The following is a 55,845-nucleotide window of genomic DNA, read 5'->3' as shown; positions in this document are numbered from 1 at the left end:
GGGCGGGCACCACTTGCCGTGCGAGGCGAGCGTCGCCGCGACATTCGACAGTTCCAGGGGATTGATCCAGGTGGGCCCGAGGGTGAACGAACCCAGGTTCTGATCCTTCTGGAAGTCGGCCATGCTGCGGTCGTCGAATCCCGACGTGCCGGGCTGGGCGTACGAGCGCAGACCCAGCCGCACCGCCATGTCGACGGTGGGGGCGACGCCGGTCGCCTGGATGAGCTTGACGAACGCGGTGTTGGGCGACTGTGCCAGCGCGTCCGTCACCGACAGCGCCGCCGGGTATTTGCCCGCGTTCTCGACGCAGTACGTGGACGCGGGGCAGCCGCGCGCGCCACCGCTACCCATGCCCCGGGCCTCGAACCGCCCGGGCACGTCCAGGATGGCGTTCGTGCCGAGGCCCTTCTCCATGGCCGCGGCCGTCGTGAAGATCTTGAAGATCGACCCGGCGCCGTGACCGGCCAGTGAGTACGGCTGCGCCTGCACGGTCTCGTTGGCGTTCGCATCGAGGCCGTACGTGCGGCTACTTCCCATCGAGAGGATCCGGTGCGAATCCTGGCCGGGCTGGACCACGTTCATGACGTTCGCGATGCCGTCGAGTCCCGGGCTGGCGTTCGCGCTGAGCGCCGCCTTGGTCGACGCCTGGACCGCGGGGTCGAGCGTGGTCTTGATCAGGTAGCCGCCCTTGTCGATCTGCTCGCGGCTGATGCCGGCATTGGCCAGGTACTGCAGGGCGTAGTCGCAAAAGAAGCCGCGGTCGCCGGCGGCGATGCACCCGCGGGGCAGCCGGTTGGGCTCGGGCAGCACGCCGAGGGGCGTCTCCTTGAGCTGCCGGAGCTCGGCGGCGCGCTCGGGGATATTCGAGATCATCGTGTCGAGAACCACGTTGCGTCGTTCGAGGACGCCCTCGGGGTTCGTGTACGGGTTCAGCGCCGAACTCGACTGCACCATGCCGGCGAGCATCGCGGACTGCTGCGTGTTCAGTTCGGACGCGTCGATGCCGAAGTAGGTCTGTGCGGCGTCCTGGATGCCGAACGAGGCGTTGCCGAACGGCACCAGGTTGAGGTAACGGGTGAGGATCTCGTCCTTGGTGAGTTCCTTGTCGAGCGTCAGCGCCATCCGGATCTCGCGGATCTTGCGGGCGGGCGTCGTCTCGATCGCCGCACGGCGTTCGGCGTCGGTCTTGGCTACGACGAGCAGCTGGTAGTTCTTCACATACTGCTGGTCGAGGGTGGACGCGCCCTGCTGCACCTCTCCGCTCGTGGTGTTGGTCAGGAAGGCGCGCATCGTGCCCTGCCAGTCGACGCCCTTGTGCTCCGGGAACCGGCGGTCCTCGACGGAAACGATGGCGAGCTTCATCTCGTTGGAGATCTTGTCGCTGGGCACTTCGAAGCGCCGCTGGTCGTACAGCCACGCGATGGGATTGCCCGCCGAGTCGACCATCGTCGAGACCGCGGGAACCGTTCCTTCGACCAGTTCGGCGGAGACGTTGTCGACGGTGTCAGCCGCCCTGTTGGAGGCGTAACCGAACCCGCCGGCGAGAGGAAACATCACGCCGGCGAGGAGCACTCCTGCCAAGGCGGAGGATCCTGCGAGCTTCCCCACTGTTTTTGCAATCGACACGATCTACAGACTACGTGGGGTCTGAGGGTGCGCTGGTTGGGCGCGGAATTCGGCCAGGAAAAAGCCCTGAGCACGGGGTATGGACGGGCGTACCAAAAAAGCGTGTTCTTCGTCTTGCGCGTTGCGGTTTCTTTACCTAAATTGTTGGAACAGTGTGATGGAGATAACACCCCATCGCTTATGTGGTGCAGCCTCGGCGTGCTACGTGCTGAGTTGCGCAGACTCGAAGAGGGGAAACGAATGCACATGACCACCCCAACCAGCCGTCTGGACGTCGAGCAAGCAGAAGCGCGAATCGCCTGGGTCACCCAGGCCCGTTGCCGGGAAGTCGATCCCGATCAACTCTTTGTACGCGGCGCAGCACAGCGCAAGGCCGCAACCATTTGCCGGCATTGCCCGGTATTGATGCAGTGCGGAGCCGATGCTCTCGACAATCGTGTCGAGTTCGGCGTGTGGGGTGGCATGACGGAACGTCAGCGCCGGGCGTTGCTCAAGCAGCACCCCGAGGTGGAATCATGGTCCGATTTCTTCGAAGCTCAGCGGCAGCACCAGTCCGCTGTCTGACGTTCGGGATCTGATTCTCAGGACAGTTAAGCCACAGGCGGTGACCGGTTCTCCGGCAGCGAGCTGATCAGCTCGTGCGGGTGAGCTGGTCACCTACCGCTCTCAAGGCCTCGAGGTCCGACACCTCGAACGGCAGTGAGGGCACGCCGACGATCGGCACCCGAGGGTGGGCGGCCGTGAACCGGGTCAGCAGTTGGACCTCACGCTTGGCGATCACCGCCCGATGGGCGTGGATCCGCAGCACAGCAGCGGTGAGGGGGTCTTGGTCCCCGAGTTGGTCGGCGGCAGTGACCGCATGATCGGCCGACAGGGAACTGAGAGTGGGGTGCGTCCGATTCAGGACGAGGCCCGCGAGCGGCATTTCGTCGCCCGCGAGCCGGTCGACGAAGAACGCCGCCTCCCGCAGTGCATCCGGCTCCGCTGCCGCGATCACCAGAAATTTGGTGCCCGGCTGCCGGAGCAATTCGTAGGTGCGCGTTGCCCTTTCCCGGAAACCGCCGAACATCGAGTCCAGTGACTGCACGAAACTCGAGGCGTCCGACAGCATCTGACTACCCACGATGGTGGAGACGCCGCGCAGCGCGAGGCCCATCGCACCGGTGACGAGCCGGGTGAGACCGCGACCCGGCGCGGTGAGCAACCGGATCATGCGACCGTCGAGGAATGCGCCCAGACGCTGGGGTGCGTCGAGGAAGTCCAGGGCGTTGCGGGACGGCGGGGTGTCGACGATCACAAGGTCCCATTTGTCGCTGGAGGCGAGTTGCCCCAGCTTCTCCATCGCCATGTACTCCTGCGTTCCCGAAAACGAGGTGGCGACGGTCTGATAGAAGGGGTTCGCGAGAATCTGCTCGGCCTTCTCCGGTGTGGAGTGCTCGATGACCATCTCGTCGAACGTGCGACGCATGTTGAGCATCATGGCGTGCAGTTCGCCCGTCGCTTCCGGTCCGAGCTGCACGGGTTGCGGCGAGTTGTCGAGTTCCGCGACGCCGAGGGCCTGAGCGAGCCGGCGCGCCGGGTCGATGGTCAGCACGACCACCTTCCGCCCCTGCTCCGCCGCGCGCAGTGCCAGCGATGCGGCCGTGGTGGTCTTGCCGACGCCACCGGCGCCGCAGCACACGACGATCCGCGTGGCCTTGTTCTCCAGAATCCCCGCGACATCGAGAGCGGAGGCGGTGCGGCGACGCTCGTGTTCAGTTGTCTGGGTCATCGGACACCCTGTTCCGTCAGATATTCGGCGAGTTCGTACAGCCCGCCCAGGTCGACACCGTCGGCGAGGGACGGCAGATGCAGTCGCGCCCCGTCCACTTCGCTGAGCGCTCCGGCGCTCTCCTCCTGCGCCTCGAGGACGGACGCGTGCTCGATCGTCTCGGTGAGCAACCCGGCGAAATCCTCGTCGTCGAGGGTGATCCCGCTCTTCTTCAGCCCGGCCCGAATGGCCTCGGCGTCGATGCGACCCTTCGCGGCGTCGGCCAGCGTCTCGGCGGGCAGGAACTGCGGGCTGGTGCGGTTGACGACGATGGTGCCCAGTCGCAGATCGGCGCGGGCCAGTTCCTCTGCGGCGTCGGTGGTCTCCTGCACCGGAAGCGCCTCGAGCAGCGTCACGAGGTGGACGACGGTCTCGTCGGAATGCAGCAGGCGCACCACGCCCTCGCTCTGCGAGCGCACCGGCCCGCCCTTCGCGAGGTCAGCCATCGCCTTCGTCACGTCGAGGAAGTTGCCGATCCGCCCGGTCGGCGGGGCGTCGACGACGACGGCGTCGTACGCCCGCTTGCCGGACTTGTCGGTGCGCACCACACATTCCTTGATCTTGCCGGTCAGCAGCACGTCCCGAAGCCCCGGTGCGATGGTGGTGGCGAACTCGATCGCGCCGAACTTGCGCATCGCGCGGCCCGCGAACCCGAGGTTGTAGAACATCTCGAGGTATTCGAGGAATGCGGTCTCGATGTCGATGGCCAGGGCCATGACCTCCCCGCCACCCTCGGCCGCCGCGACTTTCGTCTCCTTCGGCGGCAGCGGGGGCACGTCGAAGAGCTGGGCGATCCCCTGCCGGCCCTCGACTTCCACCAGCAGCACGCGACGCCCACCCTCCGCCAGCGCGAGAGCCAACGCGGCGGCCACCGTGGACTTTCCGGTGCCGCCCTTTCCGGAGACGAAGTGCAGCCGGGCCTGCGCGGCCTTCTCGGGCCACGTCGGGGTGAGCTGGTCTGAGGATGCAACCACGGGGTCGAGCCTATAAGTCTGGGAGCCGGGATGTGCGGGGGATAGGCTCACCGGCATGAGTGAATTGACTTCCTGGGAGTACGCCACCGTTCCGCTGCTCACACATGCGACCAAGCAGATCCTCGACCAGTGGGGCACCGACGGCTGGGAACTGGTGACGGTTCTGCCCGGGCCCACCGGTGAGCAGCACGTCGCGTACCTGAAGCGCCCGAAGGGCTGACGGCCGTGGCAGAGACACAGAACTGGTCCGCCCGCCTCGCCGAGCTCGGCATCACGCTGCCGTCCGTCGTTCCGCCGGTGGCCGCCTACGTGCCCGCCGTGCGCACCGGCAACTACGTCTACACGTCGGGGCAGCTGCCGATCGTCGAGGGCAAGCTGACGATCGCAGGCAAGCTCGGCGCCGGCGTGTCGGACGAAGACGCCAAGGCCGCGGCCCGGGCCTGCGCACTCAACGCGCTGGCGGCGGTCGACGCGCTCGTCGGCATCGACTCGGTGGTGCGGATCGTGAAGGTCGTCGGATTCGTCGCGTCCGCCGAGGGATTCACCGGTCAGCCCGGCGTTGTGAACGGCGCTTCCGAATTCCTCGGCGAGGTGTTCGGCGACGCCGGGGCCCACGCGCGTTCGGCTGTCGGCGTCGCGGAATTGCCGCTCGGCGCCCCCGTCGAGGTGGAGCTGATCGCCGAAGTGCGGCCGGAGTCGTAGCGCCATGACGCTTGCCCATCCGGCCTACGCCCAGGTGCGGGAGGTCACCCCGATCGTCTCGGTGATGCTCGAGAACAATCCCGGCATGATGACGCTCGACGGAACCAACACGTGGATTCTGCGTGCGCCGGGCCGGGACGAGTGTGTGGTGGTCGATCCGGGTGACGCCGACGAGGAGCATCTCGCCCGCGTCGCGGCACTCGGACCGGTCGCACTGACGCTGATCACCCACCGTCATTTCGACCACACCGGGGGGGTGCAGCGGTTCTTCGAACTCACCGGCGCGCCCGTGCGGTCGGTGGACCCCGAATTTCTCCGCGGCGGCGGCGAAACCCTCGTGGACGGCGAGACCATCGACGTCGCGGGGCTCACCCTCACGGTGATCGCCACGCCCGGGCACACGAAGGATTCGGTGTCCTTCACCGTGGAAGGTGAGGGCACCGTCCTCACCGGCGACACGATCCTCGGCCGCGGCACCACGGTGCTCGACGACACGGACGGCGATCTCGGCGACTACCTGTCGTCGCTGCGCCGCCTACTGGACCTCGGAACCGGACACCGGGTGATGCCCGGCCACGGACCCGAACTACCCGACCTGAACGTCGTCGCGCAGCAGTACCTCGATCATCGCGAGGAGCGACTCGAACAGGTGCGGGCCGCGCTCGGCGCGCTCGGCGGCGCACCCACCGTCCGCGACGTGGTCGAGCACGTCTACTCGGACGTCGACCCGAAGCTGTGGCCGGTGGCGGAGAAGTCCGTCAACGTGCAGCTCGCCTACCTGCGCAGCCTCGACTAGCCACTGAAACGACTTCGGCCACCCCCTCGGTGTGAGGGGGTGGCCGAAGTCGTAGGTGCGGGGACTACCGCGCGCGACGCGCCAGGCGCTCGGAGTCGGAGATCAGCACGCTCTTGCCTTCGAGGCGCAGCCATCCGCGGTGCGCGAAGTCGGCGAGCGCTTTGTTGACGGTCTCACGGGAAGCGCCGACGAGCTGGGCGATCTCTTCCTGCGTGAGGTCGTGGGTAACGCGCAGCGAACCCGCCTCCTGGGTGCCGAACCGCTGCGCGAGCTGCAGCAGCGCCTTGGCGACACGACCGGGGACATCCGTGAAGATGAGGTCGGCCAGGTTGTTGTTGGTACGACGCAGACGGCGCGCGAGCACCCGCAGGAGCTGTTCGGCGATCTCGGGCCGGTGGTCGATCCACGCCTTGAGTGCTTCGCGGTCCATGCTGACCGCGCGGACCTCGGTGACCGTCGTGGCGGTGGACGTACGCGGGCCCGGGTCGAAGATGGACAGCTCACCGAACATGTCGGACGGGCCCATGATCGTCAGCAGGTTCTCACGGCCGTCCGGCGAGCGGCGGCCGATCTTCACCTTGCCGGAAACGATGATGTACAGGCGGTCACCGGGCTCACCTTCGTTGAAGATGACATGTCCGCGGGGGAAGTCGACAGGCTGCAGCTGCTTGGTCAGCGCCGCTACCGCTGAGGGCTCGACTCCTTGGAAGATGCCGGCTCTTGCCAGGACGTCGTCCACGTGCGCTCCTTGGGAATATTGTTCGTCTGTATGCATATTGTGCGCGATTTGCTGCATGTCGACGATGCCCCGGTGATCCGCGGCGTGTCGCTGTGCAACAGGTACGGCTCTGAAGTCTACGTTGAGACGGCTCGGTCTGAGTGACCGATACCACGGAAGTCGTAAAAGTTAACCGGGGGATGCGTCCTGCGGTGTGCTGATTCGGGGGCTTCCCAGCGCTCAGCTGGCGCGCCGCGAGCCCACTTCGGTGACGGCGGCGTCGTCGGATTCGAAGCCCGACCGACCCTTGCGACGTCGATGGAAGCGTGCCAATGCGTGGGGGAAACCTTCGTGGGCCAGGGTGGCCACTTCGTCGTGACTTGCCTGGTCGAGGAACTCTTCCACCTCTTGCTGACGAACGGTGAGCCGGCGGAGTCTGAACTCCACCCGCTCCATTGCCAGCGCGAACAGCATCAGCAGCACTGGGAAGAGGACCACAGCGAGACCTTGCATACCGGGAAGTAAACACTGCAAATGTCTCAGAAGCGACACAGCGGCGATTCGGATCGGTCGGGTATCCGTAGAGTTGATCCCGTGCATGCGACCCCCAGCGACGGCTCCGAAGTGCGTGGACGCACCCGTTCGCGGGCCGCGAAGCAGGACGAAACCCGGCTCGGACTCGTCCGGCGCGCCCGGAGAATGAACCGGCGGCTCGCCGAGGCCTTCCCGCACGTCTACTGCGAGCTCGACTTCACCACCCCACTCGACCTCGCGGTCGCGACCATCCTCTCGGCGCAGTGCACCGACGTGCGGGTGAACATGGTGACGCCGGCGCTGTTCGCCCGCTATCCCGACGCCAAGGCGTACGCGGAGGCCGAACGCACCGAACTCGAGGAGTACATCCGGTCCACCGGTTTCTATCGCAACAAGACGAACTCGCTGATCGGGCTCGGGCAGGCTCTGCTCGAACGCTTCGACGGCGAGGTCCCCGGCAACCTGAAGGACCTCGTGACGCTGCCCGGGATCGGCCGGAAGACCGCCAACGTGATCCTCGGCAATGCGTTCGATGTGCCGGGGATCACCGTCGACACCCACTTCGGGAGGCTCGTCCGACGCTGGAAGTGGACCGAGGAGGAAGACCCGGTCAAGGTCGAGCACGCGATCGGCGCGCTGATCGAGCGCAAGGAGTGGACGCTGCTCTCGCACCGGGTGATTTTTCACGGCAGGCGCGTCTGCCACGCCCGCAAGCCCGCCTGCGGGGTGTGTGTGCTCGCGAAGGACTGTCCGTCGTACGGGCTCGGCCCGATCGACCCCGACGTCGCCGCCGAACTGGTTCGTGGACCGGAGACGGAGCATCTGCTGCGTCTGGCCGGCAGGTGAGGGTAGATACGAGTGTCTAGCGCAGCGCGGTGGAGTCTGGCCGCCCTCGTCGTCGTGGTGGCTCTCGTCGTCGCGATCTGGCCGCGGGGTGACGACGCGGAGGCGCCGTCGTACCAGGATCGGTTCGGTTCGGGTGGTCGTACCCCGACCGCGGTGAGCGCCGATCCCGACGCGCTCGCGGCACTGAGGACACAGGCGGGCCTGGCATCGTGCCCCGCCTCGACGGCCACGTCCGAGCCTTCGCCGGGTTCGGTCCTGTCCGGCATCACGCTGGAATGCGTGGGCGACGGCAGCCAGGTGGATCTGGCTGCCGCGCTCGGTGGCAGACCGGCGCTGCTGAACCTGTGGGCCTACTGGTGCGGCCCCTGCGCCGAGGAGCTGCCCTTTATGCAGCAGTTTTCGGATCGTGCGGGTGACGCGGTTACCGTGCTTACGGTGCACACCGATCCCAACGAGTCCAGCGCGCTGTCCCGGCTCGTCGACTACTCCGTCACGCTTCCCGGTGTGCAGGACGGCGACGGGCGTGTCCGTGTCGCGGTCGGAGCCCCGCCTGTCCTGCCCGTGTCGGTGCTGATCCGGCCCGACGGCACGGTGGCGAAGGTTCTGCCGCAGCCGTTCCGCAGCGTCGACGAGATCGCGGACGCCGTCGAACAGAACTTGGGGGTGGCGGCATGACGAACTCCGTGGACGGCGTCGCCGTTCCGCCCTGGCTCCGCCGGGTCGTGCACCGGACCCCGGCCGACCCGCACAGGATCAACCCCGTCCTCGATCGGCGCGCACCCCGCGGCGCGACCACCCGTGAGGCGGCGGTGCTCGTGTTGTTCGGCGGTCCCGTCGAGGCGGACCCGCTGATGTCGGGAGGCCTGCCTGCCGACGCCGACGTCCTGCTCACCCAGCGTGCGTCCACGATGCGTCAGCACAGTGGCCAGGTGGCCTTCCCCGGGGGCGCCAGCGATCCCGGCGACGAGGGACCCATCGCCACCGCGCTGCGGGAGGCGCAGGAGGAGACGGGGCTCGACCCGTCGGGTGTCCGCCCGCTCGCCGTGCTCGAGGAGATCTTCATCCCCCCGTCCGGTTTCGACGTCACTCCCGTCCTCGCGTACTGGGAGAAGCCCAGCGAGGTCGGCGTGGTCGATCCCGCGGAGGCCGAACGTGTCGCCCGCGTACCCGTGCACACCCTGATCGATCCGCGGAACCGGTTCCAGGTGCGTCACCCGGCCGGATACCAGGGGCCCGCGTTCGCCGTCGACGGCATGCTCGTGTGGGGTTTCACGGCCGGCATCCTGGCCGCCCTGTTCGCGGTCTCCGGCTGGGAACAGGAGTGGGACCGCCACGACATCCGCGACCTCGACACCGTCCTCGCCGAACTCGACAACGACCTGGACGACGACCATCTGACCCACGGTCACGGCCGGCCGGCGGCCGAGCGATGACGGGCTCGCACTGGATCGACCTGGCGATCGTGCTGATCGCCTTCGTCGCCGCGACGTCCGGCTGGCGGCAGGGCGCGGTGGCGTCGGTGCTCGCCTTCATCGGGGTGGTGCTCGGTGCGGTGGCGGGCATCCTGATCGCCCCGCACGTTCTGGTGCACGTGGACGAGGGCCGCGGTCGCGTGCTGGTCGGTATCGCCCTCATCGTGGTGCTGGTGATCGTCGGCGAAGTCGCGGGCATGGTCCTCGGCCGGGCCGCGCGAGGAAGCATGCACAGTCCGGTCGCGCGGTCCGTCGACAGCGTGATCGGCGCCTGCGTGCAAGCTGTCGCGGTGTTCGTCGCGGCGTGGCTGCTGGCGATCCCGCTCACGTCCTCGTCCCAGCCCCAGCTGGCGGCGGCGGTGCGCGGGTCGACCGTCCTCGAAACTGTCGACAACATCGCGCCCGCCTGGATGCGGCAACTGCCCACCGAGTTCACCGCCCTGCTCGACACGTCCGGGCTTCCCGACGTCATCGGGCCGTTCGGACGCACCCCCATCACGACCGTCGACCCGCCGGACGCCAGCGTCCTGGAGAGCCCGGTCGCGTCCTCGCTGCAATCGAGCGTGCTGCGGATCCGGGGTGTGGCCCCGAGTTGCCAGCGGGCGCTCGAGGGATCCGGATTCGTCGTGGCCCCCGACCGGGTGATGACCAACGCCCACGTGGTCGCGGGGACGGCGGGCATCGTCGTCGACACCGCGAACGGGCCGATGGACGCCGAGGTCGTGCTGTTCGACCCGTCCGCCGACGTCGCGGTGCTCGAGGTGCCGGGACTGGACGCCCCTGTACTCCACTTCGCGCCCGAGCCTGCCCAGACCGGCGACAACGCCCTGGTTCTCGGCTACCCGGGCGGCGGGCCGTACACGGCCAGCGCCGCGCGGATCCGCGAGATCCTGGACCTCAGTGGGCCCGACATCTACCGGGCGGGAACCGTCCAGCGTGAGGTGTACACGGTCCGCGGTTCCATTCGGCAGGGCAACTCGGGCGGACCGCTCGTCGACAGCGACGGCCGGGTGCTCGGGGTGGTGTTCGGCGCCGCCGTCGACAACAGCGACACCGGTTTCGTGCTCACCGCCGCCGAGGTGTCGCGCCTGCTGCAGGCGGCGTCCGGGGCGTCCGCCGCCGTTGACACCGGGGCGTGCATCCTCTGACCGTCGGTCAGACCGTGCGGGGTGCGACGAGGTCCAGCAGAGCCGCGTTGACGCGTTCCGGGGCCTCCCAGTGCGCGTAGTGACCGACACCGGTGACCGTGTGCATCTGCTGGGTGGGCGCGAAGCGGTGACTGCGGCGCACGGTGTCCGCGAGCACGTACGGGTCGAGGTCGCCGTGGAGGTGCAGGACCGGGATCCGCAGCGTCTGATCCATCGACGCCATGAACCGGCTGCCGTCCGGGCGGAACTGGCTGCGGAACGCCCACCGCTGGTACTCCAGGGTGCAGTGCGCGGTCCCGGGAATCTGAATCGCCGAGCGCATCCGTGACATCACGACGTCGAACTCCGGATTCTCCGTCCAGGTGGGGCCGGAGCGTTCGCGGATCAACCGTTCGACTTCCGACCCGTTGTCGCGGGTGAGGCGACGTTCGGGACGCCACGGCACCTGGCAGGACACGAACGAGGGCAGCAGGGCCTTGCGCTGGTAGCGGTCGTGGAGGACGGCCTGCTTGAGCGCGAGGGGATGCGGCGAGCTGACCAGTGCGATCGACCGGACGAGGCGAGCGTGCAGGACGGCCGTCGCCCAGCAGACGAGGCCACCGTCGGCGTGCCCGACGAGGGTGGCCTCGCCGTAGCCCATGGCCCGGATGAGGCCGGCGATATCGCCGGCCAGCGTCCACCCGTCGTAGCCGCGCGGCGGTTTGTCGGAATCGCCGTAGCCGCGGAGGTCGACGGCGACGGCCCGGTACCCCTCCGCGGACAGCGCGGTCAGCTGATGGCGCCACGACCACCAGAAGTCCGCGAACCCGTGCAGCAAGACGACGAGCGGCGCATCCGGTGCGGACGCGCCGACCTCGACGGTGTGGAAGCGGATTCCGTTGGCATGGATGTCGCGATGAATCCAGGGGCCGTCGAAACGGACGGTAGACGGATCGGGTGGTGCCACAGGAGCGAGTTACCGCGCGTGACGTCCGCTGGATGATGCGAGATGGGCTTCCGCATCCGAGTACGACGTCGGGAGCACCGACCTGGCCTGCTTCAGGGAGTCGATGGTCTTCTCGGGTGCGCGGAGTTTGCGTACCCGCAGATAACCGAGCAGGGCGAGGACCGCCGTCACCACGACCATGATCAGGAAGACGATCAGGAACGCCAGCCAGCGGGCGATCCACACGTCGAGGAGTTCGGCGAGGAAGAAGAAGAAGAAAAACGAGCTGAACAGCAGCACGGTGAACGCGAGGATGAAGAACAGGCTGCCCTGCAGACCCTTCTTGACCTCACCGGTGACCTCGGCCTTGGCGAGCTCGACCTCGGCGCGAAACAGGGTGGACACCTGCGCGGTCGCATGCTTGACCAGCGTGCCGAGGCTCGCCTCGCCGGGTGTCTGAGCGTCCACGTCCGTGAGCGGGATCGACGACACCGTGTTCGGCACCCCGTCTCCCGTGTATCGCGGGCTGTCTCCCTTGCCGTGAGTGATGCTCACTTGTCGACCCCTCCAGGTAGCTCTTGCACTTCCGAGTCATCCTTCCGGGCCGCATGGGCCCGACCGCGTCGCCACAGTAACGCTGATCCGATCAGCGACGCTGTCAACGATGTCACGAGCACCGCGACCTTAGCTATTTCGGCCTCGCTGCCGTCACCGATTCCCGCAAGCGCGAGATCCGCTACGAGAAGGCTAACGGTGAACCCGATCGCACCGAGCACTGAGAGGGCAAACATGTCCCGGAACCCCAGTGCTCGCGGCTTCTTCGCGATACCCAGGCGGATCGCGAGCCAGGAGATGCCGAAGATGCCGACGGTCTTGCCGACGAGGAGCCCCGCGATCACGGACTGCGAGATGGGGTTGGTGAACAGCTGCCCGAAGAGCTCGCTGCTCAGGGCCACCCCGGACGCGAACAGGGCGAAGATCGGGACGCAGACGCCTGCCGACAGCGGCTGGATGCGGTGCTCGAGGCGGGAGCCCGGGGATTCGCGCTCGCCGGGGTCGCGCCGGACCCGGGTGAGGAGGCCGAGCGCGACGCCGGCGAGTGTGGCGTGGATTCCGGCGTCGTGCATGCAGTACCAGGTGAGCAGCGCGAGTGGAACGTAGAGCAGGGGGGTCGTGATGCGCCGGTGCTGGGCGAACGCGTAGACGGCCAGGCACACAGCGGCGCCCAGCAGCCACAGCAGGGCGATGGAGCTGGTGAACAGGACCGCGATGAGCACGATCGCGAGAAGGTCGTCGACGACGGCCAGGCTGAGCAGGAACACTCGGGCGCTCGCCGGGATGCGAGACCCGGTCAGCGCCAGCACACCCAGTGCGAACGCGATGTCGGTGGCGACCGGGATGGCCCAGCCCCGGTCCATGCCGGGAGTGCCGGCGCCGATCGTCGCGGCGATGATCGCGGGCACCACCACGCCGCCGCAGGCCGCGATGATCGGGAGCAGGGCGCGTTTGCGGTCGGCGAGTTCGCCCACCACCAGTTCCCGCTTCAGTTCGAGGCCGGCGACGAAGAAGAAGACCGCCAGCAGCCCGTCCTGCGCCCACGTCCCGACCGTCAGGTTCAGGTGGAGCGCCTGCGGGCCGATCGGCCAGTCGCGCAGTGCGAAGTACGAATCCGAGACGGGGGAGTTCGCCCACACGAGGGCGATCGCCGCGGCGACGAGCAGGATCGAACCGCCGACCGTCTCGGTGCGGAGGTAGCGGGAGAGTTCGGAGCGGAGAGGCTGGGTCACCGGGGTCGCTCGCTTTCGATGTGGTCCGGGTACGGCAAATGCTCTGCCGACCAGACTTCCCGGCGCACCGAGATGAGCTTATCCAATTTGCCAAGCGAAAGACACGAGGTGTTCAATTCCTAAGGAATGGACTGTCGTCCCAATAGTTGAAATAGCATCGTGCAGGAGTAAGTCGAGTGAGCAGTGCCGTCGATACGTCGAAGCCCGAACCGGACGGCGGGGCCACCGTCGCCGGCGTACCCAGAAGCCGGATCGTCGTCGCGAGCATGGTGGGAACATCCATCGAGTTCTACGATTTCTACATCTATGCCACCGCGGCCGTGTCGGTGTTCCCACACCTGTTCTTCCCCAAGGGAAACGGCACCACCGCCCTGCTGGCGTCCCTGGCCACGTTCGGTCTCGCCTTCGTCGCCCGGCCGCTCGGCTCGATCCTGTTCGGCCACTTCGGCGACCGCATCGGACGCAAGACGACGCTCGTCGGCTCACTCCTCACCATGGGTATCGCCACGTTCGTGATCGGCCTGCTGCCGACGTACCACCAGATCGGCCTCGTCGCGCCCGCGCTGCTGGCGTTGATGCGCTTCTGCCAGGGTCTGGGACTGGGCGGTGAGTGGAGTGGCGCGGCGTTGCTCGCGACCGAGACCGCGCAGAAGGGCAAGCGGGCCTGGGCGGCCATGTGGCCGCAGCTCGGCGCACCCATCGGGTTCTTCCTCGCCAACGGTCTGTTCCTGATCATCACGCTGTTCCTGGACCACGACAACAGCACCCCCGACCTGGACGGCGCGTTCCTCACCTGGGGCTGGCGTATCCCGTTCCTGCTCAGCGCGATCATGGTGATGATCGGTCTGTACGTGCGGCTGAAGCTCGAGGAGACCCCCGTATTCGCCCGCGCCGTCGCGCGGGGCGAGAAGGTGAAGACCCCGCTGGCCGAGGTGTTCAAGACCAGCTGGCGTCAGCTGATCATCGGCACGTTCGTCATGCTCGCCACCTACACGCTCTTCTACATCATGACCACCTGGGTGCTCAGCTACGGCACAGGCAAGACCCCCGCCCAGGGCGGCACCGGAGCCGGCTTCCACTACACCGACTTCCTCGTCCTCCAGCTGATCGCGGTCCTGTTCTTCGCGGCCGCAGTCCCCGTGTCGGGGTGGCTGGCCGACCGCTACGGGCGCCGCATCACGCTGCTCACGATCACCGGGTTGATCATGGTGTTCGGGCTCACGTTCGGTGTGATGCTGAACCAGGAAGGCATGGGCAATGCCCGCATGCTCGTATTCCTGGCCATCGGAATGTTGTTGATGGGCATGACCTTCGGGCCGATGAGCGCCGTTCTGCCCGAGCTGTTCCCGACCAACGTGCGCTACACGGGTTCGGGGATCGCCTACAACACCGCCAGCATCCTCGGTGCCGCCGTCGCGCCGTTCATCGCCACCTGGCTCGCCACGTCGCACGGCGTCGGCTGGGTGGGCATCTACCTGCTGATCGCCGCCGCGCTCACGTTCGTCGCGCTGCTCGTCATGCGCGAGACGCGCGACCAGTCGCTCGACGACGTAGGGGCGTAGCCCCCGTGCGCCTTTCTGGTTGTTCCAACTACCAGAAAGGCGCACGGGCGGAGCCTATAGTTCTTGCATGGCGAAAGCCGTGCTGCTGTCCAGGACGGCCCGGATCCGGCTGCCGAAGCAGGATCTGTGGTCGTTCCTCGCCGATACCGATCGGCTCAACCGCAATATCGATCTGTCACCGGTGCACTTCGCTCCGATGCTGGACCGTCGGCGCAAGGGACACTATTCGGCGGAGACACGTTCGTACGGGCGGCGGGTGCGCTACGAGGAGTTCCCGTTCGAGTGGATCGAGGGCCGTTTTTACCACGTCCTCCGGCGGTTCTCCCGCGGTCCGCTCGCGGAGGTCTCGACGGGTGTCCGGCTCCACCCGGCCGCCGACGAGACCGAAGTCGAGGTGTTCGCCCGGATCGTCCCGCGGACCTGGTTCGGCGCGATTGCGGCGCGAACCCTACTGGCGCGCACGGGTATACGGAAGACGGTGGCGCTCGCGCGCGCGTTAGAACTCCACATCCGCGATCCGCAGACGCATGCCGTGCCCGCCCTGCCGCCGCCGGAGAAACTCGACGCCGGCCGGTTGGAACTCCGCACGGCACAGCTGACTCGATCGCACGATGCCCCGAACCTGATCGGGCGCTTGGAATCCCACCTGCGGACCGCGTCCGACCTGGAGGTGACGGGCATGCGACCGTTCGAGCTGGCGGACCGCTGGGGTGCCGATCGGATGCAGCTGCTCTACGTCTTCCTCCACGCCGCGGACTGCGGTCTGCTGGACCTGAGCTGGAGCGTGCTGTGCCCGGTCTGCCGGACCGTCCGCGAGGACGCCGGCCGGATTCGACAGCTGGCCAGCCGCGTCCATTGCGACACGTGCGACATCGCCTTCGACACCGACCTGGCCCGGTCGGTGGAGATCCGCTTCGACGTCAACCCGGCGGTCCGCCGGGCGGAGCGGGCCCGGTACTGCATCGGTGGTCCGGCGAATTCACCGTCGGCGGTGGCTCAGCTGCGGCTCGAGCCGGGGGAGCAGCGTTCCGAGCGGCTCGAACTCGACCCGGGGTGGTTGCGGCTCCGGTGCTATCAGGTGGGCACCCCGGTGGCCTGCGAGGTCGGCCCTGCCGGTGGAACGCTGCGGGTCGAGTGCGGGCCCGGTGAACTCCGGGTGCATGGTTCGCCCGACGCCGACGGGGCGATCCGGCTGGAGGTCGCCAACCGGCTCCCCGGCGAAGCGCTGGTGGTGGTCGAGCGGGAGCGGTGGAAGGACGCCGCGGCGACCGGCGCGCTCGTCACGTCGCTCGACGGTTTCCAGGACCTGTTCCCCGATCAAGGGGTGGCGCCCGGCGACGAGATCGGGATCGCGAACCTGGCGGTGCTGTTCACGGATCTGAGCGGCTCGACCGCCCTGTACGAGCGCATCGGGGACGTCCGGGCGTTCGCGTTCGTGCAGAGCCATTTCCGCTACCTGCATGATGCCGTGGTGCGCGAGAACGGCGGCGTCGTGAAGCAGATGGGTGACGCGGTCATGGCGACGTTCGCCGGTGCGAGGGAGGCCTGGTCGGCGGCGGTGTCGATGCAGTCCGGCTGGGACGATTTCCGTCGCGGGCACCTCGGCGACGACGATTCGGTGGCGTTGAAAGTCGGGCTGCACCAGGGGCCGGCCGTGATGATCGACAACGACGGCCGGATCGACTACTTCGGCGCGACCGTCAACCTGGCGGCGCGGGTGCAGGGTTGTGCGGCGGGTGGCGACATCGTCCTGTCCCGAGCCGTTCACGACGACCCGGAGGTGGCGCCGCTGCTGGCGGAATCGGACTACCGGTGCGACGTCTTCACGACCGGTCTGAAGGGTATCGGCGAGGAGCAGACGCTGTGGCGGCTTCGCCGCCCGTGAGTGGTTGAGGAGTGCAGGGACTCGTCAACCACTCACGGGGCGCGGAGCGACCTACTTGCCGCGGATCGCGTCGAAGACCTTGGGGTCGACGAGCGTGGAGGTGTCGCCGAGGTCGCGGCCTTCGGCGATGTCCTTGAGCAGGCGTCGCATGATCTTGCCGGAGCGGGTCTTGGGGAGTTCGGGCACGACGGTGATCTGGCGGGGTTTGGCGATCGGGCTGATCTCCCGGGACACTTCGGCCTTGAGTTCGGCGATGAGGGTGTCGCCGGTGTTTTCGACGCCTTCGCGGAGGATGACGAACGCGACGATGCCCTGGCCTGTGGTCTCGTCCGCGGCGCCGACGACGGCGGCCTCGGCGACACCGTGGTGTCCGACGAGGGCGGATTCGACCTCGGAGGTGGAGATGCGGTGCCCGGAGACGTTCATGACGTCGTCGACGCGGCCGAGGACCCACAGGGCGCCGTCCTCGTCGTACTTGGCGCCGTCGCCGGCGAAGTACCAGCCCTGCTCGGGGTAGCGGGACCAGTAGGTTTCGCGGTAGCGGTCCATGTCGCCCCAGATGCCGCGGAGCATCGCCGGCCACGGCTTGTCGAGCACGAGGTAGCCGGAGCCGCCGGCGCCGAGTTCGTTGGCGTCGTCGTCGACGATCTTCGCGGAGATGCCGGGCAGCGGGGCCATCGCGGAGCCGGGTTTGGTGGCGGTGATTCCGGGGAGCGGGGAGATCATGATCGCGCCGGTCTCGGTCTGCCACCAGGTGTCGACGATCGGGGCCGTGTTTCCGCCGATCACCTCGCGGAACCACTTCCAGGCCTCGGGGTTGATCGGTTCGCCGACCGAGCCGAGGAGCCGGATCGAGGACAGGTCGTGGGCGTCGGGAATTTCCCTGCCCCACTTCATGAATGTGCGCACCAGGGTGGGTGCGGTGTAGTAGATGCTGACGCCGTACTTCTCGATGATCTGGAAGTGGCGGTGCTCGTCGGGGGAGTTCGGGGTGCCCTCGTAGACCACCTGGGTGACACCGTTCGAGAGTGGCCCGTAGACGATGTAGCTGTGGCCGGTGACCCAGCCGATGTCGGCGGTGCACCAGTAGACGTCCTGGCCGGCCTTGTGGTCGAACACGTTGTGGTGGGTGTACGAGGCCTGGGTGAGGTAGCCGCCGGAGGTGTGGATGATGCCCTTGGGCTTTCCGGTGGTGCCGGAGGTGTACAGGATGAACAGCGGGTGTTCGGCGTCGAACGGGGTCGCCTGATGGGTGTCGGACGCCTTGTCGACGGTCTCGTGCCACCACAGGTCACGACCCTCGGCGGTGTCGACGTCGATGCCGGTGCGCTTGACGACCAGCACGTGCTTCACCGAGGTGGCGCCAGCATCCGTCGGATCACCGGCTACGCCAGCCAGGGCCTCGTCGACGGCGGGCTTGAGGGGTGCGGCCTGGCCGCGACGCCACTGTCCGTCGACGGTGACGACGAGCTTGGCTTCGGCGTCGTCGATGCGTGAGCGCAGGGCGCTGGCGGAGAAGCCGGCGAACACCACCGAGTGGGTCAGGCCGAGGCGGGCGCAGGCGAGCATCGTGACGATGGCTTCGGGGATCATCGGCATGTAGATCGCGACGCGGTCGCCGGCGACGAGTCCGAGGTCGCTGAAGGTGTTGGCGGCCTTGCTCACTTCGGCGAGGAGGTCGTTGTAGGTGAGGTCGCGGGTGTCGCCCGGTTCACCCTCGAAGTGGATGGCGACGCGGTCGCCGTTGCCGGCGAGGACGTGGCGGTCGACGCAGTTGTAGGCGACGTTGAGGCGTCCGTTCACGAACCACTTCGCGACCGGGGCGTCGGACCAGTCGAGGACGTCGGAGAAGGGGGCGTGCCAGTGCAGGCGCTCGGCCTGCTTCGCCCAGAATGCGAGACGGTCCTCGTCGGCGGCAGCCTGGAGGTCGGGGCCGGCGTTCGCCGTTGCGGTGAACTCGGGGCTCGGCGGATACACCTGCGGGACGGAATCAGAATGTTCCGACTTCTCCGTCGCTCCGCTCGCCTGTGCTGCACTGGTCATTGTGGCCCGGCCTTCTTTCCAGTCTCGAATTCGGCACTTCTAGCACGTGTGAGGGTAGTCACATGGTCTCTCGAGCGCACCGTTGCACAGGGTTGCATGCCCATATTCTGCGACGATCGGTCGACTGCGCGCGACGGACGGCGATCGGGGACGACGAGTGGAGACCCCCCGTGCCGACGATGTTTCGATCAGGTGCCGATTGCACGAGTTTCGCCCGTCGTGGCTACACAGATTGAAACGCTGACTTATCGTCATGCCATCATTCGGGCTGCGCCCGGAACCGCGGCCCGGAACCATGCAGATCTGGGAGGATCGTTTTGCGCATCACACGTGTGGCAACCGCCGTTCTGGCGGTCGGCCTGGCAGCAGGGATGCTGTCCGCCTGCTCGTCCGGTGATTCGACGAGCGGGGGTGGTAGCGGAATCGTCAACGCCTGGGCAGGTGAACCGCAGAATCCGTTGATTCCCACCAATACCAGCGAGAATCAGGGTGGCCGCGTCGTCGATTCGCTGTTCGCGGGGCTCGTCTCCTACGACTCCGACGGCGGGGTGAACAACGAGGTCGCCGAGTCCATCGAGACGACCGACGGCAAGAACTTCACCGTGAAGCTGAAGGATGGGTGGACGTTCACGGACGGCACGCCGGTCACAGCGGCCTCATTCGTCGACGCCTGGAATTACGGCGCGCTGTCCACGAATGCGCAGATCCAAGCGTCGTTCTTCGACCCGATCCAGGGCTACGACGAGGTGGCCGCGGAGAACCCGACCGTGCAGACCATGTCGGGACTGAAGGTGGTCGACGACTCCACGTTCACGATCGAACTGAAGCAGCCCGAGTCGGCCTTCCCGGACCGCCTCGGGTTCGCCGCGTACTACCCGCTGCCTGCGGTGGCGTACCAGGACATGGCCGCGTTCGGTGAGAACCCGATCGGCAACGGTCCGTACATGATGTCCGGCCCCGGAGCGTGGCAGCACAACGTCCGGATCGACACCGTCGTGAACCCCGACTACAACGGCAACCGTAAGCCGAAGAACGCCGGCGTCGACTTCGTCATGTACAACAGCCTCGACACGGCGTACACGGATCTGCTCGCGGGCAACGTCGATGTTCTCGACCAGGTGCCGCCGAGCGCGGTCACGACGTTCGAGACCGATCTGCCGGGCCGCACCGTCAACCAGCCGTCCGCGACCATCGAGACGTTCACGATCCCGGGCCGTCTGCCGCACTTCAGCGGCGAGGAGGGCACGCTGCGCCGCCAGGCCATCTCGATGTCGATCAACCGCGACCAGATCACCCAGCAGATCTACAACAACACCCGCACGCCCGCGCTCGACTTCACCAGCCCCGCCATCGAGGGCTGGTCGGATTCGCTCGTCGGCAACGGCAACCTGAAGTACGACCCGGAGACGGCGAAGAGGCTGTGGGCCCAGGCCGATGCCATCGCCCCGTGGTCGGGCAGTTTCGAGATCGCGTACAACGGCGACGGTGGCCACAAGGAATGGGTCGACGCCACCGCCAACAACATCCGCAACACCCTCGGTATCGACGCGAAGGGCAAGGAGTACCCCACGTTCGCGCAGATCCGCACCGAGGCCACCAACCGCACCATCCCCAGCGCGTTCCGTTCGGGGTGGCAGGGTGACTACCCGCAGCAGTACGGCTTCCTCGCGCAGAACTACCAGACCAGTGGCAGCTCCAACGACGGCGACTACTCGAACCCCGAGTTCGACCGGCTTCTGCGTGCCTCCGCGGGTGAGGTCGATCCCGACAAGGCCCAGGAACTGCTGAACCAGGCGCAGGAAGTTCTCCTGCGCGACCTGCCTGCCGTCCCGACGTGGTACCGCAACGCCGCCAGCGGCTGGTCGGAGAACGTGTCCAACGTGGTCATCGACTGGAAGGGCATCCCGATGTATTCCGACATCGAGAAGAACTGACGCACCGGAGATTGTTCGACGACGAGTGGGGCCGCGAGCTGTCAGTTCGCGGCCCCGCTCGGGAGTGCGAGCCGAGGCTTCGGATTCCTGACGTCACTGCTCCCGACGAATAGGAGGTGATCCGATGCTCTGGTACGTTGGTCGCCGTTTGCTCCAGATGATCCCCGTGTTCCTCGGGGCCACGTTCCTGATCTATGCGATGGTGTTCCTGCTGCCGGGAGACCCGATCGCCGCGCTGGCCGGCGACAAGGCGCTCAGCCCCGCGGTGGCGGCTCAACTTCGTGCCCGGTACCACCTCGACGAGCCGTTCCTGACGCAGTATCTCCTGTATCTGAAAGGCATCTTCACCCTCGACTTCGGTACGTCATTCTCCGGCCGCCCCGTCAGTGAGGTGCTGGCGCAGGCATTCCCGATCACCATCAAGTTGTCCCTGATGGCACTCGCCATCGAGGGGATCTTCGGGATCGGCTTCGGCCTGTGGGCCGGACTCCGCAAGGGCGGCGTCTTCGACAGTTCCGTTCTCCTCGTGAGCCTGGTGATCATCGCGATCCCGATCTTCGTCATCGGTTTCCTAGCCCAGTTCTTCGTCGGCGTGAAATGGGGGTTGGTGCCGCCGACGGTCGGGGGTAACACCAGTTTCAAGAATCTGCTGCTACCCGCGTTCGTCCTCGGGTCGGTGTCGTTCGCGTACGTGCTCCGGCTCACCCGGACGTCGGTCGCCGAGAACCTCACCGCCGACTACGTGAGAACCGCGACGGCCAAGGGTCTTTCGCGTCGCCGCGTGGTGCAGGTGCACGTGCTGCGGAACTCGCTGATCCCGGTGGTCACGTTCCTGGGCGCCGATCTCGCCACCCTGATGGGCGGCGCGATCGTCACGGAGGGCATCTTCAACATCAACGGTGTCGGCGGCACGATCTATCAGGCGGTCACGCGCGGTGAGGCGCCGACGGTGGTGTCCTTCGTGACGGTGCTGATCGTCATCTATCTGCTCGCCAACCTGCTCGTCGACCTCCTGTACGCCGCGCTCGACCCGAGGATTCGCTATGTCTGAGAAAGTGGGGAAAGAGTCGGCCCGGACGGGCGACCGGAAAACCCGTCAGGCGCATTTCGTGGCACCCGAAGAGGTGGCGGCGCCGGGGGAGACCGACGCCGTCCACATCGACCAGCCGCCGACGAGCATGTGGTCGGATGCGTGGCGGGATCTCCGCAAACGTCCGTTGTTCCTGGTCGCGACGGTGATCATCGTCGTGGTGATCGCCGTGGCGGCTTTCCCTGCTCTGTTCACCAGCACCGACCCCAGGTTCTGCGATCTCGCGTTCAGCATGCAGGGGCCCTCGGCGGGGCACTGGTTCGGATTCGACAAGCAGGGTTGCGACATCTATTCCCGCACGATCTACGGGGCACGGGCGTCGGTGCTGGTGGGTGTCGGTGTCACGTCGATCGTGCTCGTCGTGGGCGTGGTGTTCGGTGCGGTCGCCGGGTTCTACGGCGGCTGGGCCGACTCGCTGCTGTCCCGGGTCGCCGACATCTTCTTCGGCATCCCGCTCATCCTCGCCGCGATCGTCCTGATGCAGCTGTTCGCCAACCGCACCATCTGGACGCTGATCGTGGTCCTCGCCCTGTTCGGCTGGCCTCAGATGGCGAGAATCGCTCGTGGCTCGGTGATCTCGGCGAAGAACAACGACTACGTGATGGCGTCGCGGGCGCTCGGTGTGTCGAACGTGCGTACCCTCGTCCGGCACGTGCTGCCGAACTCCCTTGCCCCGATCATCGTGATCGCGACCATCTCGCTCGGCATCTACATCGTGGCCGAGGCGACGCTGTCGTTCCTCGGCATCGGTCTGCCGTCCACCGAGATCTCGTGGGGCGGCGACATCAGCACGGCCCAGGTCACGCTGCGTCAGGGGTCGCCGATCCTGTTCTATCCGGCGACCGCGCTGGCGATCACGGTGCTCGGTTTCATCATGATGGGCGACGCTCTCCGGGACGCGCTCGATCCCAAGGCCCGGAAGAGGTGACCGTGGTGTCCACGAACGAACCAGCCGGACCGCAGAATTCGGCCGACGAGGTGCCGCTGCTCGAGATCCGGGACCTGGAAGTGTCGTTCCAGTCCCATTCCGGGCTCGTGCCCGCGGTGCGCGGTGTCAGCCTCACGGTGTATCCGGGGCAGACCGTGGCGATCGTCGGTGAGTCCGGTTCGGGCAAGTCCACGACCGCCCACGCGATCATCAACCTGCTACCCGGGACGGGAAAGGTCACCGGCGGTCGGATCCTGTTCGAGGGGCAGGACCTCGCGGAGGCGTCCGAGCGCGAGTTCGTCGAGCTGCGCGGTCAGAAGATCGGCCTCGTCCCGCAGGACCCGATGTCCAACCTCAACCCGGTGTGGAAGGTCGGTTTCCAGATCGAGGAGGCGTTGGAAGCCAACGGGATCGCGAAGGGCAAGGCCGCGAAGGCGCGTGCCGCCGAGCTGCTCGAGGAGGCCGGACTCGCCGACGCCGAGGACCGCCTGGGCCAGTATCCGCACGAGTTCTCCGGTGGCATGCGCCAGCGCGCGCTCATCGCGATCGGGCTTTCGGCTCGCCCGCAACTGCTGATCGCGGACGAGCCCACGTCGGCCCTCGACGTCACGGTCCAACGCCAGATCCTCGACCACCTCGACGGTCTCACCAACGAGTTGGGCACCGCGGTCCTGCTCATCACCCACGACCTCGGTCTGGCCGCCGAGCGGGCCGAGCATCTGATCGTCATGAGCAAGGGGCGGGTGGTCGAGGCGGGGCCGGCGCTGGAGATCCTGCAGCGGCCGCGCCACCCGTACACCCGGAAACTGGTGGCCGCGGCGCCGTCGCTGGCGTCGCAACGCCGGAGTTCTTCGCTGGCCCGTGCGGACATTCGGGAGCACGCCCTCGAGGTGGTCGGCGAGGCCGAACAGCACGGCGAGATCGGCGTCGAGTTCGGCAAGGCCACCGACGACGTGGTCGTGGCCACCGGGCTGACCAAAATGTTCAAGATCCGGCACGGGCTACGGAAGTCCACCGACTTCACCGCCGTCGACGACGTCTCCTTCGCGGTCCGGCGCGGGACGACCACGGCCATCGTCGGCGAGTCGGGGTCGGGCAAGTCGACGGTCGCGCAGATGGTCCTCGGACTTCTCGCGCCGACGTCGGGGAATGTCGTGTTCGACGGCAAGGACGTCGCGACGCTGGACCGCCGGGAGACGCTCGCATTTCGCCGCCGGGTGCAGCCGATCTTCCAGAATCCGTACGGCACGCTCGACCCGATGTACTCGATCTTCCGCACCGTCGAGGAGCCCCTGCGCACCCACAAGGTGGGGACGAAGGCGGAGCGGGAAGCGCGGGTACGCGACCTGCTGGACAAGGTGGCGCTGCCGGCTTCGGTGATGCGGAGGTTCCCGAACGAGTTGTCCGGTGGCCAGCGGCAGCGGGTGGCGATCGCCCGGGCGCTGGCGCTGCAGCCGGAGATGGTGGTGTGCGACGAGGCGGTGTCGGCGCTCGACGTGCTGGTCCAGGACCAGATCCTGACCCTGCTGAACGACCTGCAGGCGGAGCTGGGGTTGACGTACCTGTTCATCACCCACGACCTGGCGGTGGTGCGGCAGATTGCCGACGACGTGCTCGTCATGTCCACCGGCGCGATCGTGGAGAAAGCGACGACGGACGAGGTCTTCACGTCGCCGAAGGAGGAGTACACGCGGAAGCTGCTGGATGCGATTCCCGGCGGATCGATCCGGCTCGGCGCCTGACGCGGAACGGCGCCGGGTAGCGTTCCGGTACGTGAGCGACCCGTTGCAGCCCCTCGTCGACCTTCCCGGCGTCCGCGAAGCCGCGGACCGTGCGCGCGACGCGCTCGGCGCGGTTCACCGCCACAAGACCAACCGGCGCGGCTGGCCGACCACGGCGGCCGAGGCGGCGGTCCGGGCGGCCCGCGCCTCGGCGTCGCTGGACGGCGGCAGCACCGAGTTACCCGCTCCCGGCGAGGTCGGCGATCCGATTCTGTCGGGGGCGCTGCGGGTTGGGCAGGCCCTCGACGGTGACGCGCTCACGCTTCTGCAGTCCACCTGGCAGCGGGCACCCCTGCAGGCCCTCGCGCGGTTGCATCTGCTGGCCGCGGCCGACCTCGTGGAGGATCAGGAATTGCTCGGCAGGCCGCGTGCCGGGTCCGGCGTCGCGGAGCGGCTCGACGGTCTCGCCCAGCTCGTGACGGGGGGAACGGCTGCGCCCGCGCCGGTTCTGGCGGCCGTGGTGCACGGGGAATTGTTGACGCTGAAGCCGTTCGGGGTCGGCGACGGTATCGTCGCGCGCGCCGCGTCACGTCTGGTTTCCGTGGCGAGCGGGCTCGATCCCCACAATCTCGGGGTCCCGGAGGTCAGCTGGTTGCGCCGACAGCAGGCGTACCGCAATGGGGCTGCCGCATTCGCGTCGGGCGAACCGGAGGGTGTCGGCAGCTGGGTGGTCCTCTGCTGCGGCGCTCTGGAGGCCGGAGCCCGGGAGGCCACCTCGATCGCGGAAGCCGCAGCGAGTTAGTCGAAATCCTTTGCATTGCAAGAAGTTTCCGAACATGTGAAACGGGCGGCGCTGCCGACTGCTGCCGACTTCGCCGCCCGTTAGCACGGACAACCGGTTACCAAGCGTGCAAGGTGGGTTGTGTGGGTGGCCTCGGCGAGAGTCCGAATATCGTCGGGTCGTCCTTGCAACCTGTGCAGGGTCCTTGCCGGTGAAGACTCGAGTCTCGCAGGCCCACAACGCTTCTGCCCTTATAGTGGCTTATGCTTCGCGTGGGTGCCTAGTGCCCGTGCTGGGAATCCTGGTCGGGAGATCGATCCTTCTCTTCTGGGTCGACCTTGGCCTTCCGTTCTTCCGTAACTCCTTTGTACCCCGTGACCCCCCTCACAGCAAGTATCAAATTCGGTTTGTGACCGTGTCGCGGGTTGCGGCCGTCAGCGCTTGCGGCGCAACACTCCATACGTGAACGCGCCCGCGACCAGGGCCCCGACGCTCACCGCCGCCGTGGCCGCAACGGTGGTGGCGGACGGCGCCTGGAGGCGTGCCCGGAGGGAGACCGGATTGGAGAAAGTCAATATGGGCCAACCGTTTCCGGCCGCAGCCTTCCGCAACGCCCGGTCCGGGTTGACCGCGGTCGGGTGGCCGACCGCGGTCAGCATCGGGAGATCGGTCACGGAGTCGGAGTAGGCGTAGCATGCTGACAGGTCGTAGTGGTATTCGTCGGCCAGTTGCCGCATTGCGTCCACTTTGCCTTCGCCGTAGCAGTAGAACTCCACCTCGCCCGTGTAGAGCCCGTCCTCGACCGCCATGCGGGTGGCGGTGCTGCGCGTGGCCCCGAGTGCCTCGGCGATCGGCGCCACCACCTCCTCGCCCGACGCCGAGACCACGATGACGTCGTGGCCCCGCAGCTTGTGGTCCGCGATGAGGTCGGCGGCCTCGGCGAACACCAGGGGGTCCACGATGTCGTGGAGGGTTTCGGCGACCACGGACCGGACCTGGTCCACGTTCCAGCCCGCGCACATGCTCGTGAGGTAGGCGCGCATCCGCTCCATCTGATCGTGGTCCGCGCCCGACAGCAGGAACAGGAACTGCGCGTAACTGCTCTTGAGGACCGATCGGCGGTTGATCAGACCCTGATCGAAGAACGGTCTGCTGAACGCGAGGGTGCTGGATTTCGCGATGATCGTCTTGTCGAGGTCGAAGAATGCGGCAACCCGACCCGTCTCGGTGTGTCGACCTGTCTTGGCACTTCTCTGCGGCTTCGCGGTCACAATCTCCAAGGATATGCGGACTTCGGGTGGGGCGGAGGCTCGTATGAACGGGCGAAGGAAGGGTCTTTCGGCACTATCGACACGACGGAACGTTCAACAGTTGAACTTGCAAATACTGATTGGGGGAGGTGTAGTATTGCTGATGTTCGGATTTAATCCGGACGATGTTCAGCCCGACCCCCCGGGGCTGAACACAGACGACCCTCGCCTCCTCCCCCCCTGGCGAGGGTCGTCCTCTGTGCGCGGCAGGTCTGCCGCACTTCTCGACCCGGATTCCGAAATTGGTGCGGTTGTACCAGTTTCTATCCACAGGGCCGAAGTTGTCCACAATTGAGCCGAGCCCCTTCCTGCGGCCTCCCTCAGCGGGCACGCTCGCTGCATGGACGCAGAAAGCGGGGGTGAAGTGCTGGTTCTGGTCGACGATCCGGCGCTGCTGCACAGCATCAGGCGCGTCGCGGCGGCGGCCGACCGGGCGCTGAACGAGGTCGATGTCGCCGACGCCCGGCACGTCTGGGGAAGCGCCCCGATCGTCGTGCTCGACGCGCGCGCGGCCGCCGCGTGCCGCAACCGGCTCCCACGCCGGCGCCGTGTCGTGCTGCTGTGCGACGGACCGCCCGGCATCGACGAGTGGCGGATCGCGACCGCGGTCGGTGCAGAACACGTGCTCGCGGTGCCCGAGGACGAGTCGGCGCTGGTCGCCGTGCTCGGCGAGCAGCCCCAACGTCCCGAAGCGGACGGCACCGTTGTCGCCGTCGTCGGCGGATGCGGTGGTGCGGGCGCCTCCACGCTCGCGGCGGCGACAGCCCTCACCGCCGCGTCGCGACCGCAGCCCACGCTTCTGCTCGACACCGACTCGTGGGGATCCGGCCTCGACGTGCTGCTGGGTGTCGAGGACGTGCCCGGACTGCGATGGTCGGGGCTGTCGATCGAGGGCGGCCGGATCTCCTCGAGCGCGCTTCGGGACGCTCTCCCCGCCCGCGGCGAGCGCCTGCGGGTGCTCGCCTGCAGCAGGACGGGGCACGGCGCCGGACCGACAGCGGCCGCAGTCCGTGCGGTCACCGATGCCGGCCGCCATGCGGGCGATCTGGTCGTGTGCGACGTGTCGCGGTTCCCCGGCCCGGTCACGGAAACCGTCCTCGAACTCGCCGATCTGGTGGTCCTCGTCGTGCCCGCGACCGTCCGGGCCTGCATCGCCGCGGGAAAGGTGTCGCAGTGGATCACCGAGAGGAACCCGAACCAGGGACTCGTGGTCCGCGGCCCGGCGCCCGGTGGGCTCCGCGGAGCCGACGTGGCAGAGGTTCTCGACCTGCCGCTGATCGCATCGATGCGCGCCGAGCGCGCGCTCACCGGAATGCTCGAACACGGCGGCCTCAGGCCGAGCCGGCGCTCCCCACTGGGCGCTGCGGCCGAGGCGGTCCTCGACACGGTTGGCAGCAGACCGCGGTCGCGGGAGTGGGCGGCGTGAGTTCCCTCGTCACGCCCGACCTCCTCGATCGGGTGCGCGAGCGTCTCGCGCACACGTCCGGCGAGCCGACGCCGGCGACGGTCGCCGCTGCCATCCGCACCGAGTCCGGTGGCGTGCTCGGGGACACCGACCTGCTCGGGGCGCTGCGGGTGCTCATGACCGAACTCACCGGCGCCGGCCCGCTCGAGTCGTTGCTGACGGAACCGGGAGTCGCGGACGTGCTCGTCACGGCGCCCGACCAGGTGTGGATCGACCGGGGCCGCGGGCTCGAACGCGCAGCTGTCCGATTCACCGACGAGGCGGCGGTGCGCCGGCTCGCCCAGCGTCTGGCGCTGTCTGCCGGACGCCGTCTCGACGACGCTCAGCCGTGGGTCGACGGAAGACTGCGGGACGTCGGGAACGGCTCGTTCGGCGTGCGGCTGCATGCCGTCCTTGCTCCGGTGGCCCAGGGCGGCACCTGCCTGTCGCTGCGGGTGTTGCGCCCGGCAACCCAGGGGCTCGGTGCGCTCGTCGCGAGCGGTGCCGTGGCCGAGGCGGCCCACGACCTGCTGGTGAAGATCGTGCAGGCACGGCTCGCCTTCCTGGTTACCGGCGGCACCGGGGCCGGAAAGACGACTCTGCTGGCCGCGCTGCTGGGGGCGGTGGACCCGGCGGAACGGATCGTGTGCGTGGAGGATGCCGCGGAGTTGGCGCCGACGCACCCGCACGTGGTCCGGCTCGTGGCTCGGGCACCCAACGTCGAGGGCGTGGGTGAGGTGACCGTCCGGGACCTCGTCCGTCAATCCCTGCGTATGCGCCCCGACCGGATCGTCGTCGGTGAGGTTCGCGGCGCCGAGGTCGTCGACCTGCTGACGGCGCTCAACACGGGTCACGACGGCGGTGCCGGGACGGTGCACGCCAACTCTCCCGAGGAGGTTCCGGCGCGGCTCGAAGCGCTTGCGGCACTGGGCGGAATGGACCGCGCGGCGCTGCACAGTCAGCTGGCCGCCGCCGTGCAGGTGGTCCTGCACGTCCACCGCTCTTCGAGCGGGACGCGGCGGCTGACGCAGATCGGCGTCGTCACTCGCGACGAGTACGGGCACGTCACGATCGTGCCCGCCTGGAACCACGACACGGGTGAGGGTCCGGCGGTGGACCGGCTCCGCCACTTGTGTTCTCGGCGTGGACCGGTGGATTCGGTGACGGGGGTGCCATCGTGATCGCCGGTCTGGTGGTGCTCGCCTGTGCGGTGCTGGCGGTGCCGTCCGCGAGATCGCGGCCCCGGTTGCTCGCGGTGACGGGCCGGGAAGGTTACCGTCGCCGGATTCGTCTGCCCTGGATGGTTCCGGCTGCGTTCGCCGGCATTCCGATCGCGTACGAACTGGGCGGACTCTGCGCGGTCCTCGCTGCAATGATCGTTTGTGCAACAGTGCGTTTCAGGTCATTGCGACGCAGGTCGGCGAAAGCGAAGGACGCCGATCTGCGCGTCGTACTGTCGAGTCTCGAGGTGGTGACGGCGGAACTTCGGGTGGGCGCCCATCCCGCTGCCGCATGTCAGACGGCGGCCGACGAGTCGGCGGGCAGTGTGGCGGCGGCATTCCGGGCCGCGTCGGCGCGCTCGCGGCTCGGAGGATCTGCCGCCGACGGGTTCCGGATCGCGGACTCCCGCGTCGGTGCCGAGTTGGGGCGGATCGCCGATATCTGGGCGGTGGCCGACGCGCACGGCCTCGCACTCGCGGAGCTGCTCGAGGCGGCACGGGCGGACCTGTTGGGACGCAGCCGCTTCCGTCAGCGAACGGAGGCGTCGCTGGCTGGGGCGAGGGCGACGGCGACCGTACTGGCCGGGCTGCCGCTGCTGGGTGTCGGTCTCGGCCAGATGATGGGGGCGTCCCCTCTGGCGGTGCTGTTCGGCGGCGGTGTGGGTGGAATCCTGTTGCTGCTCGGTGCGGGGCTGGTGTGCGCGGGCCTGTTGTGGACCGACCGGATCACCGGACGGGTGACGGGATGATCTGGGGCGCGGTACTTCTCCTCGCCTGCGCCGTGCTGGTGTTGCCCGCACCCAGATCGCCGGTGCAGCGACTGCGCGGCGACCGCGGTGGCCCGAGTGATGCGGCGTCCGCGGTGGACGATGGCGCGCGCCGCGGGGACCCGCTCGCGATCGCAGCGACCTTCGACCTGCTGGCAGCGTGCCTGCGCGCCGGACTGCCGGTCGCGACCGCGGCGCAGGCCGTGTCGCGGTCGGCGCCCGCGCCGCTGTCGGAGTCGCTGCGCCGGGCCGCGGACCTGCTGTCGCTGGGGGCGGATGCGGCGACCGCGTGGGAGGCGGCGGCGTCGGACCCGGCCACCGAATCGCTCGCCCGCATGGCGCGCCGGTCGGCCGCATCGGGATCGTCGCTCGCCGGTTCCATGACAGAACTCGCTGCCGACGGCCGGATCCAGGTCGAGCATCTGGCGGCTGCGTCGGCCGAACGAGCGGGTGTGCTCATCAGTGGCCCCCTCGGGCTGTGCTTCCTGCCGGCATTCATCTGTCTCGGGATCATCCCGGTCGTCGTCGGGCTGGCCTCGCGTGTGCTGGACGGCGGGCTGTTGTGACAGATCGATACTTCCGGCGCAGAACCGCTGCGCCGGACACTCTGAAGGGGGAACACCATGGAACACGGAATCCGGGCCTTGGCGGAAGTTCGGGCACTGACGGCCCGCTTGACGATGCTCGCGACGGACGAGGACGGCATGTCGACCGCGGAGTACGCGATAGCTGCGTTTACTCCCCTAAAAATTGACCCCGGTAGGTGCTACCAACACCGACCAGGGTCTAGGACACACACGGTCAGGAGCCGTCATGCGCCATGGAAGAAGTGTATCTCCGTCCAGTGACAAGCTTGAGCATCTGCTCGCTTTCGTCGCGATGAACATCATCTTGATCGGCGTCTACGCCGGTTCGATCCTCTTCGCTCGTCTCCTGCTCGCCCTCGGGTGGGCGGCATGAGCACCTACACGATCAACCAAGCCGCTGATCTTCTCGGTGCGGACACCGACGACGTCATCGACGCTGCCGGTCTCACCTTGGGTGAGCTGGAGCTTGGAGCCGTCGAGATCGGTCTCTCAGTGACCGATTACCGGAACGTCCCGGTCCTCCGGCAACAAGACCTCGCAGTCATCGCATCCCGACTGGATGCTCGGCCCTACCTCTGACACCACCCGAGCCCTGTTAGGCCTTCTACGGGCCTCTCAGGGCCAAACGTCGTTATCCGTGCGAGTCCGACGCTAACCAACCGCATCCGTGATCCATCCCTAGTCCCCGCGAGCGGCGCGGGGCACCTGATCGAGTGGAGTGCACGCCGTCGAACAGGTCCAACGAAGCTCGATGTCCTCGTAGACATCGGGCCAGAAGTGTTGGCCGAGACGGTATATCGGGGTATGGCTACCGGGCGACCTTGGGGGAGGGGATCAAACACAGGCACCGTTAGGTGTCCGTTCGGTCCGGGACTGCCGCCCCGCAGGGGCGTCCTTAGACGAGTCCCCACTCCTTCTCGATCCGAGCAACCTCAGCCGAGAGCTCTTCCACCTTGTCTGAGTCCTCGAAGCTCCAGGAGATCTCGTTAATCGCATTCGCTTCGATTGTCAAACGAGGACGAAGCGATTCGAACCATCGCAGGCCCGACAGCGATTCAAGATACGAGGGGCCTGAACCTCGGTCCCGTTCCTTTTGAACACGCTTTTCGTGTTCTTCATGGATGCCGATCCGCCATTCGGCGACCATCGCACGTCGGTGTTCCTGTCGCGTCTTGCTCATCTCGGTTTCGTGGAGCTTGTCCAGCTTCCTGGATTCAATCCCCCAGTTGACGCGAGGACCGAGAAGCGAAACGGCGGAAGTGAAGAAGCCACCGATCGCGCCACCGATGACACCAGCCCAAACAGGATCAACCATGTCCTCAGTATGAACCGACCTCGCGGTACGAAAGCCTCGCGGATAGGTCGGTCATCCCGAGGGGTGTCGATTCGGAGCTGGGCAGAGGTCCTATCTTGATCTTGGTGCGGATCCACCCGTACCCATGAGAAAGGCTGGCAATGCCACAGACGTTCCCCGCAGACTCCGTTATGCCCCCTGAGTGGTATGCCTCGAACCGGAGGTGCTACCAGGAGGTTGATACCGACCACCAGGATCGCAAGACCGTGAAGTGGGTCCGTGACTTCGCCCCTGAGGGAGCAGACTTCCAGGTCGAGCTGATGTGTACCGATACCCACAACGACGACCTCTCGGTTACCCGTGGGATCGACATCATCCGTACCGGGACTACGGCCAACTCCACGTACGTCCCCGAGGTTGTCGCAGCCGTCGACAAGTGCAAGCAGGAAGCTTGGGCGGCGAAGCGTCCGTAATCGGGCGAGTCACATGAGAATGCCCCCGGTCCCATTGGGCGCGGGGGCTTCTCAGTCCAATGTCAAGTTCATTGCGACGAAGGTGGGCGGACCTCCTGCGGAGCGTTCGGAACGATCCGGGACAAGATCGCCGACGCCTCTGGCGTGAGCTGTCCGCCCTTCCGGCCTGCCGAGCCGGTGAGTAGTCCTTCTTTACGCGCTCTCCATAAGTGCCCCCGGATCGTCTGCAACGACTTCCCGATGTCCTCGGCGAGATGCTCGACCGGCTTCGCCTGCCCCGAGTTCACACGGGAGACGTACGCCGACGACAACAACGCCAAATACTCGGGACTGATGCCCTTGGCGAGCGCGTCACGGATCCGCTCGATCCGGCCCGCCTCGTATTCGTCCGACCGCCTCCGCCATCTGTCGGCATTCGCAAGCTGACTCCGCAGCTTGGCCATAGCGGCGCGGAAGTCCACCGAGCGCAGGACAGTGCTCGATATTCCCCCTGCCGGGTACGCCTGCGGATCGGACGGCTCGATCAAAACTGCGATCGGCCCGCCCTGGATGTCCCCCTCCTCCGGCCAGGCCATTTTCACTGTCCAGTCGGGTCCGAGATCCATCTCCACGTGGCGATTCGATTTCATGCGCCGACCCTAGCACCAAACTCAACATGTTGGAGTTGACGGACATGTTGAGCTTGTGTCATAGTCATGCCAGCGCCGGATGGACCGGCGATACACACGAGGAGATACACACAGTTGAAGACCACTACCGGGGTCGACGCGTTCGCTTGGCTCGATGCGATCGAATCGCACCCCTCTACGTCGAGTGCTGACTCATTGGTTGCACTCGGGATGCTCGGCGTTGCGACGGACCGGACGCCAGAGGAGATGGACGAGGGCACGTTGCGTCTGCATGTTGCGGGATTCTTGCGCCCCGTTGCGATCGACGGCAACGACTACACGTACGAGTTGGCAATACCGGAAGCCGTTGCGGCATAGGCGCAATATCCCAGGTCCAGCCGTTGCATCGGCAACGCAACATCCGCAACGCACGCAATACACGACAGAGCCCCCGGCGCTGGAATCGCCGGGGGTTCCTTGTCTCCACCCTACTCACACAAAGGAATCCATGACTACCGACAACGTGACCAACCTGTTTCCGGCTGGTCCAAGCTGCTGGGAAGGCACGCCATTCATGACGTTCGACTACTGGGCCGACAAAGCCGACGAAACCCCAGACTTCCTGATCGAGGGCTTGATCCACAACGAAGCCACCATCGTCAGCGGCAAACCGACCGTAGGCAAGACCCGGCTGGTTGCCGCAATGGCGGCTGCTGTAGCCCGAGGCGATCGGGAGTTCTGCGGACAGCGCGTGAACGCCCACGGCAACGTATTGGTGATCACCACCGATCCCGGAGAATCTGGCCGATGGGGTCTTCGGATGCGGGAGCACGGCGTTCCCGCCGACACAGTCGGGATCACTCGATACAACGCTGACCACTGGGACCGCTACCTACACGCCGCGAAACATGCGCGGCTGTTGGTGTTCGACAATGTGCTGGGCTCTCTTGGGTCGGGCAAGGTCAGCGACGACGACGCCGCACGAGCCTTGACGTCGGAGCTGACGAAGATCCAAGAGAACGGAACCACCGTGATCTTGGTGGCTCACTCCGCGAAGAACTTCGAGGCCCAATCAGGAAGCCATACACCGACTGGTGCCATGGGCTCGACTGCATACGCTGCCTGGGAGCGTCTGAACCTGCACGTCCACGATGTGACCGAGCCCAACACCAGGGCAATCAAAATTCGATCCAACGATCACGCCGACCGGAGCTTGCTGCTGGCGGCGAACTGGGGCCGCGCCTCTGCGGAGTGGGAACTGTTGAACTCCACCGAGGACACTCGCCAGCGAACTGAAGAGACGTACGCGAAGCGTCGTGACCTCTTCGCCCAGGTGGTCAACGATCCTGAGCTGAGGACCATCAGGAATCAGGCTGAGATCGGTCGTCGGCTGTATGAGGCGGACCCCAACGGCTTCGCAAATGGAGAGGCAGCGCGGCAAGCGTTCCGGAAGGCGATGTCGGCAGCGGGAGGCAGATTCGAGTCCGGCAAATGGCAGTTGTGAGCACTGCTCCCACTGGAACACTTTCCTGCATCTATGCAGGTCAGAGCGTTTTGAGCTAGAACAATTCCCACGGTCTCAGATCAGCGTTTTCGCAGGTCAGACCCGGTTGTTCCGTTGTTGATCCCCCCTATAAATATCACCCCCGCAACAACAACTCCCTCGGAGCCTTTCCGGCTCCGCATCGGAGGGCGAAGGACAACTGAGCCCCCCGGTCTCCGTTTCATCCCGACCGGGTCTCTGACGGATCAAAGGAGTCAGAGTCATCGGACAGGGACCGGCTTCATGGCCGGTCCTTCCGGGCAGCCTCGAAGCTGCCACACCGGGAAGTTGTCACTTCCCCACAGGCCGGAGTCAGTGCCGGCCAACCATCCACCAGGAAAAACACGTGAGCGTCTTTGTGGGCGCTCCACAACACGAGAGAATCAACATGAGCTTCAAGAGCACAATGGACGACGCCCGAGGCATCGGGAGCCCGAAAAAATACCGGCCGTACCAGTGCTGGTCACACCAAGACCGGCACAGGCAGTTCCGGAACCTGCCGCCTGATGAAGAAGACGACGACATCGATGACGACATGTTCGCTGTCGGCTTCGTAATCGAGAGCGGATTCTCACGGGACAACCTGCTCGAGGTGTGCCGTCTGTGCAGGAAGCCGTTGAATCTGCCAGAGCACAGAGGCAAAGGGGAACAACCCACGTACTGCTCCGCCCGCTGCAAGCAAGACGTCCACAACGCCCGCCGCCGGGCCGAACGACGTGCAAACCGGCCTCGGCCCGAGCCGAAGATGTTCGACCTGGACGGCGTCTACATCGCTGGCGTGGGAAAGCTCGACTACTCCCCCGCCGAGTGGAACCGGCTGCAGCCGCGTAGTGATCCGTCTCTGTGGGGCGAACGGCCCCGTGGTGGATGGTCACCGGCAGGAGGCCCGTTGCGACGGGGCGACGGCAGAGAGGGCTACGAGGCCGAGGCCGAGGAGTACTCGCTCCCGGTCCACCGGTCCATCATGCTGATGCGCCACAACCGCATCAGGGGATCTGTGGAGACAGCTGCGGACAGGATCGCACGCCGGTACGGCACAGGTGGAAGTCCCATGCCGCCAGAGCTTCCCCATGACTGGGATCGAGTGACAATCACGTGGAGGTATCCAGGCAGGGAGATCAACGGAGCCCTGAAACAGGTGGATGACAATGTGTGGTTCATCTCACAGTGATCAACCCCCGAAATCGGTTACGCGAATCGCTTACTTATGAGGGAGGAGAGACCCGTTTCAGGTCGGTGTTTCTCCTCCCCCGAGCGCCGCCATTCTCTCCGGCGCTCCCGGCTTCGGTCGAGCTTTCCGCCCCCGGTCAACGGACAGCTCCCGAAGCTCAGGCTTCCCGACGATTCGTCGTCAACAACGGGCACAGACCCAGATGGTCTGTGCCTTCTACATTTCGCCAAAACCATGATCCTCATGAAAGGAGGTGTTCGCATGACCATGTGCCCGCACGGCCACGAGATCAGATCTAGTGCAGATCGGGACCGGCAAGGTTTCTGCCGCGAGTGCAGACGAGACAACGAGCGCACCCGCCGACTAGAGCAACGGGCTGCACTCGAAGTAGTCCGAGCATTCGAGTCCGCTGGAGTCCGGTTCCAGAACGACGGCATCCCGCTCAACGCCTCCGAAGTGGCAGAGGCACTGATACGGATCTATGGCCGATAGGCCACCGTCATACCAATTCCAGTTTCTGAGCCGTCTGTGGCGCACACAGGCGGCTTTCTTGATGCCCAGGAGGCAAACCCATGACGTTCGATGAACTCCCCATCGACTGGCAGCAGCGCATCAAGCGCCTGCGGACCCACTCCGCCCGATACCGAACCGAGCGCAACGAGTTGCGAGAACAACTCGCAGCCCTCACCAACACCAAGGAGAACAATGCTTGACACTGACCTGATCCAGCGCGTGCTCGACCATGGCGGTCGCCAGGTCACCTGGGGCATCCCTGAGGATGCCGTCATCCGCCCCGGCTCTGGCGAGTCCATGCTCGATGGCATGGTCATCACCTCCTGGGAGGCACAGGCCAATGACTGAAGAGAACAACGCACCGATCGAGACCCCGGATGACCAGCAGGAAACTCCCAAGGTCAACAAAGAAGCCAGGTACCGCACCGAGCGGAATGAGGCACGCACCGAGCGTGACTCGCTGGCTGAGCGGATCGAGCGTCTACAGACTCGGGAGCTGGAACGGATTGCAGCGAAGCACCTGAGCGTTCCTGCGGATCTCCTGACGCTGTCGGGCAAGACCCTCGCCGATCTCCTGGACGACAACGGTGACGTCGACCCCGAGAAGGTCGACGCCGTTGCTGTCGAGGTTCTCGGTGCCCGACCTGGCCTGAAGCCCAACGATCGAGCGATCGACCCGAGCCAGGGACACGGCTCACATGGTCGAGGTACTCCTCGGTGGGGTGACCTTCTCCGATGAAGCTTCGGTTACTGCATTGCGTCTGCGGCGTCGGCAGTAACCAACGTTAGGGCCTGTGGCCCAACATGATCCGGTCTGCGGCCGGTGATTCCGGCGGACGCCCGATGCGTTCCGCCTCGCTCAATTCATAACGCCCTCAAGGCATCAGGCCTTGGGGCCTTCTCGTTCCAGGAGGAACAACACATGACCGTTCTTAACTCGAACCTCACCACTGCGTGGACTCCCGAGGACTACGGCAAGCTCGTGGACATCACGGTGGCGGCGAAGGCCGTCCCGTTCCAGGCTGGCACCGTCGTGGAGACTGCATCGCAGACGATCCGGTTCCCGGTTCTGCAGGCGGACCCGGCTACCGGCTGGTATGCCGAGAACTCGACCATCACCCTCACCGATCCCGACACCGATGAGGTCGTGGTCACGCCGAAGAAGGTTGCGGGTCTTACCCAGGTCTCGAACGAGGCGCTGAACGACTCGAACCCTGCTGTCGCCAACCAGATTGGCCAGGGTCTCGCGCGTGACATCGCTCGGAAGATCGATGCAGCGTTCTTCGCGAACACCACGACGAACGGCCCCTCGGGTCTGCTCTCGGTGTCGTACTCGGTGGTCGACACCGGTGCTGCGTACACCAACCTGGATCCGTTCCACGCGGCCAAGAAGGAAGCTCAGGATGCTGGTGCTGAGCTGACTCACTTCGTCCTGGCTCCTGATGTGGCGCTGGCGCTGGCTCAGGCCAAGACCGGCACCGGCTCGAACCAGGGCCTCCTGGACAACGTCGGCGACGGTGTCACCCTGGCTGGTGTCCCGGTGATCGTGTCGACTGCGGTTGCTGCCGGTGAGGCATGGGGCCTCGATAAGTCCCAGATCATGACGGTGCGGCGCACCGGCACTCAGGTTGTCACCTCGGGTGATGCCGCGTTCGCCAGCGATGCGGTGCAGATCCGCGCTACCTCGCGCGTCGGATTCGGCCTGATCAACCCGGCAGGCATCGTGCGTCTGTACAACGCCGCCTGACTCTGATGAGTGAGTAGAGATCGGCCCCCACCTACACCAGGGTGGGGGCCTTTCTTTGTATGGGTGGGTACCCGGTTTGTCAGATGTGCACAGGCCGGCCCGGTGGCCGGCACTGGTCCGACCTGGGGTTACTCGCACCGCGGCTTGTTCGGAACCCACAAGCGACGGGAGCACCGGGGTACGCGAGGGCACCGGGTAGGGCACTGGGGCACTGCTGCCTGGGGGCCTGGGGGTTGCCTGCCTGTGGGAGGGCAGGCACCGGCTCGGGGTCTGGGTCTGCACTGGGTACCGGCTCTCGGCGCTCCCCTCGGGCCTCTCTCGGGGGTGTATCCGCAGGTCAGCGCCCCTGCACCCCCCAGGGGGGTATACCCCTGCCCCACGCACGGGGGATCGGGTCGTAATGCGGATCTGCCTTCCGCTATGCGATTGGCGTTCGTCCATTTTTCGATCGGACGCGAAGTCCTTCAACAACACGTATGCGCTGGTCGCTCGGTGTTTCTCGCACCGGCCAACCTCGCATTCGACCCATCAAACTAGTACAGAAAGAGGTACAAAAATGCCAGAAACTACGAGGATCACTACCCCAAGAGGCCTCGAAACCGCCGGAAAGCGGTTCTGGAGGAGCATGGTGGACACGTTCATCTTCGAGGACGAACCAGCCCGCCAGGAGCTGCTGAACCAGGCGTGCCGTGCTCTCGACGTCATCGCCGCGAACGAGAAGGCGATGGCGGACCAGCCGTTGACTGTGACGGGATCCATGGGCCAGATGGTCATTCACCCGCTGACCGGCGAGAACCGCGCACAACGCGGGCTGTTCAAGGACCTCATCGGTGCGATGAAGCTCCCAGAGGCGGAGCTAATCGTCAAGCTCAAGGAGGACGCCCGCGTCGAATCCGCGAAGAAGGCGGCAAGCACCCGGTGGAGCCGGGGCAACAACGTCGTCCCGATCCAGGGGGCATGATGCAGCGTCGATCAAGGCAGCAGAAGACCGTATCGGCTGACGATCTGACGGATCGTCTCCCCCAGAGGTTCTACGACATCGTTCTCGACCGCGCCAAACCCTTTTGTGGGATCGATGAGTACGCAGTAGACCTGGACGATTGGGTCCGTGCCGAGCTGGGTCTACCCGCCCGCCACGGAGTCAGGTACGACGGGATGACGCTGGCGATCATGGAGGCGATAGAGATCGCCACAATCGCTGACTGGTTCCGGTATTCGATGACCGGAACTCCCCAAGACCTTGACGGTTTGACCGAACGGCTCCACGGACATGCGGGGTCAATGTAGGGATAGAACCCCCGGCTCCGCAGCCGGCCAAAAGCAGGCAGGCTGCTACGTCAGTGGGATCTCGGTCCACTCCCCGGATGGCTGGTGATAGAAGCCTCTGCCGTCAGTGGTCCATACGATCCGCACGCCGTCGTTGTTCGTGATCTCCGAGATGCCGATCTCGTCCAGCCAGTGCGGGATCTCGACCAGCTCGCCGGTCTTCATGACGGCAACCGCCTTGTCAGGGAAGATCTCCATTCCCTGGATGCCGTGCTCTCGCATCGTGGCGTACGTCTCCGTCACCGTCGCGATTGGTCCGACCTGCGTGACCTCGCGGGCCATCTTCTCGATGTCGCCCCACTCGACCGAAACGTCGGGCTCGCCCCCGACCGGTTTGACGAAACTGACCTTGACTCCCATCGTCCGGAGATAGACGTTTTGGTGTTCGAGGTCGAGCGACCCCCACCAGTCGCGGAATGTCTCACCGGTCGGCTGCCAGGTCCAGCCAGCGGGCCTGGTAGTTGATGCAGCCAGCTCCTCCCGGCGCTTGTCGAGCGCCTCGATGTTCGCGTCGAGTGCCGCACGCTGCGGAGTGCCTGCGCGGTACGGCCCACGTCCAAGCTGCCCGACGAGGTCGGTCAGCGTGTGATCGATCTCGATCAGCTCCTCTGTGTGGTCCTCGCCTTTGTCCCAAACACGTTTCCGCCGTTCGGATCTCCCGAGCAACGCCAAGAGCTGCCCCTCGATCATGTCGTCGAACTCTTCCATCACGACCGAGCCGTTGCCGCACGTCGCCTTGTACTGAGCCGACGAGCACCGGTACCGGGGCCGACGGCCCTGGCCACCTTTCAGCCGGTAGCACGGTCGCCCGCAGACTCCGCAGAAGATCACCCGCAGCAACAGCGCGTTCGACCTCTTCGTCGGCTCTTTGCGGTTCTCTCGGCTGACCAACTCGGTAGCTAGCAGGTCGAACACACGCTTCGTGAGGATCGGATCTGCCCGCTGGATAGGCGAACCGTCAGGGCCGCGTAGAACGTCCTCGGCCTCTAGCACCTTGCGTCCGCGTGCATCCATCTGGATCTCGCCGTTCGCGTCTCGTTTGGGTTCGCGGACGGTCGCATACCCGAGCATCGTCGGCGATGCCATCGATCGTCGCAGACCTCCCGAAGTCCAGGCGAACGGCTTACGCTCCTCTCCCGACTTGGGCGGCTTACCCAGCGGACGCCCAAGGTGCTGGTTCATCCGGTCTTTCGCGGTCGGGATCTTCCGCTCGTTGAGGTCATGGGCAATCGCCCGCAGCGTCTCTCCGGCTAGCACTCGCTCGGCAACCTCATTGATCACCGGGACGGCCTCGGGGTCGGGATACAGTCGCCAGCCATCGTCGGTCTGGCGAGGTAGGTACCCCCATGGGATTTGGGCACCCCCGGTCCACTTCCCAAGCTGCCGATTGTGGTGATACGCGGATGCGATCCGAGAGCTGATCGCCTCCAGCTCCAGCTCGGCCACCTTCGCCACCAACAACGCGATGATGTCCCCGAACGGTGACGTCAGGTCCAGGAACGACTCTGTGGCGCTCACCAGCGACACCGAGTGAGTCTGTCCCCATCGGATCAAGTCGGCCAGGTCGAGCAACCGCCGAACGATGCGGTCCATCCTGTAGACCACCAAGACGTCGACCTCATGAAACCGATTGTCAAGCCAGTCCCCGAGCTGCGGACGCTCGAATGGAGTCGTGAGGCCAGCGGATACGTCCAAGTCCTCGGCCACGCCGACAACCTCGTATCCGCGCTGTTCACACAGGGCGCGGCATGCTTCGAGCTGACGCTCGGGCGAGGTCGTCGCATCGGTGACCCGTGAAAGTCGGATGACAATAAGAGCGCGAGTCTGCTTGCCTGCGGTGCTCATGCGTGTAATCTACACGGGAGGGGAGTAAACTCCGTTGCCGAGTACGCCATCGGGACCATCGCGGCCGCGGCCTTCGGCGCCGTCCTGTATTCGGTCGTCACCGGCGACAGCATCGTCACTGCGTTGACGAACATCATCGACAAAGCGTTGAACACCGCGGTGTGATGAGTGCTTCCGAGAACCTGCGCCGGTCGGAGGCCGGTGGCGTGACGGTCGAGGCGGCCATCGCGATCGCGTCGATCGTGGCGGTGGTCGTGCTGTGTGTCGGCGCGATCACCGCGGCGACGCTGCACGTCCGGTGTGTCGACTCGGCTCGCGAGGCTGCACGGCTCGCTGCCCGGGGAGATCGCGAGTCGGCGATCTCCACGGCGGCGAGAGTGGCTCCCGGCGGTGCCGACGTGTCGGTCCGTGCCGAGGGGGAGTTCGTCGTCGCGACCGTGCGGGCACACAGTCCGCTCCTTCCGCTCGTGAACATCTCCGCGGAGGCGGTGGCGGCTCTCGAACCCACCGTTCCGGGCTGGAGCGGGGGAGGGCGGTGAGTTCGGGGATCACCGAGGAGCGCGGTTCCGTGACCGTCACGGCGTGCTGTGCGCTCGCTGCGCTGGTGGTGGTCACGGCGATGCTGGTGCACGTCGGCTCGGCGGTGTCGGTGCGGCACCGGGCGCAGTCCGCCGCGGATCTGGCTGCCCTCGCCGCGGCCGTCGCGCTGGACCGCGGCACCGAGGCGGGGTGTGCCGCGGCACGGGAGGTCGCGGGGCGAATGCGCACCGAGGTCGTGTCCTGCGAGGTCGACGACTGGGACGTCGAGGTTGTGGTCACCGCACCGGTGATTCTGTCCTCGCTGGGTGTCCGGGATGCCCGCGCGGTCGCGAGGGCGGGTCCCGCGGAGTGACGCCGAAGCGGGGAGGCGGGCCGGTAATACCAGCGTGCGGCCGGTTTCTGTGATTATGACCAGATTGGTAATAATCCCCCGCTCAGGAAGTATTGGACGGCATCGATCCTGTGATGCGAGTCTCACTGCTGCGAGCTGGTTTTCATCCACACCACTCCCCTTTGGCGAGAGAGGGCATTACATGACCACGGCACCACCGAAGCGGACCGAGGCCGAGACAAAGGCGCGGAGGGCGGGCATCGCCTCGTTCATCGGCACCACGATCGAGTGGTACGACTTCTACATCTACGGCACCGCGTCGGCGCTGGTCTTCGGTCAGGTGTTCTTCTCCGACACCCTGCCGGCGGGCATGGGCACCCTGCTCGCGTTCGTCACGCTGTGGGCCGGGTTCCTCGCCCGTCCGATCGGCGGCATCGTCTTCGGCCATCTCGGCGACAAGATCGGTCGAAAGAACACCCTGGTCATCACGCTCATGATGATGGGCACCGCCACCGTCGGAATCGGACTTCTGCCCTCCTATGCGCAGATCGGGATATGGGCGCCCGCCGCCCTGGTGTTCCTCCGGCTCGTACAGGGTGTGGCAGTCGGAGGTGAATGGGGCGGGGCGGTCCTGATCGCCAGTGAGAACGCACCCAAGGGAAAGGGGATTCTGTACTCGGCGTTCGCCCAGCAGGGGTCGCCCGCCGGAAACCTCCTGGCGACCATGGCGTTCTTCCTGCTCTCCGCCATGCCCACCCCGGCCTTCGTGCTCTACGGCTGGCGCATCCCGTTCCTGATCTCTGCGGCCCTGGTGATCGTCGGCATGATCATCCGCCTCAAGCTCGAAGAGTCGGACGCGATGAAGACCGTGCTGAAGCGCAAGAAGACCGTCGCACTGCCGATCGGTGAGGTGCTGCGCAAGCACTGGGTCCTCGTCCTCCTCGGTGCCGGCGCGCTGCCCCTGGCCCAGGTGACGTACTTCAAGAACACCTTCGCATTGTCGTGGGCCACCAGCGAACTCGGCTACGACCGGGGCACGTTCCTCGGCGCCATCGCCATCGCCCTCGTGGTCCAGTTCATCGTGCAGCCGTTCGGCGCCGTCCTGGTGTCCCGGATAGACATGCGGAAAGCCATGTGCATCATGGTGATTCCCGAGTTCATCCTGATGCCGGCAATGTTCTTCGCGATCCGGACCGAGAACTTCGCCATTGCCGTCGTCGCGATGTGCCTCGCGACCATTCCGCACTCGATGTTCTATGGCGCCATCGCCGGAGTTCTCGCGCGTGCCTTCCCCGCCAACATTCGCTACACCGGCCTTTCCGCGGCCTACCAGCTGTGTTCTCTGATCGTCGGCGGCGGCACCCCGGTGCTGGCGCAGTGGATGCTCAACTCGTCCGGCAACATCGTCGGTGTTGCGTTCGTGTCGGCCGGATATGCCGCCGTCTCCCTGATCTGCACGTTGTTGCTGCTGAATCGGACCGGATACGACGCGCGCCGGCTGTCGACCGCGGAGCAATCCGACGCGGACGAACTGCAACTCGAGATCGCTGAGGACGATGCGGTGGACACCGCTCCGAGTGCAGGGCAGGCACGTGCGACAGCCCGCACCTGACCGCGCAGGTCATTCCGGAGTGGGCAATGCCTCCTCTGACAGCCTGAGGACTTCCCTCAACGCGGCGTTGTCGTCGTCCGCTCTCCACGCGATCCGCAGTTGCAGGGTGCTGGGACCGCCGACCAGCGGGAGGAACACGACATCCGGGTTGTTCACGTTCTCGGCCACGGAGGACACGGTCAACGCGCAGCCGACCTCCGCGGACACCAACGCCATCAACGCCATCGAGTCCGGGGCACTCTGCACGATCCGGGGCGTGAAGCCGGCGTCGTGGGCCGCCCGCTGCAGGGAGTCGCGCAGCGCCGATCCGGGATCGGCGGGCAGCGTCACCCAGGGCTCGGTGGCCAGTTCCTCGATGCGAACGCCGTCCCTGCCTGAGAGCGGGTGGTCGGTGGGCAGGGCCACCACGAAGTCCTCGTTGAGGATGACGCGGGACGCGATGCCCGGCGGGGTGAAGATCCACCGGACCAGACCGATGTCGAGGGTTCCGTCGAGGAGCTTGTTCAGCGCTTCGCTCGCGAAAGCGGAACTGTCCAGAACGAATTCGATCCCCGGGTGGGTGTGCCGGACGAGTTTGGCCCACCGCCCGATGAGCAGGTGGGACGAGACTCCGGCGAAGCCGATGCGCACCCGGCCGACCTGTCCGCGCCCGGCGGCGGCGACGGCGATCTCCGCGAGCCGGCAGGCGTCCAGGATCTCGCGCGCCGGGCCCAGCAGTGCCTCACCGGCGGAGGTCAACCGCACGTTCCGCGTGTTTCTTTCGAAAAGAGTTGCCCCGAGCTGCTTTTCCAGTTGCCGAATCGTTCGGCTCAGCGGCGGCTGGGCCGAGTGCAGGCGCTGCGCGGCGCGGCCGAAGTGCAACTCCTCGGCAACCGCGAGAAAGGCAGTGATCTGAGAAATCTCCACGGGAGAACTATTGCAGTTCCAGCAACAGAGTTGTCAACACTATTGATTCACACGGCGGTAATCCGGTGGGGAAGGTCCCGAGGCGACCTCCCGTCGTTCCGGAGAAGGGCATGACGATGAGCAAAGTGGTCAGCATGGCGGAAGCCATAGGAACGTACGTCGAAGACGGCATGACCGTGTGCCTCGAGGGCTTCTCACATCTCATCTCCTTCGCGGCTGCGCACGAGATCATCCGGCAGCAGCGGCAGAACCTCACGCTGTGCCGGATGACGCCCGACATCGTGTCGGATCAACTCGTGGCCGCCGGTTGTGTCACCAAGCTCGTGGCCTCGTTCTTCGCGAGCGGCTCCGCCGGATCCCTGCACGAGTTGCGGCGCCGTATCGAGCAGCACGATCCGGTGGCCCTCGAGGTCGAGGAGTACAGCCACTACGGAATGGTCTGCCGCTATCAGGCGGGTGCCGCCGGTCTCCCGTTCTTTCCGCTGCGCTCCTATGCCGGAAGCGACCTTCCGCGGCTGAACCCCCGAATTCGACTCGTCGACGATCCTTACGGGGAGGGCACCGTGTACGTCGTGCCTCCGCTGAACCCGGACGTCACTATCGTTCACGCGCAGCGCGCCGACCGTCACGGCAACGTGCAGATCTGGGGTATCTCCGGGGTCCAGCAGGAAGCGGTGTACGCCGCGAGGAAGGCGATCGTGGTCGTCGAGGAGATCGTCGACGACGAGGTCGTCCGCTCCGACCCGAACCGCACGCTGATCCCCTCCCACGCGGTCGATGCCGTCGTCGTCTGTCCGCGCGGGGCGCACCCGTCCTACGTGCAGGGCTACTACGACCGGGACTGCGCGTTCTACCGGCGATGGACCGCGATCAGCAAGGACTCCGGACTCCTGCAGGCCTGGCTGAAGGAATGGATCCACGGCACCGCGAATCACGACGAGTACCTGGACAAACTCGGCGGCGACTACTGGAACGACCTCGCCGTCGAGCCTCGATTCTCCGAACCAGTCGACTACGGGAGCCGGAAATGACCACAGCACCAGTCGGAGCGATCTCCGCGACGGAGGTCATCGTGTCCGTCGCCGCCCGCGAACTCGCCGGGAAGGGGCGTGTCTTCGCCGGCGTCGGCTTGCCGACGCTCGCCGTCGATCTCGCCAAGCGGACCAGCAACCCCGACGTCGAACTGATCTACGAATCGGGAGTGTGCGGCGCCCACCCCGCCGTGATGGCCGAGGGCATCGCCGACTCGGTGGTCGTGTCGGGCGCAGAGTCGGTGGTGTCGATGTCGGCGTTGTTCGGCTACGTGCTGCAGGGCGGCAACGTCGACGTCGGATTTCTCGGTGCGGCCCAGATCGACCGGTACGGCAGCCTCAACACCAGCATCATCGGTGACTGGGACAAGCCGACGGTCCGGTTGCCCGGTGCCGGTGGCGCCGTGGAGATCATGCCCAATGCCGGCGAGATCTTCGTGGTGATGCGGCGACACGACCCGAGTGCCTTCCCGGCGGAACTCGACTTCTGCACGTCGCCGAGTCCCGTCCGGGCCCGGGCGGCAGGTGACGGGATCATGCCTCGCGGCCGAGGGGTGACGAAGGTGTTCACGAACCTCGGGGTGCTGTCGCGGCAGGGCCCGTTCGACGAACTCGAGTTGGTCAGCGTGCACGAGGGGGTCACCGTCGACGACGTGCGAGCGCAGACCGGCTGGGAACTGAAGGTCGCCGGCGATCTCACGGTCACCGCCCCGCCGACCGCCGAGGAGATTCACCTGCTGCGGGATGTGATCGACAAGGTCAGGCTCTATCTGCGCTGAGCGGGCTCAGCCGAGCGAGTCCAGTACAGCCGTGAGGACCCGGATCGCCCCATCCTTGTCGAGGGGGTCGTTACCGTTTCCGCACTTCGGCGAGTACACGCAGGACGGGCACCCCGAGGTGCATTCGCACGATTCGATCGCTTCGCGGGTCGCGCCGAGCCAGCGGGTGAGTTCGGCGTGACCTCGGTCGGCGAAGCCGGCGCCGCCCGCGTGACCGTCGTACACGAACACGGTGGGAAGTCCGGTGTCGGCGTGCAACGCGGTCGAGACACCGCCGATGTCGCCTCGATCGCACACCGCGACGAGAGGCAGGAGCCCGATCGCGGCATGTTCCGCGGCGTGGAGCGAGCCGGGTACGCGTTCGGCCGGAACGCCCGCCTGCACCAGGAGTTCCGGGGTGACGGTGTACATCACCGCGCGGGTGGGGAGGGTCTGCTTCGGCATGTCCAGTTCGACCGCGTCGAGGATCTCACCCGAAGACAGTCGTCGGAGGTACCCGATCACCTGATGGGTGACCTCGACCTCGACGAGAGCGACCTCGACGTCGCCGAACTGCTTCTGCTCGAGCACCGACGTGACGGTGATCTCGGTGGTCTCGCGGGCCGACGTCGTCCAGTCGGGGTCCTCGGCGTGCACCAGGGCGAGTCCCTGTTCGAGGTCGAGTTCGTCGACGACGTACGACTCACCCTGATGGAGGTGGACGGCGCCGGGATGCGCCGTGGCGGGAGCGCGGCCGGTGTCGACGGTTCCGAGCATGCGTCCGGATTCCGACACGACAATTGCCACCTGGGTTCCGATTCCACCGCGGATATCCACTGCGCCATGAGGATTTGTGCCGGCGGTGACGAACCAGCCGTGTGCGCGCCGGCGGATCAGGCCCTGCTCTGCCAGCTTCCCGAGGACGTCGATCGCGCCGAACGCCTCGGCCTCGGCGTCGGACAGTGGCAGTTCCATTGCCGCGCAGAGCAACTGCGGGCCGAGGACATACGGATTGCTCGGGTCCGTGACGGTCGCCTCGACGGGCTTGTCGAGCAGCGCGGACGGGTGGTGGACGAGGTAGGTGTCGAGGGGATCGTCACGCGCGACCAGGACTACGAGCGAACCTTCGCCGCGTCGGCCGGACCGGCCTCCCTGTTGCCAGAACGACGCCACCGTCCCGGGGAACCCGGCGACCACGACGGCGTCGAGGCCGGCGATGTCGACGCCGAGTTCCAGCGCATTCGTCGTCGCCGCCCCCAGCAGCGTGCCGTCGGCGAGTGCGGTCTCGAGCTCACGCCGATCCTCGGCGAGGTACCCGGCTCGATACGACGCGACTCGCGCCGAGAGTTCGGGATCGATCTCCCCGAGTAGGCGTTTGGTCGCCATCGCGGTCAACTCCGCGCCACGGCGGGAGCGCACGAAGGTGAGCGTGCGGGCCCCTTCGACCATCAGGTCGGCCATGATGCGCGCGGCCTCCGAACCGGCGGGCCGTCGAACGGGGCTTCCGTTCTCCCCGGTGACCTCCCGCATCAGCGGGGGTTCCCACAGCGCGACCGTCCGGGGGCCGTGCGGTGAACCGTCTTCCACGACCTCGGCGCAGGGCGCTCCGATCAGCCGCGACGCCGCCGCCCCGGGATCCGCCGTGGTGGCGGACGCGAGGACGAAGACGGGATCGGCGCCGTACCGTGCCGCGATGCGCCGGAGCCGCCGCAGCACGAGCGCGACATTCGAGCCGAAGACACCACGGTAGGAGTGGCATTCGTCGATCACCACGTAGGTCAGATTGCGGAAGAAGTGCGCCCATCGCTGATGGGTCCGGAGGAGGGAGATGTGCAGCATGTCGGGGTTCGTGAAGAGCCACCGCGAGTTCTCCCTCGCCCAGTGCCGCACCTCTAGTGAGGTGTCGCCGTCGAACACGCACGGGTACACGCCCCGGAGGTCGTCCCCGGCGTCCAGGGCTTCCGAGTCGATGAGCGAGGTCACGGCCCGCAGCTGGTCTGCGCCGAGCGCCTTGGTCGGTGAGAGGTAGAGGGCGGTCGCCCGCGGATCCGTTGCCAGAGTGGTGAGTACCGGGAGCTGGTAGGCCAGGGACTTGCCCGAGGCGGTGCCGGTCGACACCACGACGTTCGTCCCGTGATGGGCCAGGTCGGCGGCGGCGGCCTGGTGGGTCCAGGGGCGGGGGATCCCGTTCTCCTGCATGGCCCGGACGACGCTCGGGTGCGCCCACGCGGGCCATTCCGACACCTGAGAAGTCCGGGCAGGCATTTCCGCGGCGAAAGTGAGCGGGTTTTCGTCTCGGGGAACGCCCTCGAGGACTCGGTTCAGCAGCGCTCGGCCGTATGTTTCGCCCGTATTTCCACTGTCGTCACGTGGTGAAAACGGTGTGCTCACTGATGTCTCCGGGCTGTCGTAGGGGACGGGCGAGTAGCTTCCACACCGCCACGACCTGCGCATTTGATGATAACGAGTGCCTCTTCGGGGCTGTCGCCCGGGGTGTCGCGACCCCCGCGTGAAACGGCTGTTTCATGCCTGTTCGCTACAAGATCAACTTTTTGTGTGAATTGTTCGGATTTCGACTGTTGCGTTCGCGGAGTTCATGGTTGACTACAACTGGTCGCAGCTTCTGTGTTCGTAGGCTTGAAAGAGTGAACGCTCGCAGGATCGATGTTGCGAACGCGGTGCTCTGCTTTTCCTGAGGGGGAAATCAAGAAGTACAGCGGTCGGAACCGGCCCGGCGGACTGTATGTGCTGTCCGCCGAATCCGGTGTTAGAAAGAGAAGGAAAAGCATGGCACAGGGCACTGTGAAGTGGTTCAACGCGGAAAAGGGCTTCGGCTTCATCGCACCCGAAGACGGCTCCGCTGACGTCTTCGTTCACTACTCCGAGATTCAGGGCAGCGGCTTCCGCACCCTCGAGGAGAACCAGCGCGTGGAGTTCGAGGTCGGCCAGGGCACCAAGGGCCCCCAGGCTACCGGCGTTCGCGCAGTCTGATTCTGCCGTTCACATTCGTGAACACGTAAATCAGATAGGCGGGGTCCTCGTGACCGCGTCTGATTCGTCCCCCATCGCCTGAGGCGGTGGGGGACGAATCGTTTTCACGGCAACGGTGCCGTGGCCAAAGGGGGTACTTCAGTGAGCCAGCTCTCCTTCTTCTCCGCGGAGGCGATGCCGCCGGCAGTCACCGATCTGTGCGGTCTTCTCGCCGCGACGGGTCAGGTGGTCACATCGGCCGGGCGTGCGCGGATCTCGATCGTGGTCGACGCGCAGTGGCGGGCGGAGGCGATTGCGGAGTTGATCGCCCAGGCCGGACTCGAGGTCGAGATCACGCGCAGCGACGAGGGCAGCCCGCTGGTTCGCACTGCATCGGTCGTCGACTTGCGGCCTCTCGCGGACCAGTGGACGAGGGGAGCGGTCAAGGCGGTGCCTTCCGGCTGGGTGCCGTCGGGGCGTCAACTGAGGGTGTGGGCTTTCGCGTCGGGCAGGGGCGAAGCGGAGGGTGAGCGGTTCGTCCTCGGACTCGATCCGCATGCCCCGGATACCCACGCGCCGTTGGCTCAGGCATTGATGAGAGCGGGCATCGCGCCGACGCTGATCGGCACCCGTGGCTCGGGTCCGGGGCTCCGAATCTCGGGTCGGCGTAGGCTCGGCAGACTCGTCGAGAGCATCGGTGAGGCGCCCGGAAATTTAGACGACCGTACCGGTTGGCCCCACGTCTAGAGCCGCGTAGACGGTACTGATCTGCGAGGATGGGTTCCGGGTATGTCACTCTAGTAATAGGCGAACCGGGTATAAAAGGGTTTGTCTGCACAACTGTCGAGTGGCAGCGATCGACTTCAGGAAGGCTCGGGCTACAGGTGGCTAAAGGGGACAACGGCAGTGCACAGGGTGCGGCGGGAGCGTCCGGCCAGCCTCGCCGCCTCGTGATCGTCGAGTCGCCGACCAAGGCCCGCAAGATCGCCCCGTACCTCGGAAAGAACTATGTCGTCGAGGCGTCGGTCGGCCACATCCGCGACCTTCCGCGCGGAGCCGCGGATGTCCCGGCCAAGTACAAGGGTGAGTCGTGGGCGCGGCTCGGCGTCAACGTCGACCATGATTTCGAACCCCTCTACGTGGTCAGTCCGGAGAAGAAGTCCAAGGTCACGGAGCTGAAGAGCCTCCTCAAGGACGCTGACGAACTCTTCCTCGCCACCGACCCCGACCGCGAGGGCGAAGCGATCGCCTGGCATCTCCTGGAGACACTCAAGCCGAAGATCCCGGTTCGCCGGATGGTCTTCCACGAGATCACCGAGCCGGCCATCCGCGCCGCGGCCGAGGACACCCGCGAACTCGACACCGACCTGGTCGACGCGCAGGAGACCCGCCGCATTCTCGACCGTCTGTACGGCTACGAGGTCAGCCCCGTGCTGTGGAAGAAGGTCATGCCGAAGCTGTCGGCAGGCCGCGTGCAGTCCGTCGCCACCCGCGTCATCGTGAAGCGGGAACGCGAGCGGATGGCGTTCCGCTCGGCGTCCTACTGGGACATCTCCGCCACCCTCGACGCCGGCGCCGACGCCAGCCCCCGCAGTTTCGGGGCGCGTCTGGTGAGCGTCGACGGCTCCCGGGTGGCCAGCGGCCGCGACTTCGGCGCGGACGGCCAGCTGAAGACGAGCACCGTCACTGTTCTGGACGAGGCGCGAGCGCAGCGTCTGGCAGAGTCCCTCGCCGGTGTCGACCTCACCGTCTCCTCCGCGGAGAGCAAGCCGTACACCCGCAAGCCGTACGCGCCGTTCATGACGTCGACGCTGCAGCAGGAGGCGGGCCGCAAGCTCCGCTTCACGTCCGAGCGGACCATGCGCATCGCGCAGCGGCTGTACGAGAACGGTTACATCACCTACATGCGTACCGACTCGACGACGCTGTCGTCGTCGGCGATCGCTGCCGCCCGCGCGCAGGCCACCGAGTTGTACGGCGCCGAGTACGTGCACGACACACCGCGCCAGTACACGCGCAAGGTCAAGAACGCGCAGGAGGCGCACGAGGCCATCCGCCCCGCCGGCGACGTGTTCCAGACCCCTGGTCAGCTGCATTCCCGCCTCGACACCGACGAGTTCCGTCTGTACGAGCTGATCTGGCAGCGCACCGTGGCGTCGCAGATGGCCGACGCGCGGGGCACGACGCTGACCCTGCGGATCACCGGAACCGCGGGCACCGGCGAGGAGTGCACGTTCTCCGCGTCGGGCCGCACCATCACGTTCGCCGGATTCCTCAAGGCCTACGTGGAGAGCGTCGACGAGGAGGCAGGCGGCCAGTCCGACGATGCAGAGTCGCGCCTGCCGGTGCTCGTCGAGGGCCAGGCGGTCACCGCCACCAAGCTCGATCCCGACGGCCACACCACCAACCCGCCCGCCCGCTACACCGAGGCGAGCCTGATCAAGACCCTCGAAGAGCTGGGCATCGGCCGCCCGTCCACGTATTCGTCGATCATCAAGACCATTCTCGATCGCGGATACGTCTACAAGCGCGGCAGCGCGCTGGTCCCGTCCTGGGTGGCGTTCGCCGTCATCGGCCTCCTCGAGATGCACTTCGGGCGGTTGGTCGACTTCGACTTCACCGCCGGGATGGAAGACGACCTCGACGCGATCGCCGGTGGCCGGGAACAGCGCGGCAACTGGCTGAGCAGTTTCTACTTCGGTGGCGATCACGGCGCCGAAGGCTCGGTTGCCCGTGAGGGCGGCCTGAAGAAGATGGTCGGCGTCAACCTCGAGGAGATCGACGCTCGCGAGGTCAACTCGATCAGGCTCTTCGACGACGCCGAGGGACGGGAAGTGCACGTCCGCGTCGGACGGTTCGGTCCGTACCTCGAGCGGATGGTCCAGAACCCGGACGACCCCGAGGGCGACCTCATCTCCCAGCGGGCCAACCTGCCCGACGACCTTCCGCCGGACGAGCTGACCCCGGAGTACGCGGAGAAGCTGTTCTCGACGCCGCAGGAGGGTCGCAAGCTGGGAGTCGACCCGCTCACCGGGCACGAGATCGTCGCGAAGGAGGGCCGCTTCGGCCCCTACGTCACCGAGATCCTTCCCGAGCCGGAGCCGGAGCCCGAACCGGCAGTGGTGCCGGTGACGGACGAATCGGGCGACGGGACGACCAAGACGAAGACGGCAGCCAAGAAGGCTCCGGCGAAGAAGGCGGCGAAGAAGGCCACCGGTCCGAAGCCTCGGACGGGTTCGCTTCTCAAGTCGATGGACTTGGAGACGGTGACCCTCGATGACGCCCTCAAGCTGCTGTCGCTGCCGCGCGTGGTGGGTGTCGATCCGGAGTCCAAGGAAGAGATCTCCGCGCAGAACGGTCGCTACGGCCCGTATCTGAAGAAGGGGACGGATTCGCGGTCCCTCGCCACCGAGGACCAGATGTTCACGGTGACCCTCGACGAGGCTCTGAAGATCTACGCGGAGCCAAAGCGCCGCGGACGTCAGGCCGCCGCCACCCCGCCGCTGCGTGAGCTGGGCGTCGACACGGTCAGCGAGAAGCCGATGGTGATCAAGGACGGCCGGTTCGGGCCGTACGTGACCGACGGTGAGACCAACGCCAGCCTCCGTAAGGGTGACGAGGTGGAGTCCATCACCGACGCTCGCGCTTCGGAACTGCTGGCGGATCGGCGTGCCCGCGGTCCCGTCAAGAAGAAGGCCGCCGCGAAGAAGGCGCCCGCCAAGAAGGCTGCAAAGAAGGCCGCCGCGAAGAAGGCGCCGGCGAAGAAGGCGGCCTCGAAGAAGGCAGCGGACAAGAAGGCGTGAGCCGGTACCTCGGGCCGGCCGCGCTGTCGCACGTGCCGGTTAGGCTGGCGCGGTGACGGTATTCGACCGGTTGGTGGGCCAAGAGGACGTCGAGGCCGAGCTGACGGCCGCAGCGACCGCCGCCCGTCGTGGAGTCGGTGCGATGGGCTCCTCGATGACGCATTCGTGGCTGTTCACGGGGCCGCCCGGATCGGGTAGGTCGGTGGCCGCGCAGTGTTTCGCCGCCGCACTCCAATGCACCAGTGACGGCGTCCCCGGCTGCGGCGTGTGCCACGCCTGCACGACGGTCATGGTCGGCACACACGGCGATGTCCGGCGGGTAGTCCCCGAGGGCCTGAGCATCAGCGTCAAGGAAATGCGCGCCATCGTGCAGACCGCCGCTCGCCGGCCGAGCACCGGGCGCTGGCAGATCGTGGTCGTCGAGGATGCGGACCGGCTCACCGAGGGTGCGGCCAACGCTCTCCTGAAAGTGGTGGAGGAGCCGCCGGATCGCACCGTGTTCCTGTTGTGCGCGCCCTCGGTCGACCCGCAGGACATCTCCGTGACGCTGCGGTCGCGCTGCCGGCACGTCCATCTCGTGACTCCGTCGGCCGACTCCATCGCGAAGGTCCTGCGCGAGCGGGACGGCCTGGACCCCGCCGATGCGCAACTGGCGGCCTCGATCAGCGGCGGTCACGTCGGGCGCGCCCGACGTCTCGCGACGGATCTCAATGCCAAGGTGCGTCGTAAGGACGCTCTGGACCTCGCCGTCGCGGCACTGCGGCCCGCCACCGCGTTCGCCGCGGCGGAGGAACTGGTGCGTTCTGCCGACGCGGAGGCGAAGGAGATGAGCGCGGCCAGGGACGAGCAGGAAACCGAAGAATTGCGCACCGCGCTGGGGGCGGGCGGCACCGGTAAGGGTGCTGCCGGAGCTCTCCGCGGTTCGGCCGGCGTGCTGAAGGATCTCGAGAAGCGCCAGAAGTCCAGGGCCACTCGCACGGGCCGTGACGCACTCGACCGTGCACTGATCGATCTGGCCGGTCTCTACCGCGACGCGCTCGCCGTCGCATGGAAGTCGAACGCGGCCGCGAACCACCCGGACATGGCGGATCGGGCGGCCGACCTCGCCTCGCGCACAACCCCGGAAGGCCTTCTGAAGTGCATCGAAGCCGTCCTCGAGTGTCGCGAGGCGATCACCGTCAACGTCAAACCGCAGTGGGCTGTCGACGCCATGGTGGCCACTCTCGGCGACGCGTTCAGGGAGCCGTTTTCGCATACTCGGGGTTGAGGCGCTAGACTCGCCACCGCCGAAAGGCACCGCTGCCTTAGCTCAGTCGGTAGAGCATTTCACTCGTAATGAAAAGGTCGAGAGTTCGATTCTCTCAGGCAGCTCAGCGGTCCTCTGGCCCTTCCCGATCAGTCGGGAAGGGCCAGAGTTGTCTCCGGGGGCGGACACATTCGCCGTGTCGGATATGTACAAGAACTTCGGGGTCGTGAAGAACTTCTCCGGCGACATCGAGGGCAGGCACCCGCCGTCTGTGGCCGGACTACTCGCTCACCGTCTGACTGTCGGCACCGGAAACCGGAAGAATCGTGAACACTGGACGCGTGGACACCCAGAGCGGAACTCCGACGATGCCGGCGGTCGGTCTGCGCGCACTCGGTGCACCCGCCGCTGTGGCCGTCGGCGCCGCTGTCGCCGCCGCGATCCTCCACTTCCGGGATCCGCATCAGCCGGGTTCGTACGGCTTCTGTCCCGTCTACGCCCTGACCGGGTGGTGGTGCCCGGCCTGCGGAGGGTTGAGAGCGGTGCACGACCTCACCAACCTCGACATCGGCGCGGCTGTGGCCGGCAATGTTCTGATCGTCCCGTTCATTGCGGTGATGGTTTTCGCGTGGATCGGATGGGCACGTCGCCGATGGCGAGGACAACGCGATCGCAGGATCGTATTCGGTCTGCGAGTGACAGTCGGTGTGCTCATTTTCCTTGCGGCGTTTACCGTCACCAGGAACACATCTTGGGGAAGCTGGCTCGCGCCGGCCTGACACCTGGTCGCCGCGGGCACGAAACAGAGAGTCGGTTCACAGATGGCAATGCAGGTCTTTTCGTTGATCGCGATCCTGGGCGCGCTGATCGTCCTCATTCCGACCGCGCTGCGAGTCTTCGGCAAGAGCGACAACGTGAAGGCGCCGGACGAGACCGAGGAGTGAGTTCGGTGCACCCTCGACAACCCACCGCCGCGCGGTCATGATTTCGATATGAGCGATTCGCTGAAGGACCGGGTGCGCGAGAAGCTGTTGCGTCAGCTGGCCGAGGACGGGGGGCACCCAGTCCAGGAGGCGGAGGGGGACGATCCACGATTGGTTTCCATCGACTCCGACCTCGCGGCTTTGGAGCAGGCCTCGGACGGTGATGTGGTGATCGAAGAGCTGGCCGCCAAGTACTGGGTGCCCTGAATCGGCGGGTTTGCGGCGTTGACCTGGCGATTTGGTGTTCTTGTTTCCCTTCGCGTAACTTATTCCAGGTCAGAGCGACACGGACACCGACCCCGGCCGGAAGGCGGGGGACACGAGGTTGGACGAAGGCGCCTGGTAAATCGGAAGTTCACCGTCGTGTATGGTTGTGCTTCCATCCCGGTTTGATCTTGATCAGTGTCACGGCTTGCGCCGGTGAGGCTGGTAGGATAAGATGGAACGGTTGCCCCGGAGCGGCTGGCGAGTGTGTCAGTGGTGATGGTGTGTGCGTGTTCTTTGAGAACTCAACAGTGTGTCGATGAATGTCAGT

59 protein-coding genes and 1 tRNA gene (1 of these 60 only partly in view) are annotated in these 55,845 nt (G+C 66.4%); 45 read left to right on the top strand and 15 right to left on the bottom strand.

All coding sequences use genetic code 11. The annotated features are described in order from the left end of the window. Positions 1-1,608: the 5' portion of a penicillin-binding protein gene (locus tag ACFWAY_RS31520; RefSeq protein ID WP_378513299.1), read on the bottom strand. 738 nt of this gene lie to the left of the window's left edge; the window shows 1,608 of its 2,346 coding nt (coding positions 1-1,608); the start codon lies at positions 1,606-1,608; the stop codon falls past the left edge of the window. Between the two features lie 258 nt (positions 1,609-1,866). Here ACFWAY_RS31520 and ACFWAY_RS31515 point away from each other — a divergent pair, with 258 nt between their 5' ends. Further along, on the top strand, positions 1,867-2,190 hold the full coding sequence (locus ACFWAY_RS31515) for a WhiB family transcriptional regulator (protein WP_005248496.1): 324 nt from the start codon (positions 1,867-1,869) through the stop codon (positions 2,188-2,190). Positions 2,191-2,257: 67 nt separating this feature from the next. Here ACFWAY_RS31515 and ACFWAY_RS31510 read toward each other — a convergent pair whose 3' ends face one another. Together ACFWAY_RS31510 and ACFWAY_RS31505 are read right to left on the bottom strand one after the other, a co-directional pair. Next, entirely contained in the window at positions 2,258-3,397 is a 1,140-nt protein-coding gene (locus ACFWAY_RS31510) for an ArsA family ATPase (protein WP_378457443.1), read from the bottom strand. Further along, positions 3,394-4,410: an ArsA-related P-loop ATPase gene (locus ACFWAY_RS31505; protein ID WP_378457442.1), complete on the bottom strand. Its 1,017-nt coding sequence runs from the start codon at positions 4,408-4,410 to the stop codon at positions 3,394-3,396. Before ACFWAY_RS31505 ends, ACFWAY_RS31510 begins: the two co-directional genes overlap by 4 nt. A gap of 55 nt (positions 4,411-4,465) precedes the next feature. Between ACFWAY_RS31505 and ACFWAY_RS31500 the strand changes: the two genes are divergently transcribed. Genes ACFWAY_RS31500 through ACFWAY_RS31490 form a run of 3 tightly spaced genes read left to right on the top strand, consistent with a single transcriptional unit; the run spans position 4,466 to position 5,908 of the window. After that, positions 4,466-4,630, top strand: a complete 165-nt coding sequence (locus ACFWAY_RS31500) for a DUF4177 domain-containing protein (RefSeq protein ID WP_005248493.1) — start codon at positions 4,466-4,468, stop codon at positions 4,628-4,630. A gap of 5 nt (positions 4,631-4,635) precedes the next feature. Then, positions 4,636-5,112, top strand: coding sequence for a RidA family protein (locus ACFWAY_RS31495; RefSeq protein WP_095868274.1), 477 nt, complete (start codon positions 4,636-4,638; stop codon positions 5,110-5,112). Between the two features lie 4 nt (positions 5,113-5,116). Further along, positions 5,117-5,908 carry an MBL fold metallo-hydrolase gene (locus ACFWAY_RS31490; RefSeq protein ID WP_378457440.1) on the top strand — a complete coding sequence of 264 codons (792 nt, stop codon included), beginning with the start codon at positions 5,117-5,119 and terminating at the stop codon, positions 5,906-5,908. A 64-nt stretch (positions 5,909-5,972) separates the two neighbouring features. Here the strand turns inward: ACFWAY_RS31490 and ACFWAY_RS31485 are convergent, their stop codons facing one another. Continuing rightward, positions 5,973-6,647 carry a Crp/Fnr family transcriptional regulator gene (locus ACFWAY_RS31485; RefSeq protein ID WP_005256089.1) on the bottom strand — a complete coding sequence of 225 codons (675 nt, stop codon included), beginning with the start codon at positions 6,645-6,647 and terminating at the stop codon, positions 5,973-5,975. 219 nt (positions 6,648-6,866) lie between these two features. Continuing rightward, the gene (locus ACFWAY_RS31480) at positions 6,867-7,139 is read right to left on the bottom strand and encodes a hypothetical protein (protein WP_005248489.1); all 273 of its coding nucleotides are present in this window, start codon (positions 7,137-7,139) and stop codon (positions 6,867-6,869) included. A gap of 21 nt (positions 7,140-7,160) precedes the next feature. Between ACFWAY_RS31480 and nth the strand changes: the two genes are divergently transcribed. The 4 genes from nth to marP are packed head-to-tail and all read left to right on the top strand — an operon-like array spanning position 7,161 to position 10,626. Beyond that, on the top strand, positions 7,161-8,006 hold the full coding sequence (gene nth, locus ACFWAY_RS31475; RefSeq protein WP_011596762.1) for an endonuclease III: 846 nt from the start codon (positions 7,161-7,163) through the stop codon (positions 8,004-8,006). Between the two features lie 12 nt (positions 8,007-8,018). Further along, a complete protein-coding gene (locus ACFWAY_RS31470; protein WP_378513282.1) occupies positions 8,019-8,681 on the top strand; it encodes a TlpA family protein disulfide reductase in 663 nt (220 codons plus the stop codon). After that, the gene (locus ACFWAY_RS31465) at positions 8,678-9,439 is read left to right on the top strand and encodes an NUDIX hydrolase (protein WP_378457437.1); all 762 of its coding nucleotides are present in this window, start codon (positions 8,678-8,680) and stop codon (positions 9,437-9,439) included. The genes ACFWAY_RS31470 and ACFWAY_RS31465 overlap by 4 nt, the downstream gene beginning before the upstream one ends. Further along, the gene (gene marP / locus ACFWAY_RS31460) at positions 9,436-10,626 is read left to right on the top strand and encodes an acid resistance serine protease MarP (RefSeq protein ID WP_378513281.1); all 1,191 of its coding nucleotides are present in this window, start codon (positions 9,436-9,438) and stop codon (positions 10,624-10,626) included. The genes ACFWAY_RS31465 and marP overlap by 4 nt, the downstream gene beginning before the upstream one ends. Before the next feature lie 7 nt (positions 10,627-10,633). On the opposite strand, the gene ACFWAY_RS31455 is transcribed toward marP, so the two are convergent. The 3 genes from ACFWAY_RS31455 to nhaA are packed head-to-tail and all read right to left on the bottom strand — an operon-like array spanning position 10,634 to position 13,338. Beyond that, entirely contained in the window at positions 10,634-11,572 is a 939-nt protein-coding gene (locus ACFWAY_RS31455; RefSeq protein ID WP_378457435.1) for an alpha/beta fold hydrolase, read from the bottom strand. A gap of 9 nt (positions 11,573-11,581) precedes the next feature. Next, positions 11,582-12,106: a phage holin family protein gene (locus ACFWAY_RS31450; RefSeq protein WP_378457434.1), complete on the bottom strand. Its 525-nt coding sequence runs from the start codon at positions 12,104-12,106 to the stop codon at positions 11,582-11,584. Further along, positions 12,103-13,338, bottom strand: a complete 1,236-nt coding sequence (gene nhaA / locus ACFWAY_RS31445) for a Na+/H+ antiporter NhaA (protein WP_378513280.1) — start codon at positions 13,336-13,338, stop codon at positions 12,103-12,105. Before nhaA ends, ACFWAY_RS31450 begins: the two co-directional genes overlap by 4 nt. Before the next feature lie 176 nt (positions 13,339-13,514). Here nhaA and ACFWAY_RS31440 point away from each other — a divergent pair, with 176 nt between their 5' ends. Continuing rightward, positions 13,515-14,900, top strand: coding sequence for an MFS transporter (locus tag ACFWAY_RS31440; RefSeq protein WP_378457432.1), 1,386 nt, complete (start codon positions 13,515-13,517; stop codon positions 14,898-14,900). A gap of 67 nt (positions 14,901-14,967) precedes the next feature. After that, the gene (locus ACFWAY_RS31435; protein ID WP_378513279.1) at positions 14,968-16,785 is read left to right on the top strand and encodes a DUF5939 domain-containing protein; all 1,818 of its coding nucleotides are present in this window, start codon (positions 14,968-14,970) and stop codon (positions 16,783-16,785) included. A gap of 51 nt (positions 16,786-16,836) precedes the next feature. Here the strand turns inward: ACFWAY_RS31435 and acs are convergent, their stop codons facing one another. Further along, the gene (acs, locus tag ACFWAY_RS31430; RefSeq protein ID WP_378513278.1) at positions 16,837-18,828 is read right to left on the bottom strand and encodes an acetate--CoA ligase; all 1,992 of its coding nucleotides are present in this window, start codon (positions 18,826-18,828) and stop codon (positions 16,837-16,839) included. 317 nt (positions 18,829-19,145) lie between these two features. On the opposite strand from acs, the gene ACFWAY_RS31425 reads away from it, so the two are divergent. From ACFWAY_RS31425 to ACFWAY_RS31405, 5 genes are all read left to right on the top strand, one after another. Beyond that, entirely contained in the window at positions 19,146-20,762 is a 1,617-nt protein-coding gene (locus tag ACFWAY_RS31425; RefSeq protein WP_378513277.1) for an ABC transporter substrate-binding protein, read from the top strand. 124 nt (positions 20,763-20,886) lie between these two features. Beyond that, positions 20,887-21,813, top strand: coding sequence for an ABC transporter permease (locus tag ACFWAY_RS31420; protein WP_378513276.1), 927 nt, complete (start codon positions 20,887-20,889; stop codon positions 21,811-21,813). Beyond that, the gene (locus ACFWAY_RS31415) at positions 21,806-22,780 is read left to right on the top strand and encodes an ABC transporter permease (RefSeq protein WP_378513275.1); all 975 of its coding nucleotides are present in this window, start codon (positions 21,806-21,808) and stop codon (positions 22,778-22,780) included. Before ACFWAY_RS31420 ends, ACFWAY_RS31415 begins: the two co-directional genes overlap by 8 nt. Then, the gene (locus ACFWAY_RS31410; RefSeq protein ID WP_378457426.1) at positions 22,777-24,522 is read left to right on the top strand and encodes a dipeptide ABC transporter ATP-binding protein; all 1,746 of its coding nucleotides are present in this window, start codon (positions 22,777-22,779) and stop codon (positions 24,520-24,522) included. The genes ACFWAY_RS31415 and ACFWAY_RS31410 overlap by 4 nt, the downstream gene beginning before the upstream one ends. Before the next feature lie 31 nt (positions 24,523-24,553). Further along, positions 24,554-25,303, top strand: a complete 750-nt coding sequence (locus ACFWAY_RS31405; RefSeq protein WP_164063501.1) for an oxidoreductase — start codon at positions 24,554-24,556, stop codon at positions 25,301-25,303. 413 nt (positions 25,304-25,716) lie between these two features. Here ACFWAY_RS31405 and ACFWAY_RS31400 read toward each other — a convergent pair whose 3' ends face one another. Continuing rightward, positions 25,717-26,553, bottom strand: a complete 837-nt coding sequence (locus ACFWAY_RS31400; protein ID WP_378457425.1) for an HAD-IB family hydrolase — start codon at positions 26,551-26,553, stop codon at positions 25,717-25,719. Positions 26,554-26,932: 379 nt separating this feature from the next. Here ACFWAY_RS31400 and ssd point away from each other — a divergent pair, with 379 nt between their 5' ends. From ssd to ACFWAY_RS31370, 6 genes are all read left to right on the top strand, one after another. After that, positions 26,933-28,018, top strand: coding sequence for a septum site-determining protein Ssd (ssd, locus tag ACFWAY_RS31395; RefSeq protein WP_378457424.1), 1,086 nt, complete (start codon positions 26,933-26,935; stop codon positions 28,016-28,018). Beyond that, a complete protein-coding gene (locus tag ACFWAY_RS31390) occupies positions 28,015-29,217 on the top strand; it encodes a TadA family conjugal transfer-associated ATPase (RefSeq protein WP_378513274.1) in 1,203 nt (400 codons plus the stop codon). The genes ssd and ACFWAY_RS31390 overlap by 4 nt, the downstream gene beginning before the upstream one ends. Next, positions 29,214-30,005: a type II secretion system F family protein gene (locus ACFWAY_RS31385; protein ID WP_378457422.1), complete on the top strand. Its 792-nt coding sequence runs from the start codon at positions 29,214-29,216 to the stop codon at positions 30,003-30,005. The genes ACFWAY_RS31390 and ACFWAY_RS31385 overlap by 4 nt, the downstream gene beginning before the upstream one ends. Beyond that, positions 30,002-30,589, top strand: a complete 588-nt coding sequence (locus ACFWAY_RS31380; RefSeq protein ID WP_378457421.1) for a type II secretion system F family protein — start codon at positions 30,002-30,004, stop codon at positions 30,587-30,589. Before ACFWAY_RS31385 ends, ACFWAY_RS31380 begins: the two co-directional genes overlap by 4 nt. 247 nt (positions 30,590-30,836) lie before the next feature. Further along, entirely contained in the window at positions 30,837-30,983 is a 147-nt protein-coding gene (locus ACFWAY_RS31375; RefSeq protein ID WP_378513273.1) for a hypothetical protein, read from the top strand. Next, positions 30,980-31,189, top strand: coding sequence for a hypothetical protein (locus tag ACFWAY_RS31370; RefSeq protein WP_378513272.1), 210 nt, complete (start codon positions 30,980-30,982; stop codon positions 31,187-31,189). The genes ACFWAY_RS31375 and ACFWAY_RS31370 overlap by 4 nt, the downstream gene beginning before the upstream one ends. Positions 31,190-31,505: 316 nt before the next feature. Here ACFWAY_RS31370 and ACFWAY_RS31365 read toward each other — a convergent pair whose 3' ends face one another. Next, a complete protein-coding gene (locus ACFWAY_RS31365; protein WP_378513271.1) occupies positions 31,506-31,925 on the bottom strand; it encodes a hypothetical protein in 420 nt (139 codons plus the stop codon). Between the two features lie 245 nt (positions 31,926-32,170). Between ACFWAY_RS31365 and ACFWAY_RS31360 the strand changes: the two genes are divergently transcribed. Continuing rightward, positions 32,171-32,377 carry a hypothetical protein gene (locus ACFWAY_RS31360; protein WP_378513270.1) on the top strand — a complete coding sequence of 69 codons (207 nt, stop codon included), beginning with the start codon at positions 32,171-32,173 and terminating at the stop codon, positions 32,375-32,377. Between the two features lie 68 nt (positions 32,378-32,445). On the opposite strand, the gene ACFWAY_RS31355 is transcribed toward ACFWAY_RS31360, so the two are convergent. Next, a complete protein-coding gene (locus ACFWAY_RS31355; protein WP_378513269.1) occupies positions 32,446-33,006 on the bottom strand; it encodes a hypothetical protein in 561 nt (186 codons plus the stop codon). Positions 33,007-33,120: 114 nt separating this feature from the next. On the opposite strand from ACFWAY_RS31355, the gene ACFWAY_RS31350 reads away from it, so the two are divergent. From ACFWAY_RS31350 to ACFWAY_RS31310, 9 genes are all read left to right on the top strand, one after another. Beyond that, positions 33,121-33,363 (top strand): hypothetical protein, encoded by a 243-nt coding sequence (locus ACFWAY_RS31350; RefSeq protein WP_378513268.1) that lies wholly within the window; start codon positions 33,121-33,123, stop codon positions 33,361-33,363. A 130-nt stretch (positions 33,364-33,493) separates the two neighbouring features. Beyond that, positions 33,494-34,489 (top strand): AAA family ATPase, encoded by a 996-nt coding sequence (locus ACFWAY_RS31345; RefSeq protein ID WP_378513267.1) that lies wholly within the window; start codon positions 33,494-33,496, stop codon positions 34,487-34,489. 385 nt (positions 34,490-34,874) lie between these two features. Beyond that, positions 34,875-35,699, top strand: coding sequence for a hypothetical protein (locus ACFWAY_RS31340; RefSeq protein ID WP_378513266.1), 825 nt, complete (start codon positions 34,875-34,877; stop codon positions 35,697-35,699). Positions 35,700-36,271: 572 nt separating this feature from the next. Further along, entirely contained in the window at positions 36,272-36,412 is a 141-nt protein-coding gene (locus tag ACFWAY_RS31335) for a hypothetical protein (RefSeq protein WP_378513265.1), read from the top strand. After that, positions 36,405-36,560 carry a hypothetical protein gene (locus tag ACFWAY_RS31330; RefSeq protein ID WP_378513264.1) on the top strand — a complete coding sequence of 52 codons (156 nt, stop codon included), beginning with the start codon at positions 36,405-36,407 and terminating at the stop codon, positions 36,558-36,560. The genes ACFWAY_RS31335 and ACFWAY_RS31330 overlap by 8 nt, the downstream gene beginning before the upstream one ends. Then, positions 36,553-36,951: a hypothetical protein gene (locus ACFWAY_RS31325; RefSeq protein WP_378513263.1), complete on the top strand. Its 399-nt coding sequence runs from the start codon at positions 36,553-36,555 to the stop codon at positions 36,949-36,951. The genes ACFWAY_RS31330 and ACFWAY_RS31325 overlap by 8 nt, the downstream gene beginning before the upstream one ends. 183 nt (positions 36,952-37,134) lie before the next feature. Further along, positions 37,135-37,959, top strand: a complete 825-nt coding sequence (locus ACFWAY_RS31320; protein WP_378513262.1) for a phage major capsid protein — start codon at positions 37,135-37,137, stop codon at positions 37,957-37,959. A 625-nt stretch (positions 37,960-38,584) separates the two neighbouring features. Continuing rightward, a complete protein-coding gene (locus tag ACFWAY_RS31315) occupies positions 38,585-38,920 on the top strand; it encodes a hypothetical protein (protein WP_378513261.1) in 336 nt (111 codons plus the stop codon). Next, a complete protein-coding gene (locus tag ACFWAY_RS31310; protein WP_378513260.1) occupies positions 38,917-39,246 on the top strand; it encodes a hypothetical protein in 330 nt (109 codons plus the stop codon). The genes ACFWAY_RS31315 and ACFWAY_RS31310 overlap by 4 nt, the downstream gene beginning before the upstream one ends. Before the next feature lie 45 nt (positions 39,247-39,291). Here the strand turns inward: ACFWAY_RS31310 and ACFWAY_RS31305 are convergent, their stop codons facing one another. Next, on the bottom strand, positions 39,292-41,130 hold the full coding sequence (locus ACFWAY_RS31305) for a recombinase family protein (RefSeq protein WP_378513259.1): 1,839 nt from the start codon (positions 41,128-41,130) through the stop codon (positions 39,292-39,294). Between ACFWAY_RS31305 and ACFWAY_RS31300 the strand changes: the two genes are divergently transcribed. The 4 genes from ACFWAY_RS31300 to ACFWAY_RS31285 all read left to right on the top strand — a co-directional run bounded on the left by ACFWAY_RS31300 (position 41,110) and on the right by ACFWAY_RS31285 (position 43,613). Beyond that, complete coding sequence (locus ACFWAY_RS31300; RefSeq protein ID WP_378513298.1) at positions 41,110-41,295, top strand: DUF4244 domain-containing protein; 186 nt, start codon at positions 41,110-41,112, stop codon at positions 41,293-41,295. The genes ACFWAY_RS31305 and ACFWAY_RS31300 overlap by 21 nt on opposite strands. Continuing rightward, positions 41,295-41,669, top strand: a complete 375-nt coding sequence (locus tag ACFWAY_RS31295; protein ID WP_378457419.1) for a TadE family type IV pilus minor pilin — start codon at positions 41,295-41,297, stop codon at positions 41,667-41,669. Before ACFWAY_RS31300 ends, ACFWAY_RS31295 begins: the two co-directional genes overlap by 1 nt. Then, positions 41,666-42,022 carry an Rv3654c family TadE-like protein gene (locus ACFWAY_RS31290; RefSeq protein WP_378457418.1) on the top strand — a complete coding sequence of 119 codons (357 nt, stop codon included), beginning with the start codon at positions 41,666-41,668 and terminating at the stop codon, positions 42,020-42,022. Before ACFWAY_RS31295 ends, ACFWAY_RS31290 begins: the two co-directional genes overlap by 4 nt. 181 nt (positions 42,023-42,203) lie before the next feature. Next, a complete protein-coding gene (locus ACFWAY_RS31285; protein WP_378457417.1) occupies positions 42,204-43,613 on the top strand; it encodes an MFS transporter in 1,410 nt (469 codons plus the stop codon). A 9-nt stretch (positions 43,614-43,622) separates the two neighbouring features. On the opposite strand, the gene ACFWAY_RS31280 is transcribed toward ACFWAY_RS31285, so the two are convergent. After that, on the bottom strand, positions 43,623-44,519 hold the full coding sequence (locus tag ACFWAY_RS31280; protein WP_378457416.1) for a LysR family transcriptional regulator: 897 nt from the start codon (positions 44,517-44,519) through the stop codon (positions 43,623-43,625). Between the two features lie 110 nt (positions 44,520-44,629). On the opposite strand from ACFWAY_RS31280, the gene ACFWAY_RS31275 reads away from it, so the two are divergent. Beyond that, entirely contained in the window at positions 44,630-45,550 is a 921-nt protein-coding gene (locus ACFWAY_RS31275; protein WP_378457415.1) for a CoA transferase subunit A, read from the top strand. Beyond that, positions 45,547-46,329 carry a CoA-transferase subunit beta gene (locus ACFWAY_RS31270; RefSeq protein ID WP_378513258.1) on the top strand — a complete coding sequence of 261 codons (783 nt, stop codon included), beginning with the start codon at positions 45,547-45,549 and terminating at the stop codon, positions 46,327-46,329. The genes ACFWAY_RS31275 and ACFWAY_RS31270 overlap by 4 nt, the downstream gene beginning before the upstream one ends. A gap of 6 nt (positions 46,330-46,335) precedes the next feature. Here the strand turns inward: ACFWAY_RS31270 and ACFWAY_RS31265 are convergent, their stop codons facing one another. Continuing rightward, a complete protein-coding gene (locus tag ACFWAY_RS31265) occupies positions 46,336-48,699 on the bottom strand; it encodes a DEAD/DEAH box helicase (RefSeq protein ID WP_378457413.1) in 2,364 nt (787 codons plus the stop codon). Between the two features lie 396 nt (positions 48,700-49,095). Between ACFWAY_RS31265 and ACFWAY_RS31260 the strand changes: the two genes are divergently transcribed. The 8 genes from ACFWAY_RS31260 to ACFWAY_RS31225 all read left to right on the top strand — a co-directional run bounded on the left by ACFWAY_RS31260 (position 49,096) and on the right by ACFWAY_RS31225 (position 55,517). After that, a complete protein-coding gene (locus ACFWAY_RS31260; protein WP_005248460.1) occupies positions 49,096-49,299 on the top strand; it encodes a cold-shock protein in 204 nt (67 codons plus the stop codon). Between the two features lie 141 nt (positions 49,300-49,440). After that, complete coding sequence (locus tag ACFWAY_RS31255; RefSeq protein ID WP_378457412.1) at positions 49,441-50,025, top strand: hypothetical protein; 585 nt, start codon at positions 49,441-49,443, stop codon at positions 50,023-50,025. 137 nt (positions 50,026-50,162) lie between these two features. Beyond that, on the top strand, positions 50,163-53,081 hold the full coding sequence (topA, locus tag ACFWAY_RS31250; protein WP_378457411.1) for a type I DNA topoisomerase: 2,919 nt from the start codon (positions 50,163-50,165) through the stop codon (positions 53,079-53,081). A 52-nt stretch (positions 53,082-53,133) separates the two neighbouring features. Continuing rightward, positions 53,134-54,348, top strand: coding sequence for a DNA polymerase III subunit delta' (locus ACFWAY_RS31245; RefSeq protein ID WP_378513257.1), 1,215 nt, complete (start codon positions 53,134-53,136; stop codon positions 54,346-54,348). A gap of 31 nt (positions 54,349-54,379) precedes the next feature. Beyond that, positions 54,380-54,452: transfer RNA gene (locus ACFWAY_RS31240), tRNA-Thr, on the top strand. A 216-nt stretch (positions 54,453-54,668) separates the two neighbouring features. Then, positions 54,669-55,106: a DUF2752 domain-containing protein gene (locus tag ACFWAY_RS31235; protein ID WP_378513256.1), complete on the top strand. Its 438-nt coding sequence runs from the start codon at positions 54,669-54,671 to the stop codon at positions 55,104-55,106. 42 nt (positions 55,107-55,148) lie between these two features. Beyond that, positions 55,149-55,271: a hypothetical protein gene (locus ACFWAY_RS31230; protein ID WP_005248443.1), complete on the top strand. Its 123-nt coding sequence runs from the start codon at positions 55,149-55,151 to the stop codon at positions 55,269-55,271. 48 nt (positions 55,272-55,319) lie between these two features. Further along, positions 55,320-55,517, top strand: coding sequence for a hypothetical protein (locus tag ACFWAY_RS31225; RefSeq protein ID WP_005248440.1), 198 nt, complete (start codon positions 55,320-55,322; stop codon positions 55,515-55,517). The last annotated feature ends 328 nt before the right edge of the window (positions 55,518-55,845 follow it).

Origin of the sequence: Rhodococcus sp. NPDC059968, assembly GCF_042738615.1 — a bacterium.
Classification (GTDB): domain Bacteria; phylum Actinomycetota; class Actinomycetes; order Mycobacteriales; family Mycobacteriaceae; genus Rhodococcus_F.
The sequence above is the reverse complement of the archived record's forward strand: the minus strand, read 5'-3'. Positions and strand labels throughout refer to the sequence as shown.

Bases quoted from the DNA above. Each gene is read 5' to 3' on its own strand.
- ACFWAY_RS31515 (WP_005248496.1), top strand. From the start codon at position 1,867: ATGCACATGACCACCCCAACCAGCCGTCTGGACGTCGAGCAAGCAGAA.
- ACFWAY_RS31510 (WP_378457443.1), bottom strand. From the start codon at position 3,397: ATGACCCAGACAACTGAACACGAGCGTCGCCGCACCGCCTCCGCTCTC.
- ACFWAY_RS31500 (WP_005248493.1), top strand. From the start codon at position 4,466: ATGAGTGAATTGACTTCCTGGGAGTACGCCACCGTTCCGCTGCTCACA.
- ACFWAY_RS31490 (WP_378457440.1), top strand. From the start codon at position 5,117: ATGACGCTTGCCCATCCGGCCTACGCCCAGGTGCGGGAGGTCACCCCG.
- ACFWAY_RS31480 (WP_005248489.1), bottom strand. From the start codon at position 7,139: ATGCAAGGTCTCGCTGTGGTCCTCTTCCCAGTGCTGCTGATGCTGTTC.
- nth (WP_011596762.1), top strand. From the start codon at position 7,161: ATGTCTCAGAAGCGACACAGCGGCGATTCGGATCGGTCGGGTATCCGT.
- ACFWAY_RS31465 (WP_378457437.1), top strand. From the start codon at position 8,678: ATGACGAACTCCGTGGACGGCGTCGCCGTTCCGCCCTGGCTCCGCCGG.
- marP (WP_378513281.1), top strand. From the start codon at position 9,436: ATGACGGGCTCGCACTGGATCGACCTGGCGATCGTGCTGATCGCCTTC.
- ACFWAY_RS31435 (WP_378513279.1), top strand. From the start codon at position 14,968: ATGGCGAAAGCCGTGCTGCTGTCCAGGACGGCCCGGATCCGGCTGCCG.
- acs (WP_378513278.1), bottom strand. From the start codon at position 18,828: ATGACCAGTGCAGCACAGGCGAGCGGAGCGACGGAGAAGTCGGAACAT.
- ACFWAY_RS31420 (WP_378513276.1), top strand. From the start codon at position 20,887: ATGCTCTGGTACGTTGGTCGCCGTTTGCTCCAGATGATCCCCGTGTTC.
- ACFWAY_RS31415 (WP_378513275.1), top strand. From the start codon at position 21,806: ATGTCTGAGAAAGTGGGGAAAGAGTCGGCCCGGACGGGCGACCGGAAA.
- ssd (WP_378457424.1), top strand. From the start codon at position 26,933: ATGGACGCAGAAAGCGGGGGTGAAGTGCTGGTTCTGGTCGACGATCCG.
- ACFWAY_RS31380 (WP_378457421.1), top strand. From the start codon at position 30,002: ATGATCTGGGGCGCGGTACTTCTCCTCGCCTGCGCCGTGCTGGTGTTG.
- ACFWAY_RS31375 (WP_378513273.1), top strand. From the start codon at position 30,837: ATGCGCCATGGAAGAAGTGTATCTCCGTCCAGTGACAAGCTTGAGCAT.
- ACFWAY_RS31370 (WP_378513272.1), top strand. From the start codon at position 30,980: ATGAGCACCTACACGATCAACCAAGCCGCTGATCTTCTCGGTGCGGAC.
- ACFWAY_RS31365 (WP_378513271.1), bottom strand. From the start codon at position 31,925: ATGGTTGATCCTGTTTGGGCTGGTGTCATCGGTGGCGCGATCGGTGGC.
- ACFWAY_RS31355 (WP_378513269.1), bottom strand. From the start codon at position 33,006: ATGAAATCGAATCGCCACGTGGAGATGGATCTCGGACCCGACTGGACA.
- ACFWAY_RS31345 (WP_378513267.1), top strand. From the start codon at position 33,494: ATGACTACCGACAACGTGACCAACCTGTTTCCGGCTGGTCCAAGCTGC.
- ACFWAY_RS31335 (WP_378513265.1), top strand. From the start codon at position 36,272: ATGACGTTCGATGAACTCCCCATCGACTGGCAGCAGCGCATCAAGCGC.
- ACFWAY_RS31330 (WP_378513264.1), top strand. From the start codon at position 36,405: ATGCTTGACACTGACCTGATCCAGCGCGTGCTCGACCATGGCGGTCGC.
- ACFWAY_RS31325 (WP_378513263.1), top strand. From the start codon at position 36,553: ATGACTGAAGAGAACAACGCACCGATCGAGACCCCGGATGACCAGCAG.
- ACFWAY_RS31320 (WP_378513262.1), top strand. From the start codon at position 37,135: ATGACCGTTCTTAACTCGAACCTCACCACTGCGTGGACTCCCGAGGAC.
- ACFWAY_RS31315 (WP_378513261.1), top strand. From the start codon at position 38,585: ATGGTGGACACGTTCATCTTCGAGGACGAACCAGCCCGCCAGGAGCTG.
- ACFWAY_RS31310 (WP_378513260.1), top strand. From the start codon at position 38,917: ATGATGCAGCGTCGATCAAGGCAGCAGAAGACCGTATCGGCTGACGAT.
- ACFWAY_RS31305 (WP_378513259.1), bottom strand. From the start codon at position 41,130: ATGAGCACCGCAGGCAAGCAGACTCGCGCTCTTATTGTCATCCGACTT.
- ACFWAY_RS31295 (WP_378457419.1), top strand. From the start codon at position 41,295: ATGAGTGCTTCCGAGAACCTGCGCCGGTCGGAGGCCGGTGGCGTGACG.
- ACFWAY_RS31285 (WP_378457417.1), top strand. From the start codon at position 42,204: ATGACCACGGCACCACCGAAGCGGACCGAGGCCGAGACAAAGGCGCGG.
- ACFWAY_RS31275 (WP_378457415.1), top strand. From the start codon at position 44,630: ATGACGATGAGCAAAGTGGTCAGCATGGCGGAAGCCATAGGAACGTAC.
- ACFWAY_RS31270 (WP_378513258.1), top strand. From the start codon at position 45,547: ATGACCACAGCACCAGTCGGAGCGATCTCCGCGACGGAGGTCATCGTG.
- ACFWAY_RS31260 (WP_005248460.1), top strand. From the start codon at position 49,096: ATGGCACAGGGCACTGTGAAGTGGTTCAACGCGGAAAAGGGCTTCGGC.
- ACFWAY_RS31230 (WP_005248443.1), top strand. From the start codon at position 55,149: ATGGCAATGCAGGTCTTTTCGTTGATCGCGATCCTGGGCGCGCTGATC.
- ACFWAY_RS31225 (WP_005248440.1), top strand. From the start codon at position 55,320: ATGAGCGATTCGCTGAAGGACCGGGTGCGCGAGAAGCTGTTGCGTCAG.